45 protein-coding genes and 1 pseudogene (1 of these 46 cut by a window edge) are annotated in these 48,150 nt (G+C 68.3%); 32 read left to right on the forward strand and 14 right to left on the reverse strand.

The annotated features are described in order from the left end of the window. Window positions 1-258: the 3' portion of an SDR family oxidoreductase gene (locus AC5592_RS29650; protein ID WP_036510506.1), read on the forward strand. 594 nt of this gene lie to the left of the window's left edge; only the last 258 of its 852 coding nucleotides appear in the window; the start codon falls outside the window, past its left edge; it ends in the stop codon at window positions 256-258. Between the two features lie 12 nt (window positions 259-270). Here AC5592_RS29650 and AC5592_RS29655 read toward each other — a convergent pair whose 3' ends face one another. Both AC5592_RS29655 and AC5592_RS29660 read right to left on the reverse strand, forming a co-directional pair. Continuing rightward, window positions 271-1,629: a flavin monoamine oxidase family protein gene (locus AC5592_RS29655; RefSeq protein WP_063066110.1), complete on the reverse strand. Its 1,359-nt coding sequence runs from the start codon at window positions 1,627-1,629 to the stop codon at window positions 271-273. Between the two features lie 159 nt (window positions 1,630-1,788). Next, complete coding sequence (locus tag AC5592_RS29660; protein ID WP_063066111.1) at window positions 1,789-3,165, reverse strand: MFS transporter; 1,377 nt, start codon at window positions 3,163-3,165, stop codon at window positions 1,789-1,791. A 260-nt stretch (window positions 3,166-3,425) separates the two neighbouring features. On the opposite strand from AC5592_RS29660, the gene AC5592_RS29665 reads away from it, so the two are divergent. After that, on the forward strand, window positions 3,426-5,420 hold the full coding sequence (locus AC5592_RS29665; protein WP_036510512.1) for an APC family permease: 1,995 nt from the start codon (window positions 3,426-3,428) through the stop codon (window positions 5,418-5,420). A 19-nt stretch (window positions 5,421-5,439) separates the two neighbouring features. Here AC5592_RS29665 and AC5592_RS29670 read toward each other — a convergent pair whose 3' ends face one another. The 4 genes from AC5592_RS29670 to AC5592_RS29685 form a co-directional block, all read right to left on the reverse strand. Next, window positions 5,440-6,711, reverse strand: coding sequence for a cytochrome P450 (locus AC5592_RS29670; protein WP_063066112.1), 1,272 nt, complete (start codon window positions 6,709-6,711; stop codon window positions 5,440-5,442). Between the two features lie 47 nt (window positions 6,712-6,758). Further along, complete coding sequence (locus tag AC5592_RS29675; protein WP_036510521.1) at window positions 6,759-8,150, reverse strand: NAD(P)/FAD-dependent oxidoreductase; 1,392 nt, start codon at window positions 8,148-8,150, stop codon at window positions 6,759-6,761. After that, window positions 8,147-8,365 carry a ferredoxin gene (locus AC5592_RS29680; RefSeq protein ID WP_036510525.1) on the reverse strand — a complete coding sequence of 73 codons (219 nt, stop codon included), beginning with the start codon at window positions 8,363-8,365 and terminating at the stop codon, window positions 8,147-8,149. The genes AC5592_RS29675 and AC5592_RS29680 overlap by 4 nt, the downstream gene beginning before the upstream one ends. A 68-nt stretch (window positions 8,366-8,433) precedes the next feature. Then, on the reverse strand, window positions 8,434-8,931 hold the full coding sequence (locus AC5592_RS29685) for a MarR family winged helix-turn-helix transcriptional regulator (RefSeq protein ID WP_036510528.1): 498 nt from the start codon (window positions 8,929-8,931) through the stop codon (window positions 8,434-8,436). A gap of 116 nt (window positions 8,932-9,047) precedes the next feature. Here AC5592_RS29685 and AC5592_RS29690 point away from each other — a divergent pair, with 116 nt between their 5' ends. The 4 genes from AC5592_RS29690 to AC5592_RS29705 all read left to right on the forward strand — a co-directional run bounded on the left by AC5592_RS29690 (window position 9,048) and on the right by AC5592_RS29705 (window position 14,532). After that, window positions 9,048-9,992: an NADP-dependent oxidoreductase gene (locus AC5592_RS29690; protein ID WP_063066113.1), complete on the forward strand. Its 945-nt coding sequence runs from the start codon at window positions 9,048-9,050 to the stop codon at window positions 9,990-9,992. A 90-nt stretch (window positions 9,993-10,082) separates the two neighbouring features. Beyond that, window positions 10,083-11,594: an aldehyde dehydrogenase family protein gene (locus tag AC5592_RS29695; protein WP_063066114.1), complete on the forward strand. Its 1,512-nt coding sequence runs from the start codon at window positions 10,083-10,085 to the stop codon at window positions 11,592-11,594. 21 nt (window positions 11,595-11,615) lie between these two features. After that, on the forward strand, window positions 11,616-12,731 hold the full coding sequence (locus AC5592_RS29700; RefSeq protein WP_063066115.1) for an NDMA-dependent alcohol dehydrogenase: 1,116 nt from the start codon (window positions 11,616-11,618) through the stop codon (window positions 12,729-12,731). Between the two features lie 112 nt (window positions 12,732-12,843). Continuing rightward, a complete protein-coding gene (locus AC5592_RS29705; protein ID WP_063066116.1) occupies window positions 12,844-14,532 on the forward strand; it encodes a sigma-54-dependent Fis family transcriptional regulator in 1,689 nt (562 codons plus the stop codon). A 76-nt stretch (window positions 14,533-14,608) separates the two neighbouring features. Here AC5592_RS29705 and AC5592_RS29710 read toward each other — a convergent pair whose 3' ends face one another. Beyond that, entirely contained in the window at window positions 14,609-15,514 is a 906-nt protein-coding gene (locus AC5592_RS29710; RefSeq protein WP_232329610.1) for an SAM-dependent methyltransferase, read from the reverse strand. 99 nt (window positions 15,515-15,613) lie between these two features. Then, window positions 15,614-16,471, reverse strand: a complete 858-nt coding sequence (locus tag AC5592_RS29715; protein ID WP_063066117.1) for an aldo/keto reductase — start codon at window positions 16,469-16,471, stop codon at window positions 15,614-15,616. Window positions 16,472-16,672: 201 nt separating this feature from the next. Between AC5592_RS29715 and AC5592_RS29720 the strand changes: the two genes are divergently transcribed. Continuing rightward, entirely contained in the window at window positions 16,673-18,874 is a 2,202-nt protein-coding gene (locus AC5592_RS29720) for an acyl-CoA dehydrogenase family protein (protein ID WP_063920418.1), read from the forward strand. Between the two features lie 8 nt (window positions 18,875-18,882). On the opposite strand, the gene AC5592_RS29725 is transcribed toward AC5592_RS29720, so the two are convergent. Further along, a complete protein-coding gene (locus tag AC5592_RS29725) occupies window positions 18,883-20,226 on the reverse strand; it encodes a cytochrome P450 (RefSeq protein ID WP_036510560.1) in 1,344 nt (447 codons plus the stop codon). 99 nt (window positions 20,227-20,325) lie between these two features. Between AC5592_RS29725 and AC5592_RS29730 the strand changes: the two genes are divergently transcribed. After that, window positions 20,326-20,937 (forward strand): TetR/AcrR family transcriptional regulator, encoded by a 612-nt coding sequence (locus tag AC5592_RS29730; protein ID WP_063066119.1) that lies wholly within the window; start codon window positions 20,326-20,328, stop codon window positions 20,935-20,937. Here the strand turns inward: AC5592_RS29730 and AC5592_RS29735 are convergent. Beyond that, on the reverse strand, window positions 20,928-21,512 hold the full coding sequence (locus tag AC5592_RS29735) for a TetR/AcrR family transcriptional regulator (protein ID WP_063066120.1): 585 nt from the start codon (window positions 21,510-21,512) through the stop codon (window positions 20,928-20,930). The genes AC5592_RS29730 and AC5592_RS29735 overlap by 10 nt on opposite strands. Window positions 21,513-21,611: 99 nt before the next feature. Between AC5592_RS29735 and AC5592_RS29740 the strand changes: the two genes are divergently transcribed. Continuing rightward, the gene (locus AC5592_RS29740) at window positions 21,612-22,751 is read left to right on the forward strand and encodes an acyl-CoA dehydrogenase family protein (RefSeq protein WP_036510570.1); all 1,140 of its coding nucleotides are present in this window, start codon (window positions 21,612-21,614) and stop codon (window positions 22,749-22,751) included. Between the two features lie 20 nt (window positions 22,752-22,771). Here AC5592_RS29740 and AC5592_RS29745 read toward each other — a convergent pair whose 3' ends face one another. Beyond that, a complete protein-coding gene (locus AC5592_RS29745; RefSeq protein WP_036510574.1) occupies window positions 22,772-23,719 on the reverse strand; it encodes an extracellular catalytic domain type 1 short-chain-length polyhydroxyalkanoate depolymerase in 948 nt (315 codons plus the stop codon). Between the two features lie 150 nt (window positions 23,720-23,869). Here AC5592_RS29745 and AC5592_RS29750 point away from each other — a divergent pair, with 150 nt between their 5' ends. Continuing rightward, window positions 23,870-24,487, forward strand: a complete 618-nt coding sequence (locus tag AC5592_RS29750) for a DUF1345 domain-containing protein (RefSeq protein WP_036510578.1) — start codon at window positions 23,870-23,872, stop codon at window positions 24,485-24,487. A 274-nt stretch (window positions 24,488-24,761) separates the two neighbouring features. Here the strand turns inward: AC5592_RS29750 and AC5592_RS29755 are convergent, their stop codons facing one another. After that, complete coding sequence (locus tag AC5592_RS29755) at window positions 24,762-25,505, reverse strand: patatin-like phospholipase family protein (protein WP_063066121.1); 744 nt, start codon at window positions 25,503-25,505, stop codon at window positions 24,762-24,764. A 151-nt stretch (window positions 25,506-25,656) separates the two neighbouring features. On the opposite strand from AC5592_RS29755, the gene AC5592_RS29760 reads away from it, so the two are divergent. The 17 genes from AC5592_RS29760 (at window position 25,657) to AC5592_RS29840 (ending at window position 41,038) form a co-directional block, all read left to right on the forward strand. Continuing rightward, the gene (locus AC5592_RS29760) at window positions 25,657-26,034 is read left to right on the forward strand and encodes a hydrogenase maturation nickel metallochaperone HypA/HybF (RefSeq protein WP_036510585.1); all 378 of its coding nucleotides are present in this window, start codon (window positions 25,657-25,659) and stop codon (window positions 26,032-26,034) included. After that, window positions 25,989-26,930, forward strand: coding sequence for a hydrogenase nickel incorporation protein HypB (gene hypB / locus AC5592_RS29765; RefSeq protein WP_063066122.1), 942 nt, complete (start codon window positions 25,989-25,991; stop codon window positions 26,928-26,930). The genes AC5592_RS29760 and hypB overlap by 46 nt, the downstream gene beginning before the upstream one ends. 82 nt (window positions 26,931-27,012) lie before the next feature. Beyond that, the gene (locus AC5592_RS29770; RefSeq protein WP_036510588.1) at window positions 27,013-28,068 is read left to right on the forward strand and encodes an NADH-quinone oxidoreductase subunit B family protein; all 1,056 of its coding nucleotides are present in this window, start codon (window positions 27,013-27,015) and stop codon (window positions 28,066-28,068) included. 12 nt (window positions 28,069-28,080) lie between these two features. Continuing rightward, window positions 28,081-29,877 (forward strand): nickel-dependent hydrogenase large subunit, encoded by a 1,797-nt coding sequence (locus AC5592_RS29775; RefSeq protein WP_036510591.1) that lies wholly within the window; start codon window positions 28,081-28,083, stop codon window positions 29,875-29,877. A gap of 105 nt (window positions 29,878-29,982) precedes the next feature. Beyond that, the gene (locus AC5592_RS29780) at window positions 29,983-30,810 is read left to right on the forward strand and encodes a NifU family protein (protein ID WP_232329611.1); all 828 of its coding nucleotides are present in this window, start codon (window positions 29,983-29,985) and stop codon (window positions 30,808-30,810) included. Continuing rightward, window positions 30,807-31,460 carry a DUF5947 family protein gene (locus AC5592_RS29785; protein ID WP_036510597.1) on the forward strand — a complete coding sequence of 218 codons (654 nt, stop codon included), beginning with the start codon at window positions 30,807-30,809 and terminating at the stop codon, window positions 31,458-31,460. The genes AC5592_RS29780 and AC5592_RS29785 overlap by 4 nt, the downstream gene beginning before the upstream one ends. Then, window positions 31,457-32,104, forward strand: a complete 648-nt coding sequence (locus AC5592_RS29790; protein ID WP_036510601.1) for a DUF6084 family protein — start codon at window positions 31,457-31,459, stop codon at window positions 32,102-32,104. Before AC5592_RS29785 ends, AC5592_RS29790 begins: the two co-directional genes overlap by 4 nt. Further along, entirely contained in the window at window positions 32,101-33,432 is a 1,332-nt protein-coding gene (locus AC5592_RS29795) for a hypothetical protein (RefSeq protein WP_036510604.1), read from the forward strand. Before AC5592_RS29790 ends, AC5592_RS29795 begins: the two co-directional genes overlap by 4 nt. Window positions 33,433-33,458: 26 nt before the next feature. Further along, entirely contained in the window at window positions 33,459-33,578 is a 120-nt protein-coding gene (locus AC5592_RS29800; protein WP_086007056.1) for a DUF6893 family small protein, read from the forward strand. Beyond that, window positions 33,575-34,051, forward strand: coding sequence for a hydrogenase maturation protease (locus AC5592_RS29805; RefSeq protein ID WP_063066123.1), 477 nt, complete (start codon window positions 33,575-33,577; stop codon window positions 34,049-34,051). Before AC5592_RS29800 ends, AC5592_RS29805 begins: the two co-directional genes overlap by 4 nt. Before the next feature lie 2 nt (window positions 34,052-34,053). Continuing rightward, a complete protein-coding gene (locus AC5592_RS29810; RefSeq protein WP_036510650.1) occupies window positions 34,054-34,293 on the forward strand; it encodes a HypC/HybG/HupF family hydrogenase formation chaperone in 240 nt (79 codons plus the stop codon). A gap of 44 nt (window positions 34,294-34,337) precedes the next feature. After that, on the forward strand, window positions 34,338-36,638 hold the full coding sequence (hypF, locus tag AC5592_RS29815; protein ID WP_063066124.1) for a carbamoyltransferase HypF: 2,301 nt from the start codon (window positions 34,338-34,340) through the stop codon (window positions 36,636-36,638). 20 nt (window positions 36,639-36,658) lie between these two features. Further along, the gene (locus tag AC5592_RS29820; RefSeq protein WP_036510658.1) at window positions 36,659-36,994 is read left to right on the forward strand and encodes a HypC/HybG/HupF family hydrogenase formation chaperone; all 336 of its coding nucleotides are present in this window, start codon (window positions 36,659-36,661) and stop codon (window positions 36,992-36,994) included. After that, window positions 36,991-38,103 (forward strand): hydrogenase formation protein HypD, encoded by a 1,113-nt coding sequence (hypD, locus tag AC5592_RS29825; RefSeq protein ID WP_036510610.1) that lies wholly within the window; start codon window positions 36,991-36,993, stop codon window positions 38,101-38,103. Before AC5592_RS29820 ends, hypD begins: the two co-directional genes overlap by 4 nt. Beyond that, window positions 38,096-39,181: a hydrogenase expression/formation protein HypE gene (gene hypE, locus AC5592_RS29830; RefSeq protein ID WP_051025608.1), complete on the forward strand. Its 1,086-nt coding sequence runs from the start codon at window positions 38,096-38,098 to the stop codon at window positions 39,179-39,181. The genes hypD and hypE overlap by 8 nt, the downstream gene beginning before the upstream one ends. A 43-nt stretch (window positions 39,182-39,224) precedes the next feature. Next, a complete protein-coding gene (nicT, locus tag AC5592_RS29835; protein ID WP_198163966.1) occupies window positions 39,225-40,286 on the forward strand; it encodes a Nickel transporter NicT in 1,062 nt (353 codons plus the stop codon). Next, window positions 40,283-41,038 (forward strand): DUF6390 family protein, encoded by a 756-nt coding sequence (locus AC5592_RS29840; RefSeq protein WP_063066125.1) that lies wholly within the window; start codon window positions 40,283-40,285, stop codon window positions 41,036-41,038. Before nicT ends, AC5592_RS29840 begins: the two co-directional genes overlap by 4 nt. Before the next feature lie 12 nt (window positions 41,039-41,050). On the opposite strand, the gene AC5592_RS29845 is transcribed toward AC5592_RS29840, so the two are convergent. Beyond that, entirely contained in the window at window positions 41,051-41,881 is an 831-nt protein-coding gene (locus AC5592_RS29845) for a YihY/virulence factor BrkB family protein (RefSeq protein ID WP_063920420.1), read from the reverse strand. 340 nt (window positions 41,882-42,221) lie between these two features. Between AC5592_RS29845 and AC5592_RS29850 the strand changes: the two genes are divergently transcribed. From AC5592_RS29850 to AC5592_RS29860, 3 genes are read left to right on the forward strand one after another with little or no spacing between them, the layout of a single operon-like run. Further along, window positions 42,222-43,133, forward strand: coding sequence for an LLM class F420-dependent oxidoreductase (locus tag AC5592_RS29850; protein WP_198163967.1), 912 nt, complete (start codon window positions 42,222-42,224; stop codon window positions 43,131-43,133). After that, window positions 43,130-43,441, forward strand: coding sequence for a hypothetical protein (locus AC5592_RS29855; protein WP_036501484.1), 312 nt, complete (start codon window positions 43,130-43,132; stop codon window positions 43,439-43,441). The genes AC5592_RS29850 and AC5592_RS29855 overlap by 4 nt, the downstream gene beginning before the upstream one ends. Then, the gene (locus AC5592_RS29860) at window positions 43,441-43,977 is read left to right on the forward strand and encodes a Dabb family protein (protein ID WP_063066127.1); all 537 of its coding nucleotides are present in this window, start codon (window positions 43,441-43,443) and stop codon (window positions 43,975-43,977) included. The genes AC5592_RS29855 and AC5592_RS29860 overlap by 1 nt, the downstream gene beginning before the upstream one ends. A gap of 20 nt (window positions 43,978-43,997) precedes the next feature. On the opposite strand, the gene AC5592_RS29865 is transcribed toward AC5592_RS29860, so the two are convergent. Next, complete coding sequence (locus tag AC5592_RS29865; protein WP_084507378.1) at window positions 43,998-45,941, reverse strand: serine/threonine-protein kinase; 1,944 nt, start codon at window positions 45,939-45,941, stop codon at window positions 43,998-44,000. 238 nt (window positions 45,942-46,179) lie between these two features. Here AC5592_RS29865 and AC5592_RS29870 point away from each other — a divergent pair, with 238 nt between their 5' ends. Both AC5592_RS29870 and AC5592_RS29875 read left to right on the forward strand, forming a co-directional pair. Continuing rightward, window positions 46,180-47,121, forward strand: a complete 942-nt coding sequence (locus AC5592_RS29870; RefSeq protein ID WP_084507382.1) for a pentapeptide repeat-containing protein — start codon at window positions 46,180-46,182, stop codon at window positions 47,119-47,121. A 118-nt stretch (window positions 47,122-47,239) separates the two neighbouring features. Next, window positions 47,240-48,150 (forward strand): annotated as a pseudogene (locus AC5592_RS29875) (hypothetical protein); the annotation flags it as partial.

The raw sequence follows: 48,150 nt of genomic DNA on the forward strand, positions 1-48,150 counted from the left end.
AAGCAGCTCGCGACTGCGGCCGAGGCCAAGAATATCGAGCGTTTCCCGGTTCCGATCGGCGGATTCGGCGATCCGGGCGACCTGGCCGAGTGGGCGGTGTTCATGCTGTCGCCGGCGGCGCGTTTCCTGTGCGGCAGTATCGTTTTCGTCGACGGCGGCAGCGACGCCTACTTCCGTGCCGGCGATTGGCCGCGCGCTGTCCCGCTGCGCAAGCTGCCCGGGTATCTGTGGCGATTCTTCGGCTCGGGACCGCGCTGAACGCTTCGGCCCTCAGACCGCGGCGAGTTCGTGTCGCAGTACCTCGCTCGCGGCGCGTTCCCCCGAGCGAACCGCTCCGTCGACCCACCCGCACATCACGGCCGAGCTCTCGGTTCCGGCCCAGTGGATCCGTCCGCACGGTTCGCGCAGCGCACGGCCGAACCCGGTGAGCACCCCGGTCGGGAGGTGACTGAGCATTCCGCCGCCGGAATAGCGTTCGGCACTCCAGTCCTGCTCGACGTAGTCGACCGGGGAACCGGCTCTGTTCCCGAACCGGGCGACCAGCTCACGCACGATCGCGGTCCTGCGTTCGCTGGCGTCGAGCCGGCCGATCCGTCGTGCGGTGGGCCCCTCCGTGATGACGCACAGCACTCCGGGGCGCGCGGTATCGGTGCAGGCGTCGATGGTGACGGTGGCCGGTGACCCCGGCGCGGCCGACTGACCGGACAATCCGTCGTACCGCCAGAACGGCTCGTCGTAGACGACGGAGGTTTTGATGATCGAGCCACTCGGCACGCGCTGATGCAGCAACGAGCGATCGACCGGCAGCATCGGCTCGTACCGGATCTGCCCGGCGACCGCGAGCGGGACGGCGACGATCGCCCGAGGAGCGCGCAGCGTCGACGCTCCGGCGTGCACGGTCACCCCGGACTCGTCCTGCTCGATGCCGTGCACCGGATGCGACAGGTGAATGGAGTCGCCGACCTGGTCGGCCATCGCACCGTAGATCGCGCCCATGCCGCCCACGGGCCGCGAGTCCTGGGCGCCGCCGCGGACGCTGAACATGAAGTTCGGCCCGCCCCCGGACGCCATCTGATACAGCGCGAACAGCATGGACACTTCCGAGGCGGCGGAGGTATAGCTGCCCGCGATGGCGGTCTCGAGCAGATCGTGGGCGGTCTTCGACCGGATGCGAGTCAGCCACTGCGCCACCGTGATCCGATCCCATTTCTCGGCCTTGCGGGCATCCCACGGCGCCTCGAGCGGGATCGACTTGCACAGGTAGGCGAGCTCGGCGAAGCCGGCGCCGAGGTTGATGGCGGCCCACGGACTCATCGTCCACGGGATCGTGCCGGTGTAGCGGTACTGCTCGCCGTCGACGACCATCATCGCCTCGCCGTCGGTGTACTGCCGGTAGCTCCCGATCCCGAATTCGGCCATCAGGGCACGGATGCGGTCCTGTCCGGGCCCGATCCAGGCGCCGCCGCGGTCGATCCAGCAGCCGTCCGTGCGCACCTCGGTGAACGTGCGCCCGCCGAGCCGGTCGCGTGCTTCGAGCAGCGCCACCGATCGACCCGCCTGTTTCAGTCGCAGCGCGGCGGTCAATCCGGCGAATCCGCCACCGATCACGCAACAGTCCACGTCTGTCATCGAGAGCCGCCTTCGTGTCGACGTTCTCCGGGCCACTGTCGGGCCACGGCACGGCTCGCATCCACGATTTCGTCGCTACGAACCACTTCGGTCGGATCGACATCTCAGGTGGGCAATTTTATAGCAAACTTCGAGGGTGGCAGACCGGAAATCCGGTGGCTATCCCTGTCGGCCGGTCGAGACGGCTGCCGGGGAGCCGGCGCGGGGAACGAGCGCGACGCGCCTGCCCGAGATCTGTAACCGCAGACCGGCGGCACGGGCGAGGACGACACCGATCAGCGCCGCCGATGCCGCCGAGACCGCCCCGCAGGCGAACAGCCCGAACCGGGGGCCGAATTCCTCGGTGAGCCATCCGACGATCGGGCCGCCGATAGGGGTGCCGCCGGTGAAGACCATCATGTACAGCGACATCACCCGCCCCCGCATGGTGGGGTCGGTCTCCAGTTGCACCATCGAATTACCGGACGTGTTGAAGGTGAGTCCGAGCAGACCCACCACCGCGAGCAGGACGGTGAAGAGCCAGAAGTCCGGCGCGAAGGCGGTGACCGCCTCGAGTGCGCCGAAGCCGACCGCGGTGGCGACCAGCGTGCGCATCCGAACCCGCCCGCGGCGGCTGGCCAGCAGCGCACCCGCGAGCGAACCCACGGCCAGTGCGGTGTTGAGCAGCCCGTACTTACCGGCGTCGACATCGAAGACGTGATAGGCGAAGCCCGACAGCACGGTGGGGAAGTTGTAGCCGAAGGTGCCGATGAAGCCCACCATGACGATCGGCCAGAGCAGTTGCGGATGTGCTCTCACATAGCGGAGACCGTCGCGCAGTTGACCTTTCCGCCGAGGCAGGCGCGGCACCGGTGTCAGCTCCGACGGTCGCATGGCCAGCAGACCGGCGATCACGGCGGCGAAGGAGCAGGCGTTGATCGCGAAGGCCCAGCCGGACCCGACGGCGGCGATCAACGCTCCGGCGACCGCCGGCCCGACCAGTCGCGCGGCCTGGAAATTCGCGGAGTTCAGGCTGACGGCATTGCGCAGTCGCTGCCGGCCGACGATTTCCGGGACGAACGACTGGCGGGTCGGGTTGTCGACCACGGTCACCATGCCCAGCAGCAGCGCCAGCAGGTAGACGTGCCACACCTCGACCGTGCCGGTCAGTGTCAGGACCGCGAGTACCGCGGCGAGCACGCCCATGGTGGCCTGGGTGAGGACCAGAAGCCCCCGCTTGGGAAAGCGGTCGGCGATGACGCCGCCGTAGAGACCGAACAGCAGCATCGGCAGGAACTGCATGGCAGTGGTGATGCCGACGGCGAACGAGCTACCGGTGAGGCCGAGCACCAGCCAGTCCTGCGCGATCCGCTGCATCCAGGTGCCGGTATTCGAAACCACCTGGCCCGCAAAGTAATAGCGATAGTTCGGGACGGTGAGGGAGGCGAACATCCCGCCCGTGCGTTCCGGCGGTGCCGGTGGTGGTGCGGGCAGATCGGGCGGAAGCGAATCGGGGGCGGTGGTGGTCTGGAAGTCGTCGGTGCGGGTCGCGGTCAAAACTGCCTTTCCTGCGTTCAGCTCCTTGTTCGGTGAAGAGCAACGTTCGGTTGCCTCGGATGGGCCGGAGGGTGGATGCGGCGTGGTGCCGGACACCGATCCATGTTGCTTAGCCTATCTAATTAATTATACTGCACCGGATCCCGTCACCGGCCGGCGAATTCTGTGCGGTTGGCGACACGGCGGCGGCGGATTCTTAACGTTTTCCCTACGGCTCGCGGCGGCCGGGTTCGGGTTTGCCGGATTTAGGCTGATTAATCGTGGTTTCACCGATCGACGTCGCCAAACGAGTTGTGCTGGGACGACCGTTCCGCAGCGATCGGCTCGGGGAGACGCTGTTGCCCAAGCGGCTGGCGTTGCCGATCTTCGCGAGCGATCCGCTGTCCTCGGTGGCGTATGCGACCCAGGAAATTCTGCTCATCCTGACGTTGGGCGGCCTCAGCTACCTGTATCTGACCCCGTGGGTGGCCGGCGGTGTCGTGGTGCTGCTGGCGGTGGTCGCGTTGTCGTATCGCCAAGTCGTGCGCGCCTATCCCTCGGGTGGCGGATCCTATGAGGTGGTCGCCGAAAACCTCGGTGCGATACCGGGTTTGGTCGTGGCGGCGGCGCTGCTGGTCGACTACGTCATGACGGTGGCCGTGTCGGTCGCGGCGGGGGTGGACAACATCATCTCCGCGGCGCCGGCGTTGAACCCGCATCGGGTGCTGATCGATATCGGGTTCATCGTGGCGCTGACCGCGATGAACCTGCGCGGGGTGCGAGAATCCGGCCGCGCGTTCGCCGTGCCGACCTACGGATTCGTCGCCGGCGTCATGGTGATGATCTCCATCGGCCTGATCGAGACACTGATCGGACACGCACCGGTCGCCGAGAGCGCGCACTACCAGATCAACGCCGCGCACGCCGGCCTCGGGACGGCCGCGGTGGCGTTTCTCGCGCTGCGGGCGTTTTCCTCGGGATGCACGGCGCTGACGGGCGCCGAAGCGATCTCCAACGGCGTCCCCGCGTTCCGGAAACCGAAGTCGCTCAACGCGGCCCGGACGATGACCGCGATGGGTGTGCTGGCGATCGCCATGTTCACCGGTGTGACCGCGCTGGCCATGATCACCCACACGCGGGTCGCCGAGAACACCTGCGACCTGATCGGATTTCCCGGGGATTGCCGCACCGACGCCCAGAAAACCGTGATCGCGCAGATCGCGGGGGCGGTGTTCGGCGACACCAGCCCGGGTTTCTACTACCTCATGGTCACCACCGCGCTGATCCTAATCCTCGCCGCGAACACCGCCTACAACGGGTTCCCGCTGCTGACCTCGATTCTGGCTCAGCATCGCTACCTGCCGCGCCAATTGCACACGCGCGGGGACCGGCTCGCCTACTCCAACGGCATCATCCTGCTCGCCGCGGTCGCCGCCGGGTTGATCTACGCCTTCGACGGGCAGACCACCAGGCTGATTCAGCTGTATATCGTCGGCGTGTTCACCTCGTTCACGCTGTGCCAGACCGGCATGGTCCGGCACTGGAATCGCGAGCTACTCGACGTGACGGCCCCGGCGCAACGACAACGCATCCACCGAGCCCGGGCGATCAACGCGTTCGGCGCCTGCTTCACCGGTGTGGTGCTGGTCGTGGTCATGATCACCAAATTCGGCCACGGCGCCTATCTCGTGGTCATCGCGATGCCGTTGCTGGTGCTGATGATGTATTCCATCCACACCCACTACACGAGCGTGCGCGCCGAACTCGATATCGATCCGGACGAGGAAACAACTCTGCCCGGCCGGGTGCATGCGATCGTGCTGGTTTCGGACTGGCACAAGGCCACTCGGCGAGCGGTTCAATTCGCGCGCGCGACCCGTCCCGACACCCTCACCGCGATCACGGTCAACGTCGACGACAGTGATACGAGGGCACTGACCCAGTCCTGGGAGAGCCACGATGTCACCATCCCGCTGAAGGTCGTGGAGTCGCCCTACCGCGAAATCACCCGCCCCGTCATCGAATACATCAAGCGAGTCCGCCGCTCAGGGCCCCGGGACGTCGTCAGCGTCTACATTCCGGAGTACGTCGTCGGGCACTGGTGGGAAAACCTGCTCCACAATCAGAGTTCGCTGCGACTCAAGGCGCGCCTGCTGTTCGAACCGGGTGTGATGGTCACCAGCGTGCCCTATCAGTTGCGCTCTTCGCGAAACCGCAAGCCGCCCACTGTCACACCGAGCCCCGGGCAGGTCCGCCGCGGAATCGTCGCTCCCTGATCCGTGACCTCCGCCGCGATCAGCGAGCCTCTCCGCCGATGACGGAGTCGACGTCGACGAGCAGATGCCGTGGCCCCCGGAAGATCTGGCTGCGCCGATACGGTGGCGGATCGACGACCAGCCGTGGGGTCGCCACGCGGCGCAGGAAAATCTCGAGCGCGAGATTGACTTCCAGTCGGGCCAGTGGGCCGCCCGGACAGGTGTGAATGCCACTGCCCCAACCGAAATGCTCGTTGTCGGGGCGCTGGAGGTCGAATCGGTTCGGGTCGGCGAATCGGTTCGGGTCGCGGTTGGCGGCGGCGTAGACCAGATGCAGCGCGGCCCCTTCCGGGATGACGGTGCCGGCGATCTCGATATCGGCGGTGACGCTGCGGCTGGGGAAGAACTGCACCGCCGCCTGCAACCGCTGGACCTCTTCGATCGCGTGGGGAATCAGCTGCGGTCGATCGCGTACCTGATCGTAGGAGCCGGGGTTGCGCAGGAGCGTCATCACACAGTTGGCGATGGTGTTGACCGTCGAGTCGTGGCCGGCGATCAACAGCAGCACCGCATTGGCCAATACCTCCTCGGCCGGCATCGGGCCGTCGGGGCCGTCGTCGTGCAGTAGTCGCGACAGCAGCCCCGGCCCCGGCTCGTGCTGGAGCTGTTCGATCAGGTCCGCCAGATATCGCGTGAGGGCGTCACGGCCGGCGTGGGCCTTACCGGCGCGAATTCTGCCGTCTTCGGTACCCGCGTCCGGACCCAGATCGGTGCCGGTGAGCATGTCGTAGATCCAGGCGTGGAACCGGGGCTCGTCCGCGAGCGGGATGCCGAGGATCGTGCTGATCACCGTCACCGGTACCGGATAGGCGTACTCGTCGACCACGTCCAGCCGCGTCTTGCCGCTTGCCTCGACGTCGTCGAGCAGCTTGTCGCACAACCCGACGATGACGGGTTCCATGCCGGGGATGACGTGCGGGGAGTGCGGTGGGCCGAAGTGGCGCATCACCTGCCGGCGTGCCCGGTCGTGTGCGGGCGGATCGGAGGCGATGATGCTCTGCGGGCGAGTGTGCGGCGGCGGCGTGCTCGCCGCGTCGGTGCCCGCCAGGGGATTGCCCAGCGGGCTGCGGCTGATATCGGAGCTGACCCGGGGGTCGTGCGCCAGGGCCAGCAGTTCCTGATATCCCGTCACCACGTACAGGTTGTCGGCCACACGCGCGACCGGGGTCCGGCGCAGTTGGTCGAAGTACGGGTACGGGTCGGCGCGGTGTTCGTATTTCATCGCCTCGGCCCAGGCGGTCGCCGCGGTCATCGCTGCCCTACCTTTCTGGTGTGCGCCCGCTCGGTGGAACTCGGCGCTCAGTGGAATTCGGCGCCTCGTGAGGTGGGGTCGTGGCCGGTCAGCACTACGTCGGGAATGCCGGTCGGCACGCGCGGGTCGGGGAAGCGGGCCGGTATGGGCGCCGGATCGGGGGCTCGGTCGTAGCCCGGCGGTGGCGGCGGAAACGGCGCCGACCGTTCGATCATCGCCGCGTAGTAGGGCAGCCATTTGCCGTGATCGAACGTCACCGCACCGACGATGCGGCCCCGCCTTCCGTAGACGGCGGCGAACCGATGGTTCTCGGGACAGCCCTGGGTGAACGCGATCTCGTCACCGAACGAGCAGACCCCCACGCCTTTGATGTTCACCCCGAATTGCGCCGACCAGAACGACGGCAGCGGCAGGTGTGGTCGCCGTTCGGTCTCGAGGCTGATCATGTTGTTCGCGGCGACCTGCGCACCGCACACCGCGTTGTCCCAATGCTCCATCGAGATGAACTGATACTCGTACAGCACGTGCGGCTGCCGGGCGACATCCCCGGCCACGAAGATGTTGTCGGTCACCACCCCGTTGATGTCGAAGGCACGACAGCCCGCATCACATCCGACGCCCCAGAAACCTGCGGCCAGCCCGGCACCCTGCAACCATTCGACATTGCGGATCGACCCCAGCGACGCGACCACCACATCGACGTCCAGTGTGGTTCCGTCCGAGAGGCAGGCCTGGCGCACCCGGCCCTCGGCGTCACCGTCGAGGGATCGGACGGACACACCGGTGCGCAGGTCGACCCCCGCGCCGCGCTGCATCCGCGCGGCGATATCGCCGATCACCCCGCCGAGCGGGCCGATCAGTGGTCCGCCGCCGCGTTCGGCGACGGTCACCGGCACGCCGCGCTCGCGGCACACCGAGGCCAGCTCGGAGCCGATGAATCCCGAGCCGACGACCAGGACGCGCTTCGGATTCGCGTTGAGCGCGGCCTGGAGTCCCGCCGCGTCCTCGCGGGTGCGCACCGTGAACACTCCGCGCAGCGCGCCCTCGGCGGGGTTCGGCCACGGCCGGGCTCGAACGCCGGTGGCGATGAGCAACCGGTCGTAGGGCACCGTGTCGCCGGTGGCCAGCAGGACCCGCCGGTTCACTCGGTCCAGACCGGTCGCGGCCACTCCCAGCCGCCAGTCCGCGTCGACGGCCCGCATCCGCGGAAGTGCGGTGTGATCGGCGCCGACCCACCCCTGCAGGACCTGTTTCGACAACGGCGGACGGTCGTACGGTTCGTGCGGCTCGTCGCCGATGAGGGTCAGGTTGCCGTGAAAGCCTCTCTCCCGCAACGCTTCCGCCGCGCGCAGTCCGGCCAGGGAGGCGCCCACGATGACGATGCGGCCTTCCGCCCGGAATGTCTCGACCAGGTCCGCGACCAGCGAGGCGGTCCTCATGGCGCGGGCTCGGCGTCCTCGGGAGTGTGGGTTTCCACCGCGATGGCCTGGACCGGACACGACGCCGCCGCCCGCAGGACCCGGCGGCGCTGTTCGTCGTCCGGGTTGGGGTCGTAGGTCAGCGCCTCCTCGCCCAGTAATCGCAGCACTTGCGGTGCCAGCGGAACGCACTGCGCGTATCCCTGACACTTGTTCAGATCGACCACGATGCGCATGCCCTCAGCTCCCCTTCCGAACCCGTGCGGAGCACTCACCAAGGATTCGTAGCGGCCGGGCCGACGGGTTATCGCCGGCGGCGGGGTGTTGCCGAGCGGGGTGGCGCCGCACGCATGTGGTCGCGCACCGGAGACAGCAGATCGGCCAGCGCCGTGGTGTCCTCGCGTGACAACGGCTCGAACAGTTGCTGGTTGACGACCTCGGTGTGGCCGGGCAGCACCTCGGCGAGCAGCGCCCGGCCGGCATCGGTGATCGTGACCGTGACGCCGCGCTCGTCGTCCGCGGAGGGTGCGCGCGTGACCAGGCCCGCCTTCTCGAGCAGACCTGCCTGGTAGGTCAATCCGCTGCGGCTGTAGACGACGCCGTCGGCCAGGTCGGTCATGCGTTCACTGCCGGTGGGGGAGTCGAGGCCGAGCCGCGCCAGAAGCTGGAACTGCACGTAGCTCAGATCGCCGGCGTCTCGCAGTTGTTGCTCGACCGCGTGCCGCAGCAGGCCGGCCACCTCCATGAGGGCGAAGTACGCGCCCAGTTGGGCGGCGTCCAGCGGCCGCGGGGTGTCGGACATGGCACGACTGTACCACTTGCTTCGATTTCGAACCTCTTGCTTCGAATTCAAAGCACTGCTACGGTTGCACAGTGCTTCGAGTTCGAAGCACATCACATCGAGAGTGAGGCACCACGATGAAGGCGATCCGATTTCATGAGTACGGCGATCCCGACGTTCTTCGCTACGAGGACGTCGACCTGCCCGTTCCCGGTCCCGGGCAGGTGCGGGTGCGGGTCGCGGCGACCTCGTTCAACGCCGTCGACGGCAATATTCGCGCGGGGTTCATGCAGGGCCCGATGCCGCTGACCCTGCCGCACATTCCCGGCGTGGACGTCGCGGGAACGGTCGACGCACTCGGCGAGGGCGTCGCCGAGTGGGCGGTCGGTGAGCGGGTCGTCGGCTTCCTGCCGTTCACCGACGACGGGGCCGCGGCGGAGTACGTCCTCGCGTCCGCGCAGATTCTGGCGGCGGCGCCGGCGAGTATCCCGCTCACCGATGCGGCCGCGCTCCCGGTGGTCGGTCTCACGGCGTGGCAGGCGCTGTTCGACCACGCCGGGTTGAAGCCCGGCCAGCGGATTCTGATCAGTGGCGCCGGCGGGGCCGTGGGCGGTTATGCACTACAGCTGGCCAGGGCGGCCGGCGCCTACGTGATCGCCACCGGCAGCCCCCGCAGTCGTGAGCGCGTCGCGGCGCGAGGTGCCGACGAGGTCATCGACCACACCACCACCGATGTGGCCGCCGCGGTGACCGAGCCCGTCGACGTCCTGCTCAACCTCGCGCCGATCGGCCCGGCCGAGTACGCGGCGCTGGCCGGTCTGGTCCGCGACGGCGGCGTCGTGGTCGGCACCACCGTGTGGATGCCCGCCCCGGCGGACGAGGCGCGCGGCGTGCGCGCGGTGGACGTCTACGTCCGCAGCGATGCGCGGCAATTGGCGGAACTCGTTGCGCGCGTGGATCTTCGCGAGCTGATCGTGGATGTCGACGAGCGTGCTCCGCTGGCCGAGCTGGCGTCGGTGCACACCCGGGCGGCCGCGGGGACGTTGCCGGGCAAGGTCGTCGTTCTTCCGGCCGCGGACTGATACGTCGGTGTTCAGAAACTGGACACTTCACGATGCTCGATTCATCCCACTATGGCTTGCATCACATCGTGTTGTATCCAGGAGGTTTCGATGACGGTCGTCTCCGAGTTCCCGATCCGGGCGGACGTTCGGGCGGTACTCAGCGGTCGAAAGCAGCTGCTGATCGACGGCGAATGGACCGATGCCGGATCGGGTCGGACGTTCCCGACGCACAATCCCGCCGACGGCAGCGTGCTGGCGGAGGTGGCCCACGGCGAGGCGGCCGACGTGGATCGCGCCGTCCGCGCCGCCCGCCGCGCGTTCGACAGCGGGCCGTGGCAGTGGATGAAACCCAATGAGCGCGAACGGTTGCTGTGGCGGGTCGGCGACATTCTCTCCGAACGCGCGGAGCAGTTCGGCGAACTCGAGGCGCTGGACAACGGTAAATCCGCCACGATCGCCACCGTCGTGGACACCGCGTGGGCGGCCGACGTCTTCCGCTACTACGCGGGCTGGGCGACCAAGATCGTGGGCAGCACAGTGAATGTGTCGATGCCGTTCGCGCCGCCCGGCAGCCGGTTCCACGCCTACACCCTGCGCGAGCCGGTCGGCGTCTGCGGGTTGATCGTGCCGTGGAACTTCCCGCTGTTGATGGCGGCCTGGAAGCTCGCCCCCGCCCTGGCTGCCGGGAATACGGTGGTGCTCAAGCCCGCCGAACAGACACCGCTGACCGCGTTGCTGCTGGGAGAGGTGTTCCAGGAGGCCGGATTCCCGCCCGGCGTGGTCAATATCGTGACCGGATTCGGCGATGCCGGCGCCGCCCTGGCCGCGCACGACGGCGTCGACAAGGTCGCCTTCACCGGATCCACGGAGGTCGGCAAGCTGGTCGTCGACGCCGCCAAGGGCAATCTGAAGAAGGTGTCGCTGGAACTGGGCGGCAAGAGCCCCAATGTGGTGTTCGCCGACGCGGATTTCGACGCCGCGGTCACCGGCTCGCTCAACGCCTGGCTGTTCAATCACGGCCAGTGCTGTGTCGCGGGGACGCGACTGTATGTGGAGGACAAGATCTTCGGCGATTTCACCGGCGCGGTGGCCGAGGCCGCCTCGCGGGTGAAGATCGGCCCCGGCTTGGACCCGGCCACCGAACTGGGCCCGCTGGTATCGCAGGAGCAGTTCGACCGTGTCACCGGTTATCTGCAGGCCGGTCTCGCCGACGGTGCCACGGCGCTGACCGGCGGAGGCCGCCACGGCGACACCGGATACTTCGTGCAACCGACCGTATTCGTCGATGTGCGGCCCGAATTCAGCATCGTGCGCGAGGAGATCTTCGGCCCGGTCGTGGCGGCGCTGCCGTTCGACGCCGACGAAGGTGTCGCGGCGGCCGCGCATCAGGCCAACGATTCGATCTACGGCCTCGCCGCGGGCATCTGGACCCGCGACATCTCCAAAGCGCACCGGGTGGCCCGCGAGTTGAAAGCCGGCTCGGTGTGGATCAACCAGTACAACGGCTTCGACACCGCGATGCCCTTCGGTGGTTACAAGCAGTCCGGCTGGGGGCGTGAACTCGGTCCGGACGGCCTGGACCTGTATCTGCAGACCAAGTCGGTCAACGTCGCCCTCTGATCCCAGCGCAGGAGAACTTTCGTGAAGACAACAGCAGCAGTACTCGTCGAGCCCGGCAAACCCTTCGAACTGATGGAACTCGACCTGGACGGTCCCGGTCCCGGCGAGGTCCTGATCCGCTACACCGCCGCCGGATTGTGCCATTCCGACCTGCATCTGACCGACGGTGATCTGCCGCCGCGCTATCCGATCGTCGGCGGGCACGAGGGATCGGGAATCATCGAGGAGGTCGGTCCCGGCGTCACCAAGGTCGCTCCCGGCGACCACGTGGTGTGCAGTTTCATTCCCAACTGCGGCACCTGCCGGTACTGCTCGACCGGCCGGCAGAACCTGTGCGATATGGGCGCGACCATCCTGGACGGTTGTATGCCCGACGGGACGTTCCGATTCCATTCCGGCGGAGTGGATTTCGGCGCGATGTGCATGCTGGGCACCTTCGCCGAGCGGGCGACGATCTCCCAGCATTCGGTGGTGAAGGTCGACGACTGGCTGCCGCTCGAGACCGCGGTCGTCGTGGGCTGCGGGGTGCCGACGGGGTGGGGCAGTGCCGTCTACTCGGGCAACGTGCGCGCCGGTGACATCACGGTGATCTACGGCATCGGCGGCCTGGGCATCAATTCGGTGCAGGGCGCCGTCCACGCCGGGGCCAAGTACGTCGTGGTGGTCGATCCGGTCGGTTTCAAACGCGAGATGGCGCTGAAAATGGGTGCCACCCATGCCTTTCCGACGGCCGAGGAGGCGGCCGAGAAGGTCGTCGAACTGTCCTGGGGGCAGGGTGCCGACCAGGCGATCATCACCGTCGGCACGGTGACCGAGGAGGTCGTGTCGGCCGCCTTCGGCGTCATCGGCAAGGGTGGGATCGTGGTCGTGACGGGCCTGGCCGATCCGGCCAAGCTCACCGTTCACGTCTCCGGCGCCGACCTGACGCTGAACGAGAAGACCATCAAGGGCACGCTGTTCGGATCCGCCAACCCGCAGTACGACATCGTGCGGCTGCTGCGGCTCTACGACAGCGGTCAGTTGAAGCTGGACGAGCTGATCACCACGCGATATTCGCTCGAAGACATCAATCAGGGCTATCAGGACCTGCGCGAGGGCAAGAATATCCGTGGTGTGGTGATCCACGCCGGATCGTAGGTCCGGCCGCGGCCGCCGCGACGGTGGCGGCCGCGGTCCTCATCCGGAACCGTGGGAAGGCCGGGGAACCGCGACCGGCGTGCGTGTGCCGGCAGACAGGAGGTAGCACCCGATGGCGACATCGCAGTGCGGCGATGCGACGGCCTCGGCGCCGCGCCGGGAAATCGAGTTGTCGTGGCGGCGCTCGAAAATATCCGGCGTGCCACCCGAATTCGACGGATTTCCCGATCTGCCCGCGGTGGAGGTCGATCCCCACAGCCGGCTGCTCGAGGCCGCACGACCGGTGCTCGATCAGATGGCGGTCGCCCTCGCCGACACCGCCTACAGCCTGCTGCTCGCGGATCGCGACTGCCGGCTGGTCTACCGGTGGTTCGGCGATCCGCGCTTCGAACAGGCGCTGGACACACTCGGCATCCGGAGCGGAACCAGCCTCGCCGAGGACACCTTCGGAACCAATGCGCTCGGTACCGCGCTGGAAACCCGCCGCGGCATCGCCGTCAACGGCTCCGAGCACTACATCGAGCGCTTCAAGGGATTCACCTGCTACGGTCACCCGATCCTGCATCCGGTCACGCGCCGCCTGGTCGGCGCATTGGACATCACCAGCACCAACACCCACGCCGATCCGCTGCTCGGTCCCTTCCTGCAGCGGGCGGCGCAGGACATCGAACAGCGGTTGCTGGATCAGGCCAAGGCGTCCGAACGTGCGCTGCTGGCCGCGTTCCAGACCGTGTCCCGGCAGCGGCGCGCCATCGCCGCGGTCGGTGACGACATCGTGCTGACCAACAAGAGCGCGGTGGATCTGCTCGGCCCCTCCGATTACGCGCTGTTGCGTCTGCTGGCCGAGCGAACCGTGGCACATCCGCAGGTCACCGAGGTTCGGCTCGCCTCCGGTGCGGCGGTGCGCATTCATCTGTCGCAGGCGCCCGGCGCCGGCACCGGCATGTTGTTCCACCTTGAACCCATCGACGAGGCGGCGACCATGACGATGGTGCGGACGGGCAGACCCGGGCAGCGGGCGCTGGACGGTGCGACGGCGGGGCCGATTCTGATCGTGGGCGAACGGGGCTCCGGCCGCAGTAGCGAGGCGCGGCGGATGACGCGCGGTGACGAGGTGGAATTCCACCAATGCGCAGAGGTCGCGGCGGGTGGCGCCCAGCAGTGGATCGACAGGTTGCGGGCGGACCTGTCCCGTCCCGGCGGCGCGGTGTGCATCGACGGCGTCGATGCCCTGCCGGAGCCGGTCGTGGACCAGTTGATCGACGTGATCGACGCCGCGCGCGGCCGCAGGGTGCTGCTCACCTCGCTGCCGCTGCGCGACAGCCACGGCGCGCACGCCGCGCTGGCGGCCAGGTGCGTGCAGCGGGTGGACGTGGCGCCGCTGCACGAACGCGCCGCCGAACTGCCCGCGATCACGAAAACCCTGCTGCGCGAACTCGATCCGTCCGCCGACGTCCGGTTGCTGCCGAGCGTGATCGAACTGCTCGCCACCCACCCGTGGCCGGGCAACCTGCACGAACTCAAGGCCGTGCTGGCACACGTGCTGCGGCACCGCCATCGCGGTGACGTGACCGTGGCCGACCTTCCGGACCGGTACCGCGTGTCCTCGCGGGCCCGCCGCCTCTCCGGGCGTGAGCGCGCCGAGCGCGATGCCATCGTCGAGGCGCTGCGGCGCAATCAGGGCAACAAACTCAAGACCGCACACGATCTCGGCATCAGCCGCACCACGCTGTACGCCCGGCTCAAGGCGCTGCGAATCACCGACGGCCGCACGTCGTTCGGCCGTCCCGCGTGCCGATAGCGCGGGGACGGCGTTCAGGGGCGCGAGTGCCGAAACCGTTGCGGCAGGGCCGGACTCGGCCGCTGCCGGGACCGGATCACTTGCGGGCGACGGCCGCGTAGGCGGACACCTGGGCGTCCATCTTCTTCGGGGGCGCGACACCGTCGGGGTGCCAGCGGTGCGGTACCTCGACGCCCGGTTCGATCAGCTCCATGCCGTCGAAGAAGCGCGCGAACTCGTCGCGGGTGCGGACCTGGCACGGCAGGCCGCTGCGGCGGTAGATCTCGACCACGGTGCCTATCGCCGCCGGATCGAAATCCGGGGTGACATGCGTCATCACGAGGTACGAGCCGGGGACGAACCGCTTCATCAGCGTCTCGATGATGCCGTAAGCGTCCTGCTCGTCGGGCACGAAATGCATCAGCGCGTTGAGGCTGACCGCGACCGGCCGGGTCAGGTCCAGTGTCTCGCGCAACCCGGGAGCGTCGAGAATCGCTTCGGGGGTGGTGACGTCGGCGGAGATGTAGTTGGTGCGTCCCTCCGGGGAGCTGATCATCAACGCCCGGGCGTGGACGAGCACGATCGGATCGTTGTCGACGTAGACGACTCGTGCGTCGGGGGCGACCTCCTGGGCCACCTGATGCAGATTCGGCTCGGTCGGGATACCCGTTCCGATATCGAGGAATTGGCGAATCCCCGCGTTCGCCAGGAACCGTGTCACGCGGTGGATGAAGGCCCTGTTCTGCTGCGCGGCCGTCCGCACTCCGGGCCAGGTCGCCACGACCTTCTCGGCCGCTTCCGCATCCGCGCTGTAGTGGTCCTGGCCGCCGAGGTAGTAGTCGTACATGCGGGCGGTGTGGGGCTGGTTCTGTCGCAGGTCGACAGGGGCGCCGGATTCCACGGTCGCAGTCCTTTCCGAGACGAAGTGGCCCTGGCGAATGCGGTGCGCCGGGTCGAACGTGTTGCGGGCAACGGGAATCGGCGACCCGGCCGATTCCCGCACGCCGGGTGAGTCTACCCGGCGCCCCCGGCACAGACCCGGTTCTCCGACGATCTTGCGTGTTCCGTTGAGGCGTATCGAGTTTCGGTGAAGCGGTCCAGGCTACTTGCCGCTGAAGACCGGGAATTTGCCGGCTTCGCCGTAATCGCGGAACTGTTCCATGTTCCGCAACGTGTGCATGTCGTCGTCGGAGATCGTGAAGTCGACCTGAGCGTTGCTTCGCATATGTTCCGGATTCGCCGTTTTCGGCAGCGGGAGAGTGCCGAGCTGCAGCGTGTAGCGGATGCACAGCTGGGGCACGGTGACCCCGTAGCGGTCCGCCATCGCGGCGACGTCCTGGTTGTTCAGTATTTCCCCGTGTGCGATGGGGGAGTATGCCTGCACGAGGATGTCCTTGCTCTCGCAGTAGGCGATGAGGTCGGCCGGGGTGTTTCCGACGTGGACGAGCAGTTGATTCACCTGTGGTGCGACGGTGCAGGCCGCGAGGATGTTGTCGAGGTCGTGCTGTTCGAAGTTGGAGACGCCGATGGAGCGGAGCTTGCCCGCCCGATACGCGTCTTCGAGCGCGCGCCACGCCTCCCGATTGCCGTCCGCGTAGTCTCCGCCGCGGAAATCGGCCCAGGGCTGCGGACTGTGGATCAGCATGAGGTCGATGTGGTCGAGCCCCATCGTGGCGAGGGAACCATCGATGGCGGCGGCCGCGTCGGCGTAGTTCTTGATCTCCGCCGCCAGTTTGCTGGACACGAACAACTCGTCTCGCGCTACGCTGCTGGTGCGGACCCCTTCGCCCACGCCTCGTTCGTTCCCGTACGCCTGCGCGGTGTCGATATTGCGGTACCCGATGCCGACGGCATCGACCACCGCCCGCGCGGCCTTGTCGTCGTCGATGAACCAGGTGCCCAAGCCCAGCTTGGGTGTGCGCACCCCGTTGGACAGCGTGTACGTCTCGTTCAGAACCATCGATGTCCACTCCTTCGGTCGTCGAATCGTCTGCGGGATCGACTACCCACTGCAGCCCGGCTGTACCGGCATCGAGATCGACCACTCCACTCAGGGCGGCACGCCGTCGCGGTGAACGGCTCCGCGATTCGATGCAACCTGTTCTAATCGGGGTGTCCGGGCGGCAACCCGGACCGTATCGACGCCGAGCGGAGTGAGATCGTGCCCCTAGCTCTGACCGCGGATCAGGCGGCGCTGGCGCAGGCCGTCAGCGGATTCGCCGACCGCCACCACACGCGTGAGTACACCCGCAAGCACACCGATCGGCTCGCCGCCGGCGAACTGCCCACCTTCTGGGCGGACCTGGTCGCGCTGGGACTGCCCGGTGTGCATCTGCCGGACGAGGTGGGCGGGCAGGGCGGAACGCTCGACGAGATGGCGGTGGTGCTCGCCGAATCCGGGCGGGCGCTGCTACCCGGCCCGCTACTGCCTTCGGTGATCACGAGCGCCATCGTCGCGTCCGCGGAAACCGTTGCGTCGGTGCGTGATACGTTGCGGCGTTTCGCCGAGGGCGGGACCGGCGCGACGGTGGACGCGGGTCACGGGGTGCGCTTCGCCGATGGCGGCTCGAGCGGTGAGACCGGCCCGGTGCTGGGCGCCGCCGCGGCCGATGTGCTGCTGGTGGCCGCGGCCGACGGCGACCGCACTCGCTGGTTCCTGGTGGAACGTGACGCCCAGGGTGTGCAGATCGAGGCGTGTGCCGGATCGGATCTGGGCCGTGACCTCGCCGTCGTCCGTTTGCGCGAGGTCGCCGGAATCGAGCTCACCGGCATCGACACCGGCTATGCCGAGGCGGTCGCCACCGCGTTCATGGCCGCCGAAGCCGCCGGGGTGATCCGCTGGTGTTCGGACACGGCCACCGAATACATCAAGGCCCGCAAGCAGTTCGGCCGTCCCGTCGGTTCCTTTCAGGCCGTGCAGCACCGCGCCGCGCAACTGCTGATCACCAGTGAGCTCGCCACCTCGGCGGCCTGGGACGCGGTGCGCGGTCTCGCCGACGAACCGGCCCAGCGCACGCACGCCGCGGCCGGTGCCGCGCTGACCACCCTCGGCACTGCCGTGCACGCGGCCGTGGAATGTCTGTGCCTGCACGGCGCGATCGGTTTCACCTGGGAGCACGATCTGCACCTGTACTGGCGGCGGGCCATGTCCCTGGCCGGGCTCGGCGGCCCGGCGGAGAGCTGGGAACGCAGGCTCGGCGAGGTGGCGCTCGGTGGTCCGCGCACGTTCGCGGTACCGCTGCCGGAAACCGATTCCTCGTTCCGCACATGGGTGTCGGAGATTCTGGATCGTGCTGCCGCCCTGGACAACCCGACTCCCGGCAAGATCGGTGACCACGACGCCACCAATACCGGTCCTCGCCGCACGCTGCTCGCCGATTCCGGCCTGGTGTCGCCGCCGATGCCGAAACCGTGGGGGATCGAGGCGGGCCCGCTGGAACAGCTGATCCTGCAGGACGAATACGACCGGCACGGAATCGCGCAGCCCTCCATGGGCATCGGCCAGTGGGTGGTGCCGATCGTGCTGCAGCGCGGCAACCCCGAACAGCTCGCCCGGCTGGCCGCGCCGGCACTGCGCGGCGAACAGATCTGGTGTCAGCTGATGAGCGAACCGGAAGCGGGTTCGGATGTGGCGTCGCTGAGCCTGCGCGCCACCAAGGACGGCGACGGCTGGCGGCTCAACGGCCAGAAGATCTGGACCACGCTGGCGCATCGCTGCGACTGGGGACTGCTGCTGGCGCGCACCGATCCCGAGGCCGAACGCCACCGTGGCCTGACCATGTTCCTGGTCGATATGCACGGTGCGGGTGTGACGGTCCGCCCGATCACCCAATCCAGCGGTCAGGCCGAATTCAACGAGGTGTTCTTCGACGACGCCTTCGTTCCCGACGACATGGTGCTCGGCGAGGTCGGGCAGGGCTGGGCGCTGACGCTGGAAACCCTTGCCCAGGAACGGCTTTTCATCGGCGGCGTCCGCGACCCGGGACACAACTCCCGCATCGTCGGCATCATCGAACGTGCGGAGTACGCGGGCAGCCGTGAGAACGCCCTGCGCGTGCTGGGCCGGATCAGTGCGCGCGGAGCCGCCATCTCGGCGATGAATCTGCGCGAGACCATTCGGCGCCTCGGCGGTCACGGGATCGGCCCGGCCACCAGTATGTCGAAGGCCGCGGCCTCGATACTGCACACCGACGCCGCGGCCGCCGCTCTGGAACTCATCGGTCCCGCCGCGGCGCTGAACGAGAAGGACTGCGAGGTCGTCCTGCACGAACTCGACATCCCGAGCTGGGTGATCGGCGGCGGGACACTGGAAATCCAGCTCAACACGATCGCCACCCTGGTCATGGGGTTGCCTCGGAAGTAGGGGCGCGCTCAGTTACGGACGAAGGTGATGGGCAGGCCGTCCTTGGGATAGGGCAGGGAGTGATAGTCCAGGGGCGGGACGTAGGCGGGGTCCACCCGCCAGTGGTAGTCGCGCAGCAGGCGGTGCATGATCGACTTCACTTCCACTCCGCCGAAATGCATGCCGATACATTTGTGCGCGCCCCCGCCGAAGGGCTCCCACGCGAAGCGATGCGATTTGTCCTCGCGGCGTTCGGGGCCGAAGCGGTCGGGATCGAAGGTGTGCGGGTCGGTCCAGTACTGCGGCATCAGGTGGGTGAACTGGATTCCGATGACGACATCGGTGCCCGCCGGAATCCGAACCCCTTGGATCACAGTGTCTTTCACCGCGTAGCGGACCAGGACCGGGACCGGGGCGCGCAGTCGCAGCGCCTCGCGCATCACGAGATCGATGGACTCCAGCCGCTCGAGTTCGGCCATCGACGGTGCGGGCCCCAGCGCCGATGCCTCACTGCGGCACCGTTGCTGCCATTCCGGATGCTGTCCCAGATACTGCAGGATCGTGGAGGTGGTGATGGTGGAGGTGTCGTGGGCGGCCATCATCAGGAAGATCATGTGGTTGACCACATCGTCGTCGCTGAAGCGGGCGCCGTCCTCGTCCTCGATGTGGCACAGCACCGAGAAGATGTCGTCGCTCTGTTCGGCGCGTTTCGCGGGCAGATAGTGGCGCAGAAAGTCCTCGAGCACCTTTCGGCCGCGGTAGGCCTTGCCCCAGCGGGTGAACGGCACATTGCCGCGCACGATTCCGGCCGCGGCCTGCACGCACGCGATGAACGCCTGGTTGATCCGGTCCATCTCGGCCGGTGTGGTGTCCGCGGCGCCGCCCATGAACAGATCGGCGGCGATATCGAGGGTGAGTTGCTTGAGTTTCCAATAGGCGGGGAAGGATTCGCTCTCGTCCCAGTGCGCGACACCCTGTTCGATCGCCGGATGCAGTCGCTCGGTATAGGCCTGCAGGCGGGGACGGGTGAACGCCTGCTGCATGATCCGCCGATGCCGCTTGTGCTCGTCGAAGTCGATGAGCATGAGTCCGCCGTGGAAGAACGGGCCGACCAGCCGCGACCAGGCGGGCTCGTTGGCCAGCGCCCCGTCCTTGTTCAGCAGCGCTTCCCCGCAGGCGTCGGGACCGAGCAGCAGAGCCGCGGTCCGGCCGAGGGAATACATCGGGGCGACGGGCCCGTAGTGATCCCATTCCCGCTGGAACAGTGCCAGCGGGTCCTGTGCGTATTGCAGCAGTTGCCCGAGCACCGGGTAGCCGCGATCCTCGCGCCGCTGGGTCGGGAGAGGCCTGGTCTCCAGGGCGTCAGCCGTCATCGCACACCTCGTCTCTGTGATGCCGCTCACGTCACAGCCTGATTCAGGAAGGGCGTCCTGTCAACCTTGATCGCGAAGTCGCTGTGGCATGCTGGGGCCATGGCCGTGCAATCAGGGGTCTACCGCGGAGCGACCGCCGCCGAGCGGGCCACCGAACGCCGGTCGCGCCTGCTGGACGCCGGTCTCACGGTGTGGGCCGACGCGGGAACCCGGACGACGATGACCGCGGTCTGCGCCGAAGCCGGACTCAGCGAGCGCTACTTCTACGAGAGTTTCACCGGACTCGACGCCCTGCTCGAAGCCGTCCTGAACCAGATCGCCGTCGAAATCGAGGACAACAGCCGCAGCGCCGCCGAGGCCGCCGGAGGCGATCCGGAAGCGCGTATGCGGGCATCGATCGGCGCGTTCGTGCGGCTGCTGGTCGAGGATCCGCGCAAGGGCCGGGTCGCGATCGTCGAATCGGTGGCGTTTCCCCATTTGCGCAGGCGCCGTACCGAATTGCTGCGGCACCTGGCGCACGAGTCGGCCCTCGAAGTACGAACGTGGCTCGGCGATTCCGGCCGCAGCCGGGCCGCCGACGAAACCTCCGGTCTGCTGTTCATCGGCGGTATGGCCGAACTGGTCACCGCCTGGCTCGACGGCGCCATCGAGGTGAGCGCCGAGGAGATGGTCGAGGCCGCGTGCCGGGCCCTGCGCGGTCTCTATCGCTGAATGCCGGTGGTGAGGATGGTCGCGAGTTCACGGTAGGCGTCGGCGTCGTCGAGGCCGGTTTCGGTGCGGACGCCACCCTTCTGGATGCGCACCATCATGGTCGCGGCGAGGTCCGCGGCGAAAGCGGCGTGGACTTCCCGGAATTCGCCGGCCGCGACGCCGTCGTCGACGAGTTCGCGGACTCGTCTCGCGGCGAGGCGGGTGTTCTGCTCGTACACCTCTCGGGCCGGTGCGAAGGCATCCAGGTCGGTCATGAAATGCTGGGATGCGGCGCCGAGGACGGTTCCGACGGCCGACAGGTAGGCGATGATGCGTGCGCGGGCTCCGGTGGTGGTGGCGATGCGCTGCTCGACATCGTCGGTGGCGCGCCGGAAGAAGTGCACGGTGGCGGCGCGGACCAGTTGTTCTTTACTGCCGGCCAGTGTGTAGAGCGTGCTCTTGGAACACCGCAGCCGCGAGGCGATCTCGTCGAGGGTCAGATGCGCGAAGCCCTCGGTCAGGAAGAGGTCGACCAGCGCGTCGAACAGTTCGGTACGCCGCCGGGTGCCGAAACCGCCACGAGTCGTCTGCGTCATGCCTGAATAGTACTCAAGAGAGTCTTGCAGTACTGCCCGCCGGACAGTACTCTGGCCGATAACCGAGTACTGCCATCCGTGGCCGAGAGGGAGGATGTCGTGGCTGTCGATCGATTGCTGCCCACCGACGAGGCGCACGAACTGATCCAGCTCACCCGTGACATCGCGGACAAGGCGCTCGCGCCGATCGTCGATGAGCACGAGCGGTCGGAGTCGTATCCGAGCGGTGTATTCGCCACGCTCGGCGAGGCGGGGTTGCTGAGTCTGCCGTATCCGCAGGAGTGGGGCGGTGGCGGTCAGCCCTACGAGGTGTATCTGCAGGTGCTCGAGGAGATCGCGGCGCGGTGGGCGGCGGTCGCGGTCGCGGTGAGCGTGCACAGCCTCGCGTGTCATCCGCTGATGGCGTTCGGGACCGAGGAACAGCAACGCCGATGGCTACCGGAGATGCTGGGCGGCACGACAATCGGCGCCTACAGCCTGTCCGAGCCGCAAGCCGGATCCGATGCCGCGGCGGTGGCGTGCAAGGCCGCGCCCGCCGACGGCGGGTATCGGCTCAACGGCACCAAGGCGTGGATCACCCACGGTGGTGTCGCGGATTTCTACAACGTCTTCGCGCGGACCGGTGAAGGGTCGCGCGGGATTTCGTGCTTCCTGGTACCGAAGGACCTCGAGGGCCTGAGTTTCGGCAAGCCCGAGGAGAAGATGGGCCTGCACGCGGTGCCGACGACCACCGCGCATTACGACGATGCGTACCTGCCCGCGGAGCGGCGGATCGGCGCCGAGGGGCAAGGTCTGCAGATCGCTTTGAGCGCATTGGATTCCGGGCGCCTGGGGATCGCCGCGGTGGCGACGGGTCTGGCGCAGGCCGCCCTCGACGAGGCGGTCGGTTATGCGAAGGAGCGCAGCGCCTTCGGTAAGAAGATCATCGATCATCAGGGCCTGGGTTTCCTGCTCGCCGATATGGCCGCCGCCGTCGACTCTGCCCGGGCCACCTATCTCGACGCCGCGCGGCGTCGCGATGCCGGCTTGCCCTATTCGCGGCAGGCCTCGGTCGCCAAGCTGGTGGCCACCGATGCCGCGATGAAGGTGACCACCGACGCGGTGCAGGTCTTCGGAGGCTACGGCTACACCCGGGACTTCCGCGTCGAGCGGTACATGCGGGAAGCCAAGATCACCCAGATCTTCGAGGGCACCAACCAGATTCAGCGTCTGGTCATCAGCCGCTCACTCGCGAAGTAGCCGCCACGGACCCGGTCGGCCTATCGGCCGGTGAAGAACTGCCAGATGACGGTGGCGGCGTCGAATTGACGGCTGACCTTGCCGATGAGGATGTCGGGCAGATATTGCGGGCCGCCGGGCCAGGTGTGGCCGCCGTTGTCGATCGAATACGCCGTTACCCGAGTGTCGTCGGCGCACGCGGCTGTCGCGGTGTGGACGGTGGTTCCGTCGTCGACGACAGTCGGCAGTTCAGCAGTCCTGACGGAGCCGCACCGGTTTGTCGTGCGCCACAGTTCCTGGGTGGCGTCGACGGACAGGACGGGGCTGGTGCCGGGGCCGAGGCGGCCGGAGGTCATCCGCACGACTCCGCCGTCGTAGGGGACGACCGGGTCTGCGGTGCCGTGGATTTCGAGCACCGACAGCGGGTGCGTGGGGGCGCAGTCGGCGGCATCGGCGACGGGAAGGGGTCCGGCGACCGGCGCGATGGCCGCGATCTTCGCCGAGAGCCGGCAGCCGAGGTACTCGGTGAACATCGCGCCGTTGGACAGGCCGGTGGCATAGACGCGGTTCGGATCGACGTCGTCGTCGGCGACGAGGCGGTCGATGATCGCGGAGACGAAGGCGACATCGTCGATCCGCTTCGCGCCCGCGGTGGTGTCCGCGCCGCGGCCGTCGTTCCAGCTCTTGTCCGAGCCGACGGGGTAGACGGCGAGGAAACCCTCGGTGTCGGCCAGGGTATCGAAACCGGTTGTGGCGGCCATGTTTTCGGCCGTACCGCCGCCGCCGTGGAAGATCAGGACGGCCGGTCGCTTCCCCGGCCCGGGCGATGAGGGTTCGTGGATCAGATACTGCCGTGGCAGGCCGCTCGACTCCACTGTGACCGTCCGGTCCCCGGCCGGAGCGGCGTGCAAGGGAGCACATCCACTCACCGCGGCGATCAGACCGGCTGCCGCGACGAAGGCCTGGATCGGTGCGAATCGCTTCCCCATCGCACAACGGTAAACCGGATCCGCGCCGCCTTCACCACGCGGCGCTGAGGATCGCCTGAAAATTGCAGCGAGGCCGGGACGTATCACGACGCGGTGTCCGCCGGACGGCACCTCCGACCACGAAGCGCCGACTGCGACGATGATCGGATCATGATCAGGCCGAGAGTGATCCTCAGCCGGGCTATGGAGGCAGGGCTCGTGGTGGTGGGGCTGGCCGTGTTGTGGGCCGGCGCGCCGAACGACTGGCTCGTGGTCTGGGACGTACTGGCGGCCGTGTACGTCGGGATCTGGGCGGTGCGGCTGCTGCGGAACCGGCGCGAGGAGAATCCTCAGGAATGGCTCGCCGAGGTTCAGGGCAACTGGGCGGCGCTGCTGGCGATCGGGTTGGCCAGTGCCGTCGGGCTGGTCGCGGTCGTATCGATGATCGCGGACGTCGACGAGAAGTTCGGGGCATTCGCGAAAGCCGTTGCGGCCGTTGCCGCATTGCTGGCCTGGTTTCTACTGCACCTGGGCTTCGCCGAACAGTATGCGCGAACCTATTACGCGCTGCTGCCGGACCGCGCGCTGTCGTTCCCGGGATCGGGGCAACCGAACCTCCTGGATTTCGCCTACTTCGCCTTCACCATCGGGGTTTCCTTCGCGGTCTCCGACGTCGAGACCCACCACCGGGACATCCGGGTACAGGTTCTGGTGCATTCGGTGCTCGGCTTCTTCTACAACGCCGCGGTCATCGGCGTCGCGGTCGGGGTGGTGACCGGTGGGCGGTGACCGGTGGAGGGCCCGGCCCCTGCGGTGGCGAGGTATCGAAAACCGCCATCCCCGGTTCGGTGAGCAGCACCGATTCGGCGTCCGCACGCCCGCGCGCCAGAACGCATGCCCGAAACCGCCGCGCCGGAGTTCCGGCGAACGCCGGGCAGCCGCATCCAATGGGCGGGCGCGGAGACCTCGATGTGTGGAACGGCTGTATGGACGTGTCGTGCGATCGGGTCACCGCGCGGCAGCCGCAATCCTGGACCGCTTCGACTCCTGAGGTGCTGCGGCCCTACGGCGCGGGCCAGATTCCCCGCAACCGCGCCGCGGCGACCGCGCTCTGGCGCAGTCCCGCCTCGTAGGCGGGGCGCAGAGCGGCCGGGTCGAAGACGTCCGCACCTGTGGCGGCGATGGCTTGGGCGTCGGGGGACAGGGAAACCGTTGTGGCCGAGGCGAGTTCGTGGTCGGTGTCGGCTCGTGGGTAGAGGTGGGCGCCCGGTTCCAGGATCACGATCGTCTCGGCGCCGGCCGCGACGTCGGCATTGATCGGAGAGCGCACGCCGCCGTCGGCGTAGCGGGCACCGTCGATCGGGATCGGCGGGAAAACTCCGGGCACCGCCGTGCTCGCCGCGACCGCCTCCGCTACGGACGCCGCATCAATTCGGGTCCACACTCGCAGGTCCCCGGATTCGGCATGGACCGACGTGATGACCAGATCGCGGTCCGGCCAGTGCGGCATCGCCAGCAGGGCGTCCATACGCGCGACGTGTTCTGCGGCATCGGCGGGGACGGCCGGGGCGGGGTCCTGCCCCGGCTCGGGCGGGGTGAGCAAGCGGGCGACGTCGCCGCCGTCGGCGAGTACCGCGGCGACGACCGCGCCGGCCGAGGTGCCGACGACACGATCCGCACGAGCGAGGTCGATCCCGGCTTCCCGCAGGCCGACCAGCAGCCCGACCGTCCACACGGTGCCGACCGTCCCACCTCCGCCCAGTACGAGCGCGGACCGAAAACCGTTGGGCGGCAGAGCGGAAGTCACGCGCCGAGCCTACCGGCGACCCGGAGGGCGGTGCTCTCACAGCCGAGACGACCGGATGGTCCTGGTGAGCGGGTTGTGCGGGAAAGTTGCCGGAGTACGCTGAATGGGTCGGCCTTCGATGACTCGGCCTCTCGATGAATCGAGACAACTCATGCACGAGCTGGCAATCGCGCAGGGGATCGTGAGCGGCGCGTGTGAACACGCTGCCGGGCGGCGGGTGTACCGCGTGACCGTTGCGATCGGGATGCTCTGCGCGGTGGTCCCGGATGCCCTGCACTTCTGTTTCGGCCTCGCGGCCGAAGGCACCCTCGCCGAGGGCGCCGAACTCGTAGTCGAGGAAATTCCGGGCCGGGCGCGCTGCCGCACCTGCGGCGCCGAATTCGGCCTGCCCGATCTGATCCCGCTGTGCGCCTGCGGCAGCGCCGACGTCGACATCCGCGCCGGGCGGGAGCTGCGAATCCGCTCCATGGAGGTGAGTGAGACATGTGCGCAACCTGCGGATGCGGCGGCGACGACACCCAGGCGGTGATCACCGGTCCGCACGAGCACGACCATCCGCACGATCACGATCACGACCACGGCGACACGCACGATCACCGCCACGGGCATGCGCACGATCACGGCGACGGGCGCGGGCATGACCACGGCGACGGGCAAGCGCATGACCACCACGAGGACGCGCATCACCCCCACGGGCACGATCACGACCACTCCCACCCGCACGAGCACGGCGGTCCGCCGACCGAGACGGTGACTCTGGAACAGAAGGTGCTGGCCAAGAACGATCAACTGGCACAAGAGAATCGGCGCTGGCTGGCCGAGCGGGACATCCTCGCCCTGAATCTCACCAGCTCGCCGGGCGCGGGCAAGACGACGCTGCTCGAGCGCACCATCCGTGAATGCCCGGGCATGCCGATCGCGGTCATCGAGGGCGATCAGGAGACCCTGCTGGACGCGCGGCGGATCGAATCCACCGGCTGCCCCGTGGTGCAGATCAACACCGGCGCCGGCTGTCATCTCGACGCGCAGATGACTCGCGGCGCGCTCGAATCACTGCACCCGGCGCGCGAGAGCGTGGTCCTGATCGAGAATGTCGGCAATCTGGTGTGTCCCGCCCTGTTCGACCTCGGCGAGCGCGCGAAGGTCGTCATCGTCTCGGTGACCGAGGGAACCGACAAGCCGTTGAAGTATCCCCATATGTTCGCCGCGGCCGGCCTCGTGCTGATCAACAAGATCGATCTGCTGCCGTATGTCGACTTCGATCTCGCCACCTGTACGCGCTACGTCCGGGCGATCAATTCCGGAGTGACGGTGCTCCCGGTATCCGCGACGAGCGGAGAGGGCCTCGGTGACTGGTACGGCTGGCTCGCCGGGCAACGCTCGTCGGTAGCCGCACCCATTGAGGTTCATTTGTCGCGAGACTAATATCTGTGTGGTCTGTATCACAGATTGAGACGGCTTCGAGCCGGATCGGCCAGCCCCCGCCCGGCTCGGGAAGGCGGCGTTCATGCCAACCCAGGAAGCAGTTCGGGCCGAAGAGACGCTGATACACGTCCTGTGGATCAACGCGGGCCTCAGTTGTGACGGTGATTCGGTGGCGTTGACTGCCGCCACCCAGCCCAGTGTCGAGGAAATCGCGCTCGGAGCGCTTCCCGGCCTGCCCAAGATCGCCGTACATTGGCCGCTGATCGATTTCGAATGCGGTCCGAACGGGGGAGCCGACGACTTCCTCGAATGGTTCTTCAAGGCCGACCGCGGCGAACTCGAACCCTTCGTTCTGGTGGTCGAAGGTTCGATTCCGAACGAGCAATTGCACCGCGACGGTTACTGGTGCGGTTTCGGCAACAACCCGGAGACGAATCAGCCGATGACCACCAGTGAATGGCTCGACCGGCTGGCGCCCAAGGCCACCGCGGTCGTGGCGGTCGGCACCTGCGCCACCTACGGCGGCATTCACGCGATGGCCGGCAACCCCACCGGAGCGATGGGAGTTCCGGATTACCTCGGCTGGGATTGGAAGTCCAAGGCCGATATTCCGATCGTCTGCGTGCCCGGATGCCCGATCCAGCCGGACAATCTCTCCGAGACGCTGACCTATCTGCTGTACATGGCCACCGGCCAGGCGCCGATGATTCCGCTCGACGAAGCGCTGCGCCCGAAATGGTTGTTCGGTGCCACCGTGCACGAGGGTTGCGATCGCGCCGGATACTACGAACAAGGTGATTTCGCCGAGGAGTACGGCTCGCCGAAGTGCATCGTGAAATTGGGGTGCTGGGGCCCGGTCGTGAAATGCAATGTGCCCAAACGTGGTTGGCTCAACGGTGTCGGAGGGTGCCCGAACGTCGGCGGTATCTGCATCGGCTGCACCATGCCGGGATTCCCGGACAAATTCATGCCGTTCATGGACGAACCGCCCGGCGGGAAAATCTCGTCCACCGCGTCGGGGCTGTACGGATCGGTGATCCGCAGCCTGCGCCACATCACCGGCCGCACTGTCGACAAGGAGCCGCACTGGCGGCACAAGGGGGAGAAACTCGATACGGGCGCGACTCGCACCTGGTAGGAGAATCTCGCGATGACACAGATCATCCCGGAGGCGTCGCACAAGAGGATCGAGCCGGATTCGCTCGTCGAAATGGCGTGGGACCCGATCACCCGGATCGTCGGCAGCCTCGGTATCTACACGAAAATCGATTTCGAGAACCGGGAAGTGGTCGAGTGTCACAGCACGTCGTCCATCTTCCGTGGCTATTCGATATTCATGCGCGGCAAGGATCCGCGGGATGCGCACTTCATCACCAGCCGCATCTGCGGAATCTGCGGTGACAACCACGCCACCTGTTCGTGCTACTGCCAGAACATGGCCTACGGCGTGAAGCCGCCGCATCTGGGCGAGTGGATCGTCAATCTGGGCGAGGCCGCGGAATACATGTTCGACCACAACATCTTCCAGGAGAATCTGGTCGGGGTGGACTTCTGCGAGAAGATGGTCGCCGAGACCAATCCGAGTGTTCTCGACGCGGCCCGCAAGGCCGAGGCGCCGCACGCCGCGATGCACGGCTATCGCACCGTCGGCGACATCATGGAAGCGCTCAATCCCTTCACCGGCGAGTTCTACCGTGAGGCGCTGCAGGTGAGCCGGTATACGCGAGAGATGTTCTGCCTCATGGAAGGCCGGCACGTGCATCCCTCGACGCTGTATCCCGGCGGCGTCGGCACCGTGGCGACGGTCCAATTGATGACCGATTACATGTCGCGGCTGATGCGCTACGTCGAATTCATGAAGAAGGTCGTGCCGATGCACGACGACCTGTTCGACTTCTTCTACACCGCGGTGCCCGGATACGAGCGGGTCGGGCTGCGGCGCACCCTGCTGGGATGCTGGGGTTCGTTCCAGGATCCGGAGGTCTGCAATTTCGAGTACAAGGATATGGAGGATTGGGGCCGGCGGATGTTCGTGACGCCGGGTGTGGTGGTGGACGGCAAACTCGTCACCACCTCGCTGCTCGATATCAATCTCGGTATCCGAATCCTTTTGGGCAGTTCGTATTACGACGACTGGACCGATCAGGAGATGTTCGTGAAGACCGATCCGCTGGGCAATCCGGTGGACCGGCGCCATCCGTGGAATCAGCACACCAATCCGAAGCCGCAGAAACGCGATCTCGACGACAAGTACAGCTGGGTGATGTCACCGCGCTGGTTCGACGGCAAGGACCACCTGGCCCTCGACACCGGCGGTGGGCCGCTGGCCCGGTTGTGGTCGACGGCGCTGGCCGGGCTGGTCGACATCGGCTATGTCCGCTCGACCGGGCACAGCGTGCAGATCAACCTGCCCAAGACCGCCTTGAAGGGGCCGGTCGAATTGGAATGGAAGATTCCGGAGTACGGCAGCAACACCATCGAACGCGATCGTGCCCGCACCTACTTCCAGGCCTACGCGGCGGCGTGCGCACTGCATTTCGCCGAGAAGGCGCTCACGGAGATCCGGGCCGGGCGGACCAAGACATGGGAGCATTTCGACGTGCCGGCCGAGGGCATCGGCTGCGGTTTCACCGAGGCCGTGCGCGGTGTGCTGTCGCATCACATGGTGATCCGCGACGGCAAGATCGCCAACTACCACCCCTATCCGCCGACGCCGTGGAATGCCAACCCGCGCGACAGCTTCGGCACGCCGGGGCCCTACGAGGACGCGGTACAGGGACAGCCGATCTTCGAGGAGAACGACCGCGAGCACTTCAAGGGCATCGACATCATGCGCACGGTGCGCAGCTTCGATCCCTGCCTGCCCTGCGGTGTGCACATGTACCTCGGAAAGGGCACGACCCTGGACCTGGTGCATTCACCGGCACAGATATCGACCGCCGAATAACCGGAGATCCGGTACCGACGGCAGGAGGAGGCGGTATCCACGCGTCCTGACGGTGAGTCCGCGGCGACGGTCGGCGACGACCGGTGGCGCAGCGCGGGTGATCGCATCGAGACACTGCTCGATGCGAGTTCCGCGGGTGGTGCGGTGGCCCGGGAACGGGCCGAGGCGCTGGTCGGCGAGGTGGTCGATCTGTACGGCGCCGGACTGCGGCGCATCCTCGCCGTCCTCGACGACGCCACGGTGCAGCGGCTGCTCGCCGACGATCTGGTCGCCAGCCTGCTGCTGGTGCACGGGCTGCATCCCCACGACGTGCGGACCCGGGTCGCCGGCGCGCTCGACAGCGTGCGGCCGTATCTGGGGTCGCACGGCGGCGATGTGCGCTTGCTCGAGGTCGGCGAAGATGCGGTGGTCCGGCTGGAGCTGACCGGAAGCTGCCGCAGTTGCCCATCGTCCTCGGTGACATTGGAATTGGCGGTGGAGGACGCCGTGCGCGCGGCCGCACCGGAGATCACCGCGATCGAAGTGGTCGCCGCCGAGGCGGCCGCCGACCCGGCGGTGATCGCCCCGGAGACGCTGTTCGCGCACGTGCGCTCCGGCGGAAACTGGATCGGCGCACCGGAATTGGCGGATTTGGCCGCCGGTGAGGTCGGCGGCTTCGCCCTGGGCGGGCTGACGGTACTCGCCTGCCGGGTCGGCGACGAGATCTACGTCTACCGCGATCACTGCCCGAACTGTGACCGGACGCTGGCCGGCGCGGTTCTGCACCGCGGGGTCCACGGCGACCCGGTGCTGCGCTGTCCCGGGTGCCGCGCCCATTTCGACATCGTCCACGCCGGTGCCCGGCTCGACGGGAGCGGACATCTCGAACCGCTGCCGGTTCTGGTGCGCGACGGCGAACTGTCGGTGGCGATTCCGGTGGGGGTGGGCGGATGAATCCGACCGTGCGCGCACTGCGCCGCTTGGCGGCCGAACGCCCTCCGGCGCCGGTCGCGGGGGAGCGGTGCGAGATGTGCGCGGAACCGGTCGGCGCGGCGCATCAGCACGTCGTCGACACCGAGAGCCGGCACATGTTGTGCGTATGCCGGGGTTGTTATCTGCTGTTCACCGATCGGGCCGCGGCACTGCGTTACCGGGCGGTCCCGCAGCGGTACATCTCGTTTCCCGATTTCCGGATGAGCCTGCCGGAATGGGACGGCCTCGAGATTCCGGTCGGACTGGCCTTCTTCTTCCACAGCTCGGCGGCCGGGCGCACCGTCGCGTTCTATCCGGGACCGGCCGGGGCCACCGAATCCGAACTGCCCCTGGATAATTGGCACGCGTTCACCGAGTCGCACCCGGAATTCGGCGATCTCGCCGACGATGTCGAGGCCCTGCTGATCCAGGTCCCCGAACGCGACGCCGGCGCGGCACGCTGCCTGCTGCTGCCGATCGACGCCTGCTACGAGTTCGTGGGCCGGATCCGTTTGCTGTGGCGCGGTTTCGACGGAGGGTCGGATGTGCGCGACTACATAGCGCGATTCTTCGCCGAGATGACGGCGCGGGCCCGCGCATTCGATCCGGGAAACAGGGGGGAGGCGCCGTGAGCCCCGCCTACGCCACCACCTTCGCGGTGCTCGGGATGAAGCCCGAACCGTACGCGGTCACTCCGATCCTGTCCGCGCGGATCGGAATCGCCTCCGTCGGTGACGAACCCGTCCACGCCATCGCCTTGCGCGCCCAGGTGCGCATCGAGCCGAACCGCCGGTCCTACACCGACGCCGAGAGCGCGGGACTGCTGGATCTGTTCGGTCCGCGCGAGCGCTGGGACCACACCCAGCGCTCGTTTCTCTGGATGCACTGCGCCACAACGGTTCCCGGCTTCACCGGCGGCGCGGAGGTGGATCTGCCGATGCCGTGCACCTACGACCTCGAGGTGGCCGGATCGAAGTATCTGCACGCGTTGCACGAGGGTGAGGTGCCGCTGGTGTTCCTGTTCAGCGGGACCGTATTCATCCGCGGCAGTAAAGGTTTCGCGGTGCAGCAGATTCCCTGGGATCGCGACGACCGCTACCGGATGCCGGTCTCGGTGTGGCGGGAGCTGATGGCGGCGCACTTCCCGGGCACGGGCTGGCTGCGGCTGCACGAGGACACCCTGGCCGCGCTCGCGGCCTACAAGGGCGAGCACGGCCTGCTCGGCTTCGACGAGACGGTCGCACGGTTGCTCGCGGGCGCACAGGAGTCGGCGTGAGTACCGCGCGCTCGAGCCGAGAACGAGCCCGCGCGGTCGCCGACGCGGTGCTCTACGAGGGCTATCTGCTCTATCCGTACCGCGCCGACGCGCGAAAGAACCGGTGCCGCTGGCAATTCGGCGTCCTCGGCCCCGCCGGCGCGCACGCGTCCGGACTGGGGGAGGAGTCCGAACTCACCGGGCAGATGCCGTTGGTCCCGGACGGCGACCCGGTCCTGCGGTTCACGCTCCGATTCCTGCAACTGCAGCACCGCGCTGTGCACGACGCGGACGGCACGCCCGTCGCGGAGACGACCGTCGCGGGCGACACCTGGCCGGACTGGGACGAGGCCGTCGAACGGGAGGTCACCGTCGGACCGTGCGCCCCGGCCGACACGACGGTGCCGTTCGAGATTCCAGGGGGCCGCGAGACCGAACCCCTGGCCGATCCGGCGACCGGAGCGGCGGGCACGGTCGTGCGCACTCGCCGCCCGCTGCGCGGCGAATTGGAGCTGGCCGTCGCCATCGAGGCCGGATATCGGCTCGTGCGGGTGACCGTGCGCAACACCGGGGAACCGGCCGTCGATCGCCGCGACGCCCTGGCCCGTTCGCTGCTCGGCGCGCACGTGATCGCCGAGACGACCGGCGCGGAATTCGTCTCGCTGCTGGAACCGCCGCCGGAGGCCGAGGCCGCCGTGGCGCGGTGCGCCCAGCATCGCTGCTTCCCGGTGCTGGCCGGACCGCCCGGTGACCGCGGCCTGATGCTGATCTCGCCGATCATCCTCTACGACCATCCCGAGATCGCCGAGCAGAGCCCGGAATCGCTCTACGACGCCACCGAGATCGACGAAATTCTCACCCTGCGCGTCATGGCCATGACCGACGAGGAGAAGGCGGCCGCGCGCGCCACCGATCCGCGCGCGGCCCGCATCGTGGACAGCTGTGACGCGATGACCGCCGAGCAGATGGCGCGACTGCACGGCGTGCTGCGCGACCCCGGCGCCGGGGAGAACCGGCTGGTGCCGGAGATCCCGCCCGGCATCGACTGGTGGGATCCGGTCGCCGACGGCGCGGTGCGGCCGGATTCGGATGCCGTGCCCATCGCCGGGACGCTGGTGCGCAAGGGGAGCCGGGTGCGGCTGCATCCGGCCCGGCGCGCCGATATCCACGACATGTTCTTCGACGGCCGCGACGCGCGGGTCACCTCGGTGCACGCCGACGTCGACGGGCGCACCCACGTCGGTGTGGTCATCGCCGACGATCCCGGAGCCGATCTGCACGAATGGTACGGGCGTTACCTGTATTTCGATCCCGACGAACTGGAGCCGCTGGACGGACCGGGCGAGTAGCGCGGCCGGAGGAAAGGACGGATGTCATGGAGACGGTGGGAATGGTGGCGACGGGAGTCGTCGCGGCGGCGGTCGTCGTCGCGGCGCTGATCGGAATCCGCTCGATTCCGGATATGCGCCGCTATCTGCGAATGCGGCGCATGTGAGCAGCCGGGTGCTGGTCGCCGGAATCGGCAACATCTTTCTCGGCGACGACGGCTTCGGCCCCGAGGTGGTGCGGCGGATACCGCCGGACCGCGAGGACGGCGTGCGGGTGGTCGACTACGGCATCCGCGGCATGCATCTGGCCTACGACCTCCTCGATGCCTGGGATGCGCTAGTCCTCGTCGACGCGATCCCGAATCGGGGCGCGCCGGGCCGCATCGAGGTGATGCGCGCCGAACCGGGCCGGCAGGCGCCGGTGGGTCTGGACGCCCACGGTATGGATCCGGTCGCGGTGTTCGCGGGGGTCCGGGCGCTGGGCGGGGAGGTACCACCCACCGTGGTCGTCGGCTGTCAGGTGCTGTCGACCGACGAGGGGATCGGCCTGTCCGCACCCGTGGCGGCCGCGGTGGACGAGGGCGCCGCGACCGTGGCGCGGGTGGTCGCGCAAGTGCGGATGTCGCGAACGGAGGTGTGATCGTGTGCCTCGGGATTCCGGGCCGGGTCGTGGAGATCGTCGACGGCTACGGCGGTCAGCTGGCGCTCGTCGATGTCTCCGGCGCCGAGCGCAAGGTGAATATCGGCCTGCTGGAAGACGATCCGGTGGCACCGGGGGATTGGGTGATCATCCACATGGGTCTCGCGGTCGAGCGCACCGACGAGGCGGGCGCCCGCGAGGCACTCGCCGGACTGCGACTGCTGAGTCGAGGCGAGCCGTGAGCACCGAGGCGAGGCGAGTAGTGGGTACCGAGGCGGGCCGAGTAGTGGGTACCGAGGCGGGCCGAGTAGCCGACGCCGGGCGCGCTCGGTGCCGGCTGGTCGTGCGCGGTGTGGTGCAGGGCGTCGGATTCCGGCCCTTCGTCTACAGCACCGCCGCCGAACTCGCGCTGACCGGCAGTGTCTCCAACGACAGCGACGGGGTGATCGTCGACATCGAGGGAACACCATGGGCGCTGGCCGAATTCACCGATCGGGTGCGCCACCACCCGCCGCCGCTGGCGGTGGTCGACTCCGTCGAGCGCACCGATCTTCCGGTGCGCGGGGGCACCGGATTCCGGATCGCCGGCACGACCCGCGGCGGCGGTCGCACCCTGGCCTCGCCCGATGTGGCGATCTGCGCCGACTGTGCGCGGGAGCTGGCCGATCCGGCCGACCGCCGCTACCGGCATCCGTTCGTCACCTGCACCAATTGCGGCCCCCGCTTCACGATCATCGCGAGTCTGCCCTACGACCGTGAGCGGACCTCGATGGCCGATTTCGCCATGTGCGAGCGCTGTGCGCGCGAGTACCACGATCCCGCCGACCGCCGTTTCCACGCTCAGCCGATCGCCTGCCCCGACTGCGGGCCCACTTTGCGCTACTCCGGTCCCGGAACCGGTGACCCCGTGGCCGCCGCGCGAAAGATGTTGCGCGAGGGCGGAATTGTCGCGGTCAAGGGCATCGGCGGCTATCACCTGGCCTGCGCCGCCGACGACGAGGACGCGGTGGCGCGGCTGCGCGCCCGCAAGCGGCGCGGCGCGAAACCTTTCGCCGTCATGGTCGCCGATCTCGCCGCGGCCCGCACCCTCGCACGTGTCGACGCGGCCGCCGCGGCGGTGCTGAGCGGACCACAGCGGCCGATCGTGCTGCTGCCGCGCGGTGAGCGAGCACCGGCGGAATCGGTGGCGCCGGGCCTGCGCGAGCTCGGGGTGATGCTGGCCTACACGCCGCTGCATCTGCTGCTGTTCGGACTGCCCGGCGACCCGCCCGGTCCGATCGCGCTGGTGATGACCTCGGCCAATCTCGGCGGCGAACCCCTCTGCTACACCGACGAGGACGCCGCGCGACGTCTGCCGGAACTGGCCGACGCGGTGCTGGACCACGACCGCCGCATCCTGGTGCCCTGCGACGATTCGGTGGTCCGGCTGGTCGACGGAATCGAACTGCCGATCCGGCGCTCCCGGGGATACGCGCCGCTGCCGCTGGCACTGCCGCAGGAGTCGGCGCCCGTTCTCGCGGTCGGCGCGGATGTGAAGAACACCTGCGCGGTCGCCGAGGGCCGATATGCGTGGCTGAGTCAGCACATCGGCGATATGGACGATCTGGCCACGCTGCGCGCCTTCGGCGCGGCCGAACACCATCTGGAGGAACTGACCGGCGTGCACCCGGCGCGGCTGGCGGTCGACGCCCATCCCGGCTATCGCTCCAGCGCCTGGGCGCGGCGCGCCGCCGCCGGGCGGCCGATGCACACCGTGCAGCATCATCACGCCCACATCGCGGCGGTGATGGGGGAGCACGGCCTGCCCGGATCGTCGACCGTCCTCGGAATCGCTTTCGACGGAACGGGTTTCGGGCCGGACGGGGCGATCTGGGGCGGTGAGGTGCTGGCGGCCGGCTACAAGGGATTCCGCCGCCTGGCACATCTGGCCTACGTCCCCCTGCCGGGCGGTGACGCCAGTGTGCATCGCCCCTACCGGATGGCGCTGGCCCATCTGCGCGCCGCCGGCATCGCGTGGGAGGAGTCCATCGCCTCGGTCGCGGCGTGCCCGCCCGCCGAGCGCCGGGTTCTCGCCCATCAACTCGACACGGGGCTGGGCTGTGTCCCGACCTCGAGCATGGGGCGGCTGTTCGACGCGGTGGCGTCGCTGGCGGGTGTGCGCCACGTGGTCGACTACGAGGCGCAGGCCGCCATCGAACTGGAGGCCCGCTCGCGGGACGCGGACCCCGGGCACGGCTACCGATTCGCGCTCGGCGCACCCGACCCCGACGCCGGTGCCGTGCGAATGGATCCGGCTCCGGTGCTGGCCGCGGTGCTCGCCGACCTCGCGGCAGGGGCCGGTGCGGATCTCGTCGGCGCGCGCTTCCATGTCGCGGTCGCCGAACTCGTGGTCGCACTGGCGCGCCGATTCGGCGAACCGGGTGTGCCGGTGGCTCTCTCCGGTGGCGTGTTCCAGAACGCGCTGCTGCTCTCGCTCTCGCGAAACCGGCTGCGGGACGAGGGCTTTCAGGTCATCACTCATCACAGAGTGCCACCCAACGACGGCGGCCTGGCATTCGGGCAGCTGCTCGCCGCCGGGGCTCGATGAGCGAAAGGAAGGAACCGATCATGTGCCTGGCAGTCCCGGGGAAGGTGCTCGACCTGTACGAGCGCGACGGCACGCTGATGTCGGTGGTCGACTTCGGCGGTGTCCACAAAGACGTATGCCTGCAATACATTCCGGATGCCGCGGTCGGCGACTACGTCGTCGTGCACGTCGGATTCGCCATTCAGCGCCTCGACGAGGAATCGGCGCTGGCCACCCTGGCCGAATTCGAACACCTCGGTGTATTGAACGAGGAATTCGGTGACGGCTTCGCCATCGCCGCCCGGCAGTCCGGTCTTCCCGATCCCACCTCCGGCGCGCCGTCGGAGCCCGCTCGTGACGACGAGGTGAACCGATGAAATATCTGGACGAATTCAGCAATCCCGATCTGGCTCAGCGTCTGCTCGAACGGATCCGGACCGAGTCCACGCGCCGCTGGTCGATCATGGAAGTCTGTGGCGGACAGACGCATTCGATCATCCGGCACGGCATCGACCAGCTGCTGCCGGACACCATCGAGATGATCCACGGCCCCGGCTGCCCGGTCTGCGTCACGCCCCTGGAAGTGATCGACAAGGCACTCGAGATCGCCGCCCGCCCGGAGGTCATCTTCTGCTCCTTCGGCGACATGCTGCGCGTGCCGGGAAGTTCCAAGGATCTGTTCCGGGTCAAGAGCGAGGGCGGCGATGTGCGGGTGGTGTATTCGCCGCTGGACGCGCTCACCCTCGCGAAACAGAATCCCGACCGGCAGGTGGTGTTCTTCGGGATCGGTTTCGAGACCACCGCCCCGGCCAACGCCATGACCGTGTATCAGGCCCAGCGGCTGGGCATCGAGAACTTCTCGCTGCTGGTCTCGCACGTCCTGGTCCCGCCGGCGATCGCCGCCATCATGGAATCGCCGGACTGCCGGGTCCAGGCGTTCCTGGCCGCCGGTCACGTGTGCGCGGTGATGGGTACCGGCGAATACCCGCCGCTGGCGGAGAAGTATCGAGTTCCCATGGTGGTCACGGGATTCGAGCCCCTGGACATTCTGGAGGGGATCCGCCGCACGGTGATCCAGCTCGAACAGGGCCGCCACGAAGTCGAGAACGCCTACCCGCGTGCGGTACCGGCCGAGGGCAATCCGGCCGCGAAGGCCATGTTGCAGGACGTCTTCGAGGTCACCGACCGGGCCTGGCGCGGGATCGGCGTCATTCCGCGCAGCGGGTGGCGGCTCTCGCCGCGCTATCGCGACTACGACGCCGAATACCGATTCAGCGTGGGCGATATCCACACCGCCGAATCGTCGGTCTGCCGCTCCGGAGAGGTCCTGCAGGGGCTGATCAAGCCGACCGATTGCGCGGCGTTCGGCACCCGCTGCACACCGCGAAATCCGCTGGGCGCCACGATGGTGTCCTCCGAGGGCGCCTGCGCGGCCTACTACCTGTATCGCCGCCTGGACCTGCCGGCGGAGGTGGCTCATGCTTGACCATGCCCAAACCTCCACTCCGCCACCGGTATTCGATGCGGAGAGCTGGGTGTGCCCACTGCCGCTGCGGGATTCGCCGACGATCGTGATGGCGCACGGCGGCGGGGGCGCGATGTCGGGCGAGCTGATCGAGCATCTGTTCCTGCCCGCGTTCGGCGCCGCCGCCGACGCCGCGCTCGGGGACGCGGCGGTGGTCGAGGTCGGCGGCACGAGGCTGGCGTTCTCCACCGATTCGTTCGTGGTGAAACCGCTCGTCTTCCCCGGCGGCACGATCGGCGAGCTGGCGGTCAACGGCACCGTGAACGACCTGGCCATGGCCGGTGCGCAGCCGCTGGTGCTGTCGACGGCGTTCATCCTGGAAGAGGGCACCGACCTGGCCGAGATCGCCCGGGTCGCCGAGGCCATGGGCGAGGCCGCCGGCACGGCCGGGGTGAAGCTGGTGACCGGCGATACGAAAGTGGTCGACGCCGGCCACGGGGACGGCATCTTCGTCAACACCGCGGGCATCGGGCTGGTGCCCGCGGGGGTCGACATCCGTCCCGAGCGCGCCCGGCCCGGCGATGTCGTGCTGGTCAGCGGCGACATCGGTGTGCACGGGGTGGCGGTGATGAGCTGCCGCGAGGGCCTGGAATTCGGCACCACCGTGCGCAGCGACACCGCCGCGCTGAACGGTCTGGTCGCCGCCCTCCTCGCCACCGGCGCCGATGTCCACACGCTGCGCGATCCCACTCGCGGCGGGGTGGCGGCGACCTTGAACGAGATCGCGAAAGCCGCGAATACCGGTGTGCGACTGGACGAGCGCGCGCTGCCGATCCCGGACGCGGTCCGCGATGCCTGCGGACTGCTGGGACTGGATCCGCTGTACGTGGCCAACGAGGGGAAGGCGATCGCCTTCGTCGCCGCCGAGGACGCGGACCGTGCGCTGGAGGCCATGCGGGCGCATCCGCTGGGCGCGCGGGCCCGCGCGATCGGCGTCTGCGTCGACGAACATCCCGGGATGGTGGTCGCGCGCACCGCGCTCGGCGGTACCCGGGTGGTGGATCTCCCTGCCGGCGAACAGCTTCCGCGGATCTGCTGAGCGCCCGGCGGGGTCGCGGGCGGGAGATACGATGCGGCCGACGATGACGGTATCGCCCCCTCGGGAGTGGGCGCGGGAACAGCGCGCCCGGCGCCGCGGCGTGACCGGTATGGCCGTGACGGTGGTCGCGCTGCACGTCGCGGGCTGGGGGCTGCTGGCAGCCCTGGTCATCCCGAACCACTACGCGGTGGGCAATGTGGTGTTCGGCGCCGGCCTGGGCGTGACGGCGTACACGCTGGGGATGCGGCACGCCTTCGACGTCGACCATATCGCCGCGATCGACAACACCACCCGCAAGCTGGTGGGCGAGCGCAGGAACCCGGTGTCGGCCGGATTCTGGTTCTCGCTCGGCCATTCCACCGTCGTCTTCGTCATGGTCGGTGCGCTGGCACTGGGCGCGCGGGTGCTGGCCTCCGGCGTCGAGGACGACGGCTCCGGGCTGCGGCGCTGGACCGGTACCTTCGGCAGCGGCGTCTCGGGAACCTTCCTGCTGCTCATCGGTGTGCTGAACCTGGTGTCGCTCATCGGTATCGGGCGGGCACTGCGCGCGGTGCGCCGAGGGGAGGGTGACGAGCGGGAACTGAATTCCCGGCTGTACGCGCGCGGGGCGCTGAACCGGGTGCTGGCGCCGCTGGTGCGCGCGGTGCGCAGGCCGGGGCAGATGTATCCGATCGGTGTGCTGTTCGGACTGGGATTCGACACGGTGACCGAGGTGAGCCTGCTGGTGCTCGCGGGCGGCGCGGCGGCCGACACCGATCTGCCGTGGTACGCGATCGTGGTGTTGCCGCTGCTGTTCTCGGCCGGTATGACTCTGTTCGACTCGCTGGACGGGGCGTGTATGAACGCGGCCTACGGCTGGGCCTGCGCGGCGCCGGCCCGCAAGATCTACTACAACCTGCTGGTGACCGGGCTGTCGGTCGCGGTGGCTCTGCTGATCGGCGCCCAGGAGATCGTCTCCGTGGTCACCGGCGCACTGGGCATCACCTCCGGCCCGCTGGCCTGGATCGGCGGTCTCGATCTGGGGGCGATGGGATTCGTCGTGGTGGCGCTGTTCGTCGCGACCTGGCTGCTGGCGCTGATCCTGTGGCGACGCGAGGAAACATGAGCGGGCCGCAGATGTTCGCACGCTACGCCTACGCGCCGAACGCGCTGGGCTACTGCGGGCCCGCCGACGCCCCCGCGCTGGCCGGCGGGACCGATGCCGAGATCCGGGCCGTGGCACGGCGCTTCTCCGGGGCCTGGCCGTACCTGCGGGTGCTGTCGTCGATGACCGGAATCGCCGATCCGCTCGACCCGCGACTGGTCGAATCCTATTGGCTCGGTGGGGGAGTCGGCGCCCGGATCGACAGGACGGAATTCCTGTCGAGGCTGTTGTCGGTGATCGGCCCGATCGCCGGCGGATACTGGCGTCACCTGGGGCCCGAACTGGCCGAGGAGAGCGCGGCCAACCACAACTTCCATGTCTTCGGTATCTACCCGTGGACCCGTCTGCTCGGCCGGGGTCCCGCGGATCTGCCGCTGGGGGTGCTCGACAACTGCCGGATCACGTGGGCACGTGTCTGCGCGCGCGACGCCACCACCGCGACGGTGCGCATGCGGCGGCTGTGCTGGAGCGATTCCCGGCTCTCGCTCTCCGCGGAGACGTCGCGCCGCATCGAATTGGCCGGGGCGGGCATCGATGCCGCCGATATCGAGGTGGGCGACCATCTCGCGCTGCACTGGGAGCACATCTGCGCCCGGCTCGACCACACCCGGCTCGATCGGCTCACGGCCGCGACGGCCTGGCAGCTGGCGGCCACGAACCGCCGCCTGGACCCGAACTCCGCGACACCGGCCCGGCGCTCACGGGCCTCGTGACGGCGACAGCGATCACTGCGCCGAGTCCTTGCGCAATGTTCTCTCCCGGGTGATCTGGGCATCGACCACCGCGCCGAGCAGGATCGCGAAGTTGGTGAGCCACAGCCACATCAGCAGGACGATCGCCGCGGTCAACGATCCGTACACGCGATCGAGCGAGTCGAAATGGGCGGCGTAGAGCGCCAATCCGGCCGATCCCGCGATCCAGATGCCCACGGCGATCACGCTTCCGGAGGTCAGCCAGCGCAACCGCTGCCCCTCGGTGTTCGGCGCGACCCAATACAGCAGCGCCAGTGCGACACTCACCAGCAGGGCCAGCAGCGGCCACTTCACGATCGACCAGACGAGCAGGCCCGCCGAACCCATCCCGATCCGGTTGCCGGCGTGTTCGGCCAGGCCCGGAGTGATGGCGAAGCCGAGCACGGTGACGACCACGGCGACCACCAGCATCAGGCCCAGGGCGAATCGCAGTGGCAGTGTGCGCCACAGTGATCGGCTCTCCCGCACCCCGTAGAGGTCGTTGGCCGCGCGGATGAACGCCCCCAGATAGGTGGATACGGTCCAGAACGCCGACAACAGGCCCACGACCGCCATCGGACCGGACAGCGACTTGACCGACTGCAGGTGGTGGATCGAGTCGGAGATCAGTGACGTACCGCCGCCGGGACCCAGCCGACCGGCCGCGCCCGCGAGCGAGTCGGCGGGGGCGGGTCCGGCGACACTCAGCACGACGATGGCGATCAGCAGGGCCGGAAACAGCGACAACATGCTGTAGTACGTCAATGCCGCCGCCCAGTCGGACAACTCGTCCGACCACGCCGCGCGCACGGTACGCAGGACCACTCTGACCTCGGCCCGGCGAAACATCCGGTACCGAAGCGCCGGCTCCGATCCGACCGCCACAGCCTCTACCTCCCAGCAGTTTTCGATCCGCGCACAGTCGGATCGACGGCGCATGTGTTCGGAATACCACTACCGCATCCCGCCACGCGCGGCCGGTGCGGTTTCCTTTCGGTGACGATGTCGAGCTCGGCGACGCGACCGGATGCGGTGAGGGCTTGCGAGACAACCTCTTTCACCGTGGCGGCCGGTTTCGCCGCGCGTGTTCGCTGAATGGCGCAGGTGTCCCGGTGGGCGAGATCGAGTGTGGGTGTGTCGTGGATCACGGCTGATGCTGAACCGCATGATTCGGATCGGAATGCTGTTGCCCTATGTGGACGGAATGATCGGTTCCGGCGGATTTCTGCAGGATCTGGCGGGGACGCTGGAGGCATGCGGGGTCGAGTCGGCCTGGGCGGTCGAGCACGTGGTGGTGGCCGACGAGTACGACCCGCGGTACCCGTATTCGCCGGACGGGCGGATGCCCGGCGCCGAGCACGGGGCGCCGATGACCGATCCGCTGGAGACGATCGCCTTTCTGGCCGGTTCGACGCGCACGCTGCGCTTCGGCACCGCGATGATGGTCGCGCCGCTGCACAGTCCGGTGGTCCTGGCCAAGCGGGCCGCCACCATCGCGCTGCATTCCGGTGACCGGCTGCTGCTCGGGCTCGGAATCGGCTGGCAGAAGGAGGAATACGCGGCGATCGGCGTGCCCTTCGCCGATCGTGGCGCGCGCCTCGACGACGGGATCGGCGCGATGCGTGCGCTGTGGGCGGACGCTCCGGCGAGTTACGCGGGCAAGCACGTGCGTTTCGATCGCGTCTACTGCGAACCCCGCCCGTCGAAGGGCACGGTGCCGATCATCGTGGGAGGCAACAGCTCGCCCGCGGTGCGGCGGGCCGGTCGCCTGGCCGACGGCTGGTTTCCGTACACGATCACGCCGGCCGATTTCGCCGCGCGCGCCGACGAAGTGCGTGCGCACGCGCGTGCCGCGGGGCGTGCCGACAGCGCGGTCGAATTGACGGCGTGGCCCGGATCATGCGATCCGGCAAGGGAATTCGACGTCGACTTCGTCCGCGGCTACACCGATGCGGGCGCGTCGCGGCTGGTGGTGAACCCGCCCCTGTTCGGTGACGAGTCGCTGTTCGCCGCCGGGATCGCCGGGCTTCCCGGATATATCGCCCGGTACCTCGACGAGGTGGTGAGCAAGCTGTGACCACGACGGTGACGGTGATCGACGAGATCGCCATGCCCCGGGATCGTGTCGAGGAGTGGTCGCGGCGCTGGCGCAGCGACTATCTGCCCGGCGCCGGTGACCGCGGCATGCGCGTGGTCCGGCAGTGCCGCCGCTTCACCTCCCCCGACACGGTGATGCTGGAGATCCAGTGGGAACTGCCCGGAATCTACGAGTTCTACGGGATGCGCGCGGCGGCGGGCGCCGACGACGCGGTGAGCAGCTTCTGGCAGTGGACCGATTCGCTCGCGCTGTCGCGGGCGCGTCGCGTCCTCGAGGAGGTGCGGTGATGTCGCGCTGGGTTGTTCGCACACCGGCGGGAGTCGACGGTCCGGCCGGGGCCGAGGGCGGAGACGATCTGCCCGGTAGCGTCGGCGGACTCGGGATGACCTGGGATGTGAGCTGTGACGATATCGACGCGGCCTGGCCGGGTCGACCGGCGGGCGCCGACGCCGTGGCGCTGACCCGCCTCGTCGGCGCGCGGGTCGCGATGTCCGGCAAGCGCATCAAACGCACGTTGCTGCTGCGGGTGCGTCCGGGAACCGAACCGGCCGTGGTGGACCGATTCGAAGCCGACCTGGCCGCGATGCCCGGCCACATCGCGGCGATCGGGTCGTGGACCCTCAGTCGCGCCGACCACCCGCGGTGGACACATGCCTGGGAGCAGGAATTCGCCGACCTCGACGGCCTCAACGCCGACTACCTGCTCCACCCCTACCACTGGACCTGCGTCGACCGGTGGTTCGACCCGGAAATCCCCGGCTCCATCGTCGACCCGGCCATCGCCCACCTGTACCGCTGGGCCGAGGGACCAGTGCTGTCCTGAGAGGCGCGACCGGCCGTCGCCTACTCGACGCCCGCGTCCGTGGTGGATGTGGCGGCGACGCGTTCGAGGGCGCGGAGATCCCTTCCGATGACTCCGTAGAGCAGGTAGGCGAGGATGAAGCCGAGGATGCCGCCGACGCACAGGATGCGGACCGCCCAGATGATGGACTCGATGTCCGGCGCCGGCAGGAACGTGATCCCGGTGACGCCGACCAGGGGTACGGCGGCGGCCGCGGTGAGGTAGATGCCGGTGCGCCGGGCGAGCCGGCGCAGGTGTTCGACGTCGGCGGCGTCGGACCGGCCGTGTGCGAGGAAGATCGGGTACAGGAACCGGACCACGTACCAGGTGATCGCGAAGTACGGGTAGGCCAATGCGACCGCGCCGCAGACGACCAGCGACAGCAGGAAATGCGCGTAGGTGCCGCGCGGAACGCTGCCGGTGACGAGATTCAGCATCACCGGAAACAACACGCCGCCGGCGAACCAGAACACGAAAGCGATCGCCGCCACCCGGTTGGGGAGTCGCAACGCATCGATGCGGGCCCCGGTGAGGACCGCGTCGGGATAGCCACGCCCCTTGTGCAGTCCGATGGAAATCTCGAGGAGGTGGCGCGCGGTGTAGAGAATCAGCAGGGTGGCCACGACGATGGCCAGCGGATACAGCACCCGGGCCACATCGTGGAAGGACTGCTGCACCTCGGGCGTGAGTTTGCCGACGATCAACGTCCTATTGTAGTAGTAGTTGTACCAAGCGGCGGTCAGGTTCGGCACGGCGATCGCGAGCGCGAGAATCGGTATCGGCCACAGCGGTCCGCGCGGCCGGTGGCTGTGTGAGGGCGCGTCGACCAGATCGCGGGCCTGCGGGTCGAGGCACAGCTCGAACTGCTGGGCCAGCTCCGCACCGTTGTTCCAGCGGTCGGTGCGCTGCGGTGCCAGACAGGTCAGCAGCACGCGGCGCAGCGAGGCGGGGCAGTCGGCGGGAAGGTCGTCGAGGAATTGCGGCACTATCGGACTGCGTCGCATCTCCAGCAGCTGTTCGACCGAGCCCTGGGAATCCTTCGCCTCGGTCACGGGAAACGGCCGCCGCCCGGTCAGCAACTCCCACAACATGACCCCGAGTGCATAGATATCGCTGCGTGTGTCGAGGTCGTCCACGGTGCCGGGCAGCTTCGGGTGGCTGGCCTCGAGATGTTCGGGAGACATATAGGCCAGCGATCCGCCGAAGTACGCCACCGGGCTGCTGCCCGCGACGTGGTCGCTGAAACTGATGTTGAAATCGGCCAGTTCGGGTGTGGCGTCGGCGGCGAGCAGGACGTTCGCCGGTTTGATATCGCGGTGCAGCACACCGCGCCGTTCGGCGTACGCGAGGGCTTCGGCGAGCCGGCGTCCGAGCCAGGCCACGGTTTCCGGCCAGGACCGGGCCGCGATCTCGTCCCGTGTGCGACTGCTCGACATCGGAAGCTCGCCCTTGTCCTTCAACGCTTCGTCGACGGCGTCCAGCAGCAGCCGGCCGCTGCGCCGCTCCGGTGCCGTCGCGCGGACCCGCGTCAGCACCGAAGCCAGCGTTCCGCCCGGGACGTATTGCATATACAGCATTTTCAGCCCCAGGTCCGGCAGCACCCGCTGGTCGTACACCCGGACGATGAATTCGTGGTCCAGCTGGGCGAGAGTCTGGGGTTCGGCGCCGTGGTCGGCGGAGATCTTCACCGCCACCAGACGTTGCATCGACCGCTGCCGCGCCAGGAATACCTTGGCGAAGGCGCCGTGCCCCAATTCCAGCAGCAGATCGAAATCGTCGATCCGATCACCGGGTTCGAGGTCGGTGCCCGGCGCGGCCACGGTCGGCTGCGGCCCGATCGTGCCGGTGGATTCGTCGGTGTCGGCGGGTCGCCGGACAGTGTTCACCGTCCGATCGGCCAATGGGTCGAAGGCGGCGGTGGCATCGCCTTCCGGTCGAGCGCCCATATGCTGGTCACTCCGGGATGAGACGTCGAGACATGGTGAATTTTATCGCGCCCGGGACGGTTATCCGACAGCGATCTTCCAGCATTTCGGGGGTTCGAATCCCACGCAGTCGACCGGCGCACCGTAGCCGGTCGATTACTTTTCGGTGACGATTGTTATGGCGGATGTCGACCGGTTATACCGTCGTTACAGCGAGTGAAGAGCTTTTCTGGGCGTTGCAGGCGTTTAGGAGGTTCGAATGGTAGCGCTCGTACAACGCCGACCGGCACCGGTGGCCGCGGCGGCGAATCTATTGCTCGACAGTGAATCGAATTCGGCAGATTCTTTTCGGCGCAAGCGTTTTCGGTGGCCATGGCAACTGGCCGACATGTTCGTCTCGGCGGCGGCGCAGCTGTATGTCGGTGAGGGGCGATCGCAAGTGTCCGCCGTGCGCACGCTGGCCGATATCGCCGACGCCTCCGCGTCCACACCGCGCCAGCAATGCGTGGACGTACTGTGCGGTTATCTTCGGCTGCCTCGCGCGACCGGGCGGCTCGGTGGCGACGACCGGACGGTCCGGCGGACCATTGCGGCCGTCATCGCCGAGCACCTCCGCCGCGGCGCGCGGCGCAGCTGGTCGCGCGCCACATTCGATTTCCGCAATGCCCAGCTCGACGATGCCGATTTCACCGACGCGGTTTTCGGCGGCCCCGCGATATTCGAGGGTGCGAATCTGGCGGGCGTCACCCGATTCGACGGTGCGAGATTCTCCGCGGACACCCGATTCCAGGATGCGGCCTTCGAGACCGCGTGGTTCCGGGAGGCGGTGTTCACCGATTCCGCCAGATTCTTCGGGGCGCGATTCGCGCGGGCCCGGTTCGACGGAACGACCTTCCGTGGCAGCGCCCAATTTCCTCTGGCGGTCTTCGCCGGCGACGCTCGATTCCACCGGGCGGCATTTCGCGGCGGGGCGTACTTCGACAGCGCGCAGTTTCGCGGCCATGCCGACTTCGGCGCGGCCGGCTTCACGGGACCGGCCCGATTCGACGGGGCCGCGTTCACCGTCGGCAGCTCGTTCGAACGCGCCCGGTTCCACGACCCGATCCTCTCGGAAGAGCTGCCGACCGCTGCGGCCGGGTGGTTCATCGCACCGGCCCCGCACGAGGTAGCCGACCGGATGCCGGTGCCCGCATGCCGGTAGCCGCACCGCGTCGGCCGCGGAAACAATCTGCCCCGCTCAGACTGCCGGTTTCGCGGTTGGCCGCCGCAATCCTGGGTAGTAGCTCGGACGACGGTACTCGTACGGGCTTGGAGGTCCGGTGTTTCAGGCGTTGATCGGTGTGGTGTCGGGGGTCGGCCGGACGGGGACGGCTCTCATCGGCGGCTCTGCGCGGCTGCCCGTGCGCGCGGTGTCCGCCGGGCAGACCGCACTGCGGCTGACCGAGGTGGCCGACGATATCGCCGGGCAGTTGCAGCGCGAGGTGCGGTCGTTGCTGAACCCGGCGTTGCGCCGGGACGGGAGGCGGATCGCCGCCGTCGAGGATCGGATGGTCATCGAAGTGCGGGGCCTGTGTTCGGAGCGCAGTGAACAGGTCGCCGAGGCCGTGCACCGGCGCGTGGGCTCGTTGCCGGGTGTGCGCTGGATGCGAGTGAACGCGGTCACCGGGGATGTGGTCGTCGCGGTCCGCGACGATCGAGCGGTGCCCGGACTGGTCGACGCGATCGCCGCCGCCGAGGAGGACGTCGGCGTCGCCGACACCGTCTGGGACCCCAGTGCCGAACATCCCGCCGATCTGGAACCCGTTGTCTCGGCGGCGATTTCACTGGCCGGGGACTTCCTCTCCGCCGGTGTCACCTTCGTCGGAGCGGCCATTCCCGGCCGCAACGGCGTGGCGACGCTGCAGTCGCTGGTCGCGCTGGCCGACTCCCAGCCCCGTATCCGGCGGCTGCTGGAACAGCGTCTCGGCCGGGCCCGCACCGATCTGCTGCTCACCACCGCGAACGCGCTGGCCCAGGCCGCCGGCGACAGCCCCGCGAACGTCCTGGTCGATGCGCTGCACCGGGCGTTGGCCGTCACCGAACACGGTGTGCGCCATGCCCGTTGGCGATTGTGGGAGGTCGAACACGGTCACCGCCGGGCCCGCGACATCCTGCAATCCCCGCCACACCGGCAGCGTCCGGTCGAACTGCCGCCCGGCCCGGTCGAGCGGTGCGCGGACGAGGCCTCGGC

Source organism: Nocardia violaceofusca NBRC 14427 (assembly GCF_963869435.1).
In the GTDB taxonomy this organism is placed as follows: Bacteria; Actinomycetota; Actinomycetes; order Mycobacteriales; family Mycobacteriaceae; genus Nocardia; species Nocardia aobensis.

Coding starts and splice junctions, on each gene's coding strand:
- AC5592_RS29655 (WP_063066110.1), bottom strand. CDS start 1,629: ATGACAGACGTGGACTGTTGCGTGATCGGTGGCGGATTCGCCGGATTG.
- AC5592_RS29715 (WP_063066117.1), bottom strand. CDS start 16,471: ATGGTTCTGAACGAGACGTACACGCTGTCCAACGGGGTGCGCACACCC.
- AC5592_RS29760 (WP_036510585.1), top strand. CDS start 25,657: ATGCACGAGCTGGCAATCGCGCAGGGGATCGTGAGCGGCGCGTGTGAA.
- AC5592_RS29860 (WP_063066127.1), top strand. CDS start 43,441: ATGTCGCGCTGGGTTGTTCGCACACCGGCGGGAGTCGACGGTCCGGCC.
- AC5592_RS29840 (WP_063066125.1), top strand. CDS start 40,283: ATGAGCGGGCCGCAGATGTTCGCACGCTACGCCTACGCGCCGAACGCG.
- AC5592_RS29725 (WP_036510560.1), bottom strand. CDS start 20,226: ATGACGGCTGACGCCCTGGAGACCAGGCCTCTCCCGACCCAGCGGCGC.
- AC5592_RS29705 (WP_063066116.1), top strand. CDS start 12,844: ATGGCGACATCGCAGTGCGGCGATGCGACGGCCTCGGCGCCGCGCCGG.
- AC5592_RS29675 (WP_036510521.1), bottom strand. CDS start 8,150: ATGAGGACCGCCTCGCTGGTCGCGGACCTGGTCGAGACATTCCGGGCG.
- hypE (WP_051025608.1), top strand. CDS start 38,096: ATGCTTGACCATGCCCAAACCTCCACTCCGCCACCGGTATTCGATGCG.
- AC5592_RS29865 (WP_084507378.1), bottom strand. CDS start 45,941: ATGGGCGCTCGACCGGAAGGCGATGCCACCGCCGCCTTCGACCCATTG.
- AC5592_RS29775 (WP_036510591.1), top strand. CDS start 28,081: ATGACACAGATCATCCCGGAGGCGTCGCACAAGAGGATCGAGCCGGAT.
- AC5592_RS29850 (WP_198163967.1), top strand. CDS start 42,222: ATGATTCGGATCGGAATGCTGTTGCCCTATGTGGACGGAATGATCGGT.
- AC5592_RS29735 (WP_063066120.1), bottom strand. CDS start 21,512: ATGACGCAGACGACTCGTGGCGGTTTCGGCACCCGGCGGCGTACCGAA.
- hypD (WP_036510610.1), top strand. CDS start 36,991: ATGAAATATCTGGACGAATTCAGCAATCCCGATCTGGCTCAGCGTCTG.
- AC5592_RS29800 (WP_086007056.1), top strand. CDS start 33,459: ATGGAGACGGTGGGAATGGTGGCGACGGGAGTCGTCGCGGCGGCGGTC.
- AC5592_RS29785 (WP_036510597.1), top strand. CDS start 30,807: ATGAATCCGACCGTGCGCGCACTGCGCCGCTTGGCGGCCGAACGCCCT.
- hypB (WP_063066122.1), top strand. CDS start 25,989: ATGTGCGCAACCTGCGGATGCGGCGGCGACGACACCCAGGCGGTGATC.
- AC5592_RS29820 (WP_036510658.1), top strand. CDS start 36,659: ATGTGCCTGGCAGTCCCGGGGAAGGTGCTCGACCTGTACGAGCGCGAC.
- nicT (WP_198163966.1), top strand. CDS start 39,225: ATGACGGTATCGCCCCCTCGGGAGTGGGCGCGGGAACAGCGCGCCCGG.
- AC5592_RS29680 (WP_036510525.1), bottom strand. CDS start 8,365: ATGCGCATCGTGGTCGATCTGAACAAGTGTCAGGGATACGCGCAGTGC.
- AC5592_RS29685 (WP_036510528.1), bottom strand. CDS start 8,931: ATGTCCGACACCCCGCGGCCGCTGGACGCCGCCCAACTGGGCGCGTAC.
- AC5592_RS29870 (WP_084507382.1), top strand. CDS start 46,180: ATGGTAGCGCTCGTACAACGCCGACCGGCACCGGTGGCCGCGGCGGCG.
- AC5592_RS29690 (WP_063066113.1), top strand. CDS start 9,048: ATGAAGGCGATCCGATTTCATGAGTACGGCGATCCCGACGTTCTTCGC.
- AC5592_RS29770 (WP_036510588.1), top strand. CDS start 27,013: ATGCCAACCCAGGAAGCAGTTCGGGCCGAAGAGACGCTGATACACGTC.
- AC5592_RS29745 (WP_036510574.1), bottom strand. CDS start 23,719: ATGGGGAAGCGATTCGCACCGATCCAGGCCTTCGTCGCGGCAGCCGGT.
- AC5592_RS29750 (WP_036510578.1), top strand. CDS start 23,870: ATGATCAGGCCGAGAGTGATCCTCAGCCGGGCTATGGAGGCAGGGCTC.
- AC5592_RS29695 (WP_063066114.1), top strand. CDS start 10,083: ATGACGGTCGTCTCCGAGTTCCCGATCCGGGCGGACGTTCGGGCGGTA.
- AC5592_RS29670 (WP_063066112.1), bottom strand. CDS start 6,711: ATGACCGCGGCGACCGCCTGGGCCGAGGCGATGAAATACGAACACCGC.
- AC5592_RS29730 (WP_063066119.1), top strand. CDS start 20,326: ATGGCCGTGCAATCAGGGGTCTACCGCGGAGCGACCGCCGCCGAGCGG.